Below are 40,534 nucleotides of genomic sequence, written 5' to 3' on the forward strand. Positions count from 1 at the left end.
TCCAGCCGCGCTCCGCGAGGCAGGCGACGGCGGCCTCCAGCAGCCGGTGGCGGGTGGCACGGCTGCGTTCCTGCTGGGGTGGTCCGGCGCCGCGTACCGGAGTCAGACCGCCCATGCCGGGGCCCGTCGCTCCAGGAAGGCGGTCATGCCCTCGCGGGCCTCGGCGGAGCCGAAGAGACGTGCGGATGCTGCGGCGAGCGCGTCCGTGTCGCGGTCGAAGGTGCGCAGGATGTCGGTGGTGAGCAGCTTCTTCGAGGCGGCCAGGCCCTGGGGTGAGGCCTTGCGGAGGCCGTCCAGTACGGGGGCGAGGGCGGTGTCGACGTCGTCCGCCGCGAGCGTGACCAGACCGATCCTGGCCGCCTCGGCCGGGCCGAACGCCTCGCCGGTCAGGTAGTAGCGGCCCGCGGCGCGCGGGTCCAGCCGGGGCAGGAGCGGCAGGGAGATGACGGCGGGCGCCAGGCCGAGCCGGGCCTCGGTGAAGGCGAAGGTCGCGTCCGGTCCGGCCGCCGCGATGTCGCAGGCGCCGAGCAGCCCGAGGCCGCCGGCCCGCACATGGCCACACACGCGGGCGACCACTGGTTTGGGTAGCTCCACGAGCGTGCGCAGCAGCCTGGCCAGGCCCAACGGGCCGTCCGTGGCCGTACCGGATGTCGCCTCGGTCAGGTCCGCACCGGCGCAGAAGGTGCTGCCCGTGTGGGTGAGGACGAGGGCGCGGGTCCTGTCGTCGGCCGCGGCGTCCGTGAGTGCCTGGTGCAGCTCGGCCACGAGGCGGGCGGAGAGGGCGTTGCGGTGGTGCGGGGAGTTCAGGGTGAGGGTGGTGATGCCGCGGCGGTCGTGGGAGCGCAGCACCAGGGGTGGTGGAGACGCGTTGGTCATGGATCCCTGTGGTTCCTCTCCGTTGGGGCGGCCTCGGCGTCGGCCTTGGTGGCGGCTTTGGTGGCGGCTTTGGTGGCGGCTTTGGTGGCGGCTTTGGTGGCGGTCTTGGTGGCGGTCTTGGTGGCGGTCTTGGTGTCGGCGTCGGCCTTCGTGTCGGCCTCGGCGTCGGCGTCGGCCTTCGTGTCGGCTCAGTACGACTTCGGCAGGCCCAGTGACTGGTGCGAGACGTAGTTGAGGATCATTTCGCGGCTGACCGGGGCGATCCTGGCCACCCGGGCGGCCGTGATGAGCGAGGCGAGGCCGTACTCCTGGGTGAGGCCGTTGCCGCCGAGGGTGTGGACGGACTGGTCGACGGCGCGGACCGCGGCCTCGGCGGCCGCGTACTTGGCCATGTTGGCGGCCTCCCCCGCGGCGATGTCGTGGCCCGCGTCGTAGAGGCGTGCTGCCTTCTGCGTCATCAACCGGGCCAGTTCCAGCTCGATATGGGCCTGGGCGAGGGGGTGGGCGATGGCCTGGTGGGCGCCGATGGGTTCCTTCCACACCTGGCGGGTACGGGCGTAGTCGACAGCTCGGGCGAGGGCGTAGCGGCCCATCCCGAGGGCGAAGGCGGCGGTCATGATGCGTTCGGGGTTGAGGCCGGCGAAGAGCTGGAGGAGGCCTGCGTCCGGGTCGCCGACGAGGGCGTCGGCGGGCAGGCGTACATCGTCCAGGACCAGCTCGAACTGCTTCTCGGCGGCGGCGAGTTCCATCGCGATCGGGCGGCGGCTGAAGCCGGGGGTGTCGCGGGGGACGATGAACAGGCACGGCTTGAGGCGGCCTGTCCGGGCGTCTTCCGTGCGGCCCACGATCAGCGTGGCGTCGGCGATGTCGACACCCGATATGAACACCTTGCGGCCGCTGAGCAGCCAGTCGGTGCCGTCCGGGCGGGCCGTGGTGGTGATCCGGTGCGCGTTGGAGCCGGCGTCGGGTTCCGTGATGCCGAAGGCCATGGTGCGGCTGCCGTCGGCGAGGCCGGGCAGCCAGGCCCGCTTCTGTGTCTCGGTGCCGTAGCGGGCGAGGACGGTGCCGCAGATGGCGGGCGAGACGACCATCATGAGAAGGGGGCTGCCGGCCGCACCCAACTCCTCCAGGACGATGGCGAGTTCGGTGATCCCGGCGCCCCCTCCGCCGTACTCCTCCGGCAGGTTGACGCCGAGGTAGCCGAGTGCGCCGGCCTCGGCCCACAGCTCGTCGGGGTGGCGCTCCTCACGGACGACGGCGGTCAGGTAGTCGCGGCCGTAGCGCCTGCCGAGTGCGGCGACGGCGGCGCGCAGGGCGCGGTGCTCCTCGGTTTCCAGGACGGTGGTTTCCGGGGCGGTGGATTCCGGGGCAGTGGATTCCGGGGCGTCCGGCACGATGCTCATGATTCCTCTGATTCCTCCTCCGGTACGGCGGCCTGTACGACGGCGAGCAGGGCGCCGACCTCGACCTGGTGGCCGGGGGCGGCGTGCAGGGCGGTGAGCGTGCCGGAAGCCGGTGCGGTGATCCGGTGTTCCATCTTCATGGCCTCCAGCCACAGGAGGGGCTGTCCGGCCGCCACCCGCGCCCCTTCGGCCAGCCCTTCGGCGACCCGGACGATGGTGCCCGGCATGGGGGCGAGCAGGGATCCCGGCGCATACTGCGCGGCCGGTTCGGGGAAGCGGGGCAGGGCGGTCAGGGCAGTGGCGTTCACGTACACCTGGTCGCCGTACCGCGCCACGTCGAACCTCCGTCGCACGCCGCCGATTTCGAGGACGACCGCCCCGGCTTCCACGCGTACGACGTGCACGACGTCCACGGCGTCCACGACGTCCACGACGTGCGCTCCTTCAGCGGCCAGGCCGTCCCTGGTGTGCCAGTAGCGGACCTCGTGCTCGGTCCCGTCGGGCTCGGTGCGGTAGCGCTTCGTCTGCGGCTGCGACGGCACGTTGCGGAAGCCGCCGAAGCGGGAGCGGCCGTGCGCGTCGGCGAGAGCGGCGGCGAGCGGTGCGTGGGGGTCCCCCCTGCTCGAGCGAAGCCGAGACCTTGAGGGAAGGTCGGGGGCCGGCTCGGTGAGGGCGTCCAGATGGCGCCCGTAGAACCCGGTGTCCATGCGGGCCTCGGCGAACTCGGGGTGCCGCAGGGAACGTACGAGGAGGTCACGGTTGGTGACCGGTCCGTGGACGGCGGCCCGCTCCAGGACCCCGGCGAGCCGGCGCACCGCCTCCGCCCGCGTGGGGGCGTGGGCGACGGCCTTGGCGAGCAGCGCATCGTAGTGCACGCCGATCAGGTCGCCGTCGGCGTAGCCGGTGTCGAGGCGCACCGCTCCGGGGACCGCGAGGCGGTGCAGCGTGCCGGTCTGCGGGGCCCAGTCGGCGGCCGGATCCTCCGCGCAGAGGCGGGCCTCCACCGCGTGGCCGTGTGCGCGGGGCGGTCCGTCGCCGTCCAGCGGGCCGCCCTCGGCGATCCGTATCTGGAGGGCGACGAGGTCGATGCCGAACACTGCCTCGGTGACGGGGTGCTCGACCTGGAGGCGGGTGTTCATCTCCAGGAAGTGGGCCTGGCCGTCGGCGACCAGGAATTCGACGGTACCGGCGCCGCGGTAGCCGGTGGCCCGGACGGCGCGCTCAGCCATCTCCTCGAGGGCGGCGGCGAGTTCGGGCGCCAGGCCCGGAGCGGGCGCCTCCTCGATGACCTTCTGGTGACGCCGCTGGAGCGAGCAGTCCCGGGTACCCAGTGCCCATACGGTGCCGTACGCGTCGGCGAGGACCTGCACCTCGATGTGGCGCCCGCCCTCGATATACGGCTCGAAGAACACCTCGCCATCCCCGAAGGCACTCCACGCCTCGGCCCGCGCGTCGGCCAAGGCACCGTCCAGCTCGGCGAGTTCGCGGACCACCCGCATACCGCGACCGCCGCCGCCCGCCGCGGCCTTCACGAGGACGGGCAGGTCGCCGGCGGTGACGGACGTCAGCGGGGCGATGCCCAGGAGCTCCTTGGCGCGGGTCTTGGAGGCCATCGCCTCGATCGCCTCGGGCGGTGGCCCGATCCAGGTCAGGCCGGCGTCGATGACGGCACGCGCGAAGTCCGCGTTCTCGGAGAGGAACCCGTAGCCGGGGTGGACGGCGTCGGCGCCCGCGTCCAGGGCCGCCTTCACGAGGAGATCGCCGCGCAGATACGTCTCCGCGGGAGCCGCGCCCGGCAGTCGTACCGCCGCACCGGCCACGCGCGTGTGGAGCGCGTTGTCGTCGGCGTCGGAGTGCACGGCGACCGTCCTGATCCCCAGCTCATGACAAGTACGGAAGATCCGGCAGGCGATCTCGCCCCGGTTGGCGACGAGCAGCGTCGAAATCGTCGGCATCACGTTATCCCTCATCGTCGACATCGTGTGATCCCTCATCGTCGACATCACGTGATCCCTCACATCCGGAAGACGCCAAAGCCGCCCCGCGCGCCCTCGTACGGCGCCGTGTGGACGGCGGACAGGCACAGGCCGAGGACGGTGCGGGTGTCGCGCGGATCGATGACGCCGTCGTCGTACAGCCGCCCGGAGAGGAACATCGGCAGCGACTCGGCCTCGATCTGCTGCTCCACCATGGTGCGCAGGGCGGCGTCCGCCTCCGCGGCCCTTTCGTCGTACGGCTGCCCCTTCGCCGCCGCCGACTGCCGGGCGACGAGGGAGAGGACACCGGCGAGCTGCTGGGGGCCCATGACGGCGGACTTGGCGCTGGGCCAGGCGAAGAGGAAGCGCGGGTCGTACGCCCGCCCGCACATGCCGTAGTGACCGGCGCCGTACGAGGCGCCCATCAGGACGGACAGATGCGGCACCGTCGAGTTGGAGACCGCGTTGATCATCATCGCGCCGTGCTTGATGATGCCGCCCTGCTCGTACGCCTTGCCGACCATGTAGCCGGTGGTGTTGTGCAGGAAGAGCAGCGGAATGTCGCGCTGGTTGGCCAGCTGGATGAACTGGGCCGCCTTCTGCGACTCCTCGCTGAACAACACCCCCTGGGCGTTGGCCAGGATGCCGACGGGATAGCCGTACAGGGCCGCCCAGCCGGCGGTCAGGCTCGTCCCGTAGAGCGGCTTGAACTCGTCGAAGTCGGAGGCGTCGACGATCCGGGCGATCACCTCGCGCGGGTCGAAGGGGACCTTCAGGTCGTCGGGGACGATGCCGAGCAGATCCTCCGGGTCGTACGTGGGCGGGGCCGCTGGGCCGGGATCCTCGTACGCCTTGCGGTGGTTGAGGCGGGCCACGACCCGCCGGGCCCGGCGCAGGGCGTCCGGCTCGTCGACGGCGAAGTAGTCCGCGAGACCCGACACGCGCGCGTGCATCTCGGCGCCGCCCAACGACTCGTCGTCGCTCTCCTCACCCGTGGCCATCTTCACCAGCGGCGGGCCGCCGAGGAAGACCTTCGCGCGCTCCTTGACCATGATCACGTGGTCGGACATGCCGGGGATGTACGCACCGCCGGCGGTCGAGTTCCCGAAGACGACGGCGACGGTGGGGATGCCAGCGGCGGACAGCCGGGTCAGGTCCCGGAAGATGGCGCCCCCGGGGATGAAGATCTCCTTCTGGGAGGGCAGGTCCGCTCCGCCCGACTCCACCAAGCTGATGCAGGGAAGGCGGTTGGCGAGCGCGATGTCGTTGGCGCGCAGAGCCTTCTTCAGCGACCAGGGGTTGCTGGCGCCCCCGCGCACCGTCGGATCGTTGGCGGTGATCAGGCACTCCACGCCCTCGATCACCCCGATGCCGGTGACCAGCGACGCGCCGACCCGGTAGTCGCTGCCCCAGCCCGCCAGCGGCGACAGCTCCAGGAAGGGCGTATCGGGGTCGACCAGCAGCTCGATCCGCTCCCGGGGCAGGAGCTTGCCACGCTCGCGGTGCCGTGCGACGTACTTCTCGCCGCCGCCCGCGACCGCCTTGGCGTGCTCGGCCTCGACCTCTGCCAGCTTGGCGAGCATCGCCGCCCGGCGTTCCGTGTACGCGGCGCTCGTCGGGTCGAGCGCGGTTCCGAGTACGGTCACGACATCTCCACGGTCACAGCAGTTCCTCCGGTATGTCCGTGTGCCGCGCGCGCAGCCACTCCCCCACGGCCTTGGCCTGGGGATCGAACCGGGCCTGCGCGGCGGCGCCCTCGCCGAGCAGACCATCGACGACAAAGTTGAGCGCACGCAGATTCGGCAGTACGTGCCGGTCGACCGGCAGACCGGCGGTCTCGGGCAGCAATTGCCGGAACCGTTCGACCGTCAGCTCATGTGCCAGCCACCGCCACGCCGCGTCCGTACGGGCCCACACCCCGACATTCGCCGAGCCCCCTTTGTCGCCGCTGCGGGCCCCGACAAGGCGGCCGAGGGGCACCCGCCGAGTCCTCCGGACGTCCGGCAGCGGCTCGGGCAGCGGCGGATCCGCCACTCGCACCAACTCCCTCGTCACGGCGGGTGGTTGGATGGATACCCGACCTCCCCCGTCCGGCAGTACGGCGGTGTGCGGCACTTCGGCAGGGTCCACCGCCACCGCCTCGAAGACCCCGTACGGGGCCCCTTTGCCGGGCGGCGCGGTGACGTGGAAGCCGGGGTAGCTGGCGAGCGCCAGCTCGATCGCGGCGCCGCTGACCGCCCGTCCCACCGCCTCCCGGTCGGTGTCCCGCACCACCAGCCGCAGCAGCGCGCCGGCCTCCTCCTGGACGTCGGCGTCGGGCCGGTCGGTGCGGACCAGCGTCCAGCGCACCTCGGCGGGGCGGCGCCCGGAGGCGGCGAAGGCCGCGTTCATCTGCGCACGCACCAGCTCGGCCTTCGCCTCGACCGCCAGCCCGGTCAGGACGAAGGTGACCTCATTGCGCCAGCCACCGAGCCGGGTCAGCCCGGCCTTGAGCGTGGGTGGCGGCGCTTCGCCCCGTACCCCGTCGATACGGACCCGGTCCGGGCCCTCCTGCCGCAGCCGTACGGTGTCCAGTCGCGCGGTCACATCCGGCCCGGGGTAGCGTGCACCGGCCGTTTCGTAGAGCAGTTGGGCGGTGACGGTACCGACGTCGACCACACCGCCCGTCCCCGGATGCTTGGTGATCACCGACGAGCCGTCCTCGGCGATCTCGGCGAGCGGGAAGCCGGGGCGGAGCATGCCGGGCTCGGCAGAGGGCTCGAAGATCGGCTCGAAGAAGGGATAGTTGCCGCCGGTGGCCTGCGTACCGCATTCGAGGACATGGCCGGCGATCACCGCACCCGCCAGCCGGTCCAGGTCATCGGGCGCCCAGCCGAAGTGCGCCTGGGCGGCACCACTGACCAGGGCGGCGTCGGTGACCCGCCCGGTGACCACCACATCGGCGCCGGCCCGCAGACACTCGGCGATCCCACCGCCGCCGAGATAGGCGTTGGCGGTCAGCGCGCCGTCCAGTACCCCGTCCACCCCGTCCACCCCGTCGCCCCGGCTCCGGCCACCACCCAGCAGGTCGTCCCCCTCCACATGCGCCACCCGCACCGGAACCCCGACCTTCGCCGCCAACTCCCTTACTCTGTCGGCGAGTCCGGCCGGATTCAGCCCGCCCGCGTTGGTGACGATCCGCACGCCGCGCTCGACGGCCAGCCCGAGGCCGTCCTCCAGCTGCCGCAGAAAGGTGGTGGCGTAGCCGCGTGTGGGGTCCTTCAGCCGGTCCTGGCCGAGAATCAGCATGGTCAGCTCGGCGAGGTAGTCGCCGGTGAGGATGTCGAGGGGGCCGCCGGTGAGCATCTCGCGCAGTGCGTCGAAGCGGTCGCCGTAGAAGCCGGAGGCGTTGCCTATCCGCAGCGGCTCGCCGCCCCTGTCGATGCCGCCGCCCTTGTCGGTACCGCCCCCACTTATGCCCCCACCGCGTATACCGATCCCACGCATACCGTTCCCACATATACCGATCCCGCGTATACCGTTCCCGCTCAAGTCATGGCCCCCTCGGACCTGGGCGGCCGCCCCTTCCCCGGCGGACCGGCGAAGACCTGGGCGACCCCCAGCCACCGCTCCGCGTCCGCGCCCTCGGCCCGTAGGGACGGCAGGTCGTCACGGTGCGCCCGCTGGGTCACCAGGAGGCAGAACTCCAGCGCGGTCCCGGCCACCCGCTGCTCGGCCCCCGCCGGGCCGTACGCCCACACCGTCACCCCGTCCGGAGCCCGCAACTCCACCCTGAACTCCTCATCAGGCGGATCGAGTTGGCGATTCACGTAGGAGAAGTCGCGGGTCCGCACCCCGAGCCGGGCGATATGCCGCAGCCGTACGGTGGGCAGCCGGGTGACGCCCAGCGCATCCGCGACGTCCTGGCCGTGCGCCCAGGTCTCCATCAGCCGGGCGGTCACCATCGACGCGGCACCCATCGGCGGCCCGAACCACGGCAGCTTCTCACCCACCCGCTCGCCCGCCCGCTCGCCCGACCTCGCACGCCCCGGCTCGCCCGCCCGCTCACGCACCCGCTCCCCCGCCCGCTCACCCTCCAGCCGTTCGGTGAGCACCCGGTGCAGCTCGCTACGGCCGGCCCGCCACTCGGCGAGCAGTTCGGCGGGCGGGGCTTTCGCCCCCGCCTCGGCGGCCTCGTCGACGAACGTCAGCGGCGAGGCCAGCGCCTGCCGGGCGGCCCGTACGAACTCCTCCGGTTCGGTGGCGGCGAGCAGCGCCTGACGGTCGGTCCAGGCGAGGTGGGCGATCTGATGGGCGATGGTCCACCCCTCGGCGGGCGTCGGCGTCGCCCAGCGGTCGGCCGACAGTCCGGCGACCAGCGCGTCCAGCTCCTCGCTCTCCGCTCCGAGATCCGCCAGTACGGCGCCGGGATCGAACGACACGCGGCACTCCCCTCGTCGGCCCCATGCCCCCGACGGGCAGGGAAAGTTGACAGGTCCTGGTGCGGCTTTGCTGCGAGTTCTGGCGCGAGTTCCCGTACGAGTTCCGGCACGGGCATTAGCGCGAGCGTTGGCACGGATGTTGGTACGGGTGTGGGTACGGGTCCGTGACGCGTTCCGAGGGTGGCAGCGCGGCAGGAAACAAGCAAGCACGCCTGCATGATTTTCCCGAGCAAGGACGAGCCGGACCGCCCGTCCCCATCCCGTCCCCGTCCCGTCCCCTACGCCTGCGCGACCGCCACCGAACGGCGGGCGCCCCCACCCGCACCACTCCACCCACACCCCCAACTCACCTTGATCCGTCAAGCGTCACGTCCGGGAAGTGCCCGGAATATCACCCATCACGCGTGAAATCCCATCAACCGATCGGTTGATGGGAGTGGCCCGAGGGCGGGATACAAGAGAGAAGTTCGGGTCCTGCCCGAGGAGTGAACAGGCGCCGTTTTGCAACGGTCACGAGCGATCACGAGCGGTCACGAGTTTCGGCGCGCCGCCAAGTAATTACCTGCTATTTCCCATTATCCTTTCGTAATCCTACGATAGTCGATCCCTCGCAGATCGCATCCGCTCAATCCACCCGGAGATGAAATGCACAAGCTCCCCAAGGCTGCCGTGGTGATCGCCGCCCTCGCCACCGTCGGCCTCCTCGGCGCCGCCCCCGCCCACGCCGACGGCGGAGGGGGCGGCTCCCTGTTGGATCTCCTGCAGGGCAGCTCGTGCAGAGCGCACGACCTGGGCGCAGACGTCATCGGCGCATTCGGGGTCGTCGCCGGCATGCAGTCCACCGCGTTGGGCTCGTCCATGGGTTGCACCAACCTCATCAGCAAGTAATGAGCGACGGGCGAGGGAATGCGGTCGCCGGGAATCCATTTCGCGACAGCGCTCCTCGCGGCAGGAGGAGCTTCCCAGCAGGAGCAGCATCGCGACAGGAACAGCATCGCGGCAGGAACATTCACGGCCGGTGCAGCCACGCACGCTCGACGAAACAACTCCGAGCGAGCCGCGGCAGCATTTCACCACCGCGATCACGAAAACCATACTTTCGTTTTATGCGAATTCGATATGGCCTCGCGGTACCGCACCAACTCGCCTTCATCGCACGGAAACAGCTCGTCTTCATCAGCTCGCCTTCGTCGCATCCATCGGTACGACTCGGCAAGCAGCGCCTTTCGACAAGCAGCCGGCAGCAAGCAGCGCCTCGGCGGGCAGCGCCTCGGCAGGCAGCGCAAGAACAAGTTCCACAAGGAGCCAGTGGGGTGATCTTTGCGCACGCGTCACATTCAGTGCCCGGCGACGGGAAGTACAGAGGCTGATCACCGTCTCGTAATTTCAGGAGGATTCATGCGTATCCGTACCACGCTCTTCGCGGCGGCCCTGGCCACCGCTGCCCTGCTCGGCGGCGCGGGAACCGCCGCCGCCGCTGACGACCCCGGCGACTTCGGTTCAAGCTTCGGGTCGAGCAGCGGCTCCGAGTCCGGCAAGAACAAGAACTCGGCGGACAAGGGCAGCGAGAGCAGCGAAGACGGCGAAGCCAAAGGCCCCGCGGCCGGTGCGGCCGGCCAGGGGGAGTCCGAAGAAGACGGCGGGGCGCTCGGCCGCCTCCTCGGGATGTGATGCGGACCGTCCAAGGCGCCATGTGAGGCGGACGGTCCAGGGCGCCGGGCACGGGGCCAAGGGCATCCGAGCAACGTCAGAAGGTTGCACAGGCGGCAGCCTCGGCCCACCGCACGGCCGGCTCTGGTAAACGCAATCGCAAATAGACGCAATCGCAAACGCAAGGCCCTGTCGTCGATCTCCCGCCTGCCTCCGGGCAGACGACGGGAACCGGACGACAGGGCCTCGCAGTTCGACTACGAACCCTTTCGGCTACGAACCCTTGCCGGCCGCGGACCGCACCGCCCCCACGCTCGCCATGACGACCAGGCCGATCGCCAGGATCTCCAGCCACCCCAGCCCCTGGTCCAGCACCAGGAAACCAGCCGTGGCCGCCGCGGCCGGCTCCAGGCTCATCATGACCGCGAAGCCGGAGGCAGGCAGCCTGCGCAGGGCGAGCAGTTCCAGGGTGTACGGCAGAACGGACGACATCAGGGCGACCCCGGCCGCCAGCCCCAGGGTGACCGGGTTCAGCAGCGCCGTACCCGCGCTGACGACGCCGAGCGGCAGGCTGAGCACCGCGGCGACGGTCATCGCCAGCGCCAGCCCGTCCGCCTGCGGGAAGCGCTGCCCCGTGCGGGCGGACAGCAGGATGTACGCGGCCCACAGCCCGCCGGCCGCCAGCGCGCACACCGCGCCGACGGGGTTCAGCCCGTCGAACCCCTCGCGTCCCAGCAGCGCCACACCGCCGAACGCCAGCGCCGCCCACACCAGGCTGAGCAGCCGGCGCGAGGTGGCCACCGAGAGGATCAACGGGCCGAGGAACTCCAGGGTGACCGCCGCGCCCAGCGGGATGCGGTCGATCGCCTGGTAGAAGAGCCCGTTCATACCGGCCAGGGCGACGCCGAAGGCGAGCACCGTGGCCCAGTCGCCGCGCGTATAGCCGCGTACCTTGGGACGGCACGCGACCAGCAGCACCAGCGCGGCGACGGCCAGCCGCAGCGCGACCACGCCCAGTGCCCCCGCCCTCGGGAACAGCAGCACTGCCACCGACGAACCGAACTGCAGCGAGACGATCCCGCCGATCACCAGCGCCACGGACGTGATCTGCCCGCGCGCGCCGACCACCCCCGCCCCGGGCCCGGGCCCGGCCTCGGCTCGTGATGTGGCGCCCGGCACGGGATCTGCGGAGGCTGCCGGAGAAACGGTGGGGGCGGGAGGGGCAGCGGGAGGGGCGGCGGTGGAGGACGAACGGAGGGCGGTGGGAGCTGATATGCGTCCGTCTGGACCGGCGGGCGATGCGTTCACCCCACCCACGCTAAAGCCCGTCCTTCCGGTCCGTGAAATGCCTTTTCCTTTGCCAGAGGAACAGGTGGAGCGCATGCCTCCCGCTACGACAGCGTGTCGGCGACCACGGAGGCCGCTTCCGCGATCAGCTTGTTGTCGAACTTGGCGTCCTTCGTGGTGCGGTTCGACAGGATCGCGATCACGATGGGGGCGGAGTCGGGCGGCCATACGACGGCGATGTCGTTACGGGTGCCGTAGGTGCTGCCGGCTCCGGTCTTGTCGCCGACCTTCCAGCCCTTGGGCATTCCGGCCCTGATGAGCTCGGCTCCGGTGGTGTTGGTCTGGAGCCACTTCGTGAGCTGAGCGCGTTCGCCCTCGCCGAGGACGTCACCGAGGACGAACGCGCGCAGGTCCTTGGCCAGTGCCCGCGGCGTGCTGGTATCCCGCTGCTCGCCCGGGGCCCAGTCGTTCAGCTCGGGCTCGCGGCGCTCCATCCGGGTGGCGTCGTCGCCGATCTCCTTGAGCACGGTGTTGAGGCCCTTGGGCCCGCCGAGCGCGTCGAACAGCAGGTTGCCCGCGGTGTTGTCGCTGAAGCGGACGGCGGCGTCGCACAGCTCGCGCAGGGTCATCCCGGTCTCGACGTGCTTTTCGGTGACAGGGGAGTACTCGACCAGATCGTCCTTGGAGTACTTGATCACCTTGTCCATCCCGTCCGGCCTGTTCATCCCGTCCGGCCTGTTCATCCCGTTCGGCCCGTTCGGCGCGTACTTGCGCAGCACGGCACCGGCGGCCAGCGCCTTGAACGTGGAGGCATGGGCGAACCGCTCGCCGTCGTTGTAGGCCACCTCGCGTCCGGTGCCGGTGTCGATGGCGTAGACGCCCAGCCGCGCCTCGAACTTGCGCTCAAGCTTCTTGAACTCACCCACGAACGGTTTCGCGGCCGCACCCGCCCCCGCCGCCCCCGCCGCCGCGGCGGACGGAGACGATGAGGACGAGGCCGAAGCCGAGGCGTCAGCCGGGCCGCAGGCCGCGAGCGGCACGAGGACAAGCGCAGCAAATGTGGAGAAAACGGCCCGTCGGGCGCGACTGTACTGCATGCTCCAAACCTCCAGGTACGTGGTCATGCGTGCGTGCCAGGACCACCCACCCTCGCCAACCACCGGCTATGCGGTCCAATACGTGAACGCGTCGTTCCATGCCGATATGGCATATCGGCATGGGGCATATGGCATAGGGTTCGGGCCGTGGATGTGGTGGGAGCGTGTCGCGCGTTCGTCAGCGTGAGTAAGCACGGCAGTTTCACCGTCGGAGCGGCCGCCGCCCGGATGTCCCAGTCGGTGGCCAGCCGTCGCGTCGCCGCCCTGGAGGAGCGCTTCGGTGAGCAGCTCTTCGAGCGCACATCGCGCCGGGCCGTACTGACCCCTTTCGGCCGGGACATGCTGCCGGTGGCCAGGCAGCTCGTACAGGCCGCCGACGTCCTGCTGCACGAGGCGGAAGCCGCCCAACGCAAGCCATGGCGGCTCGCCATGCCCGGCATCTGCTCCACGGCCGGTCTCGCCCGTCTCGTCGCCGAGGCACGCGAGCACGGTGTCACGCTCGACCTCCGCGTCGCGGCGCCGCCACAGCGCGTGGAACTGCTCCACTCACAGCAGGTGCGTGCCGCCCTGCTCGCGGTACCCGCGGACGAGACGACATGGTCCGTTCCGCTCGGGCTCGCCGGCGCCCAGGACCCCGGCGTGAAGCGCGTCTATCTCGAAACGCTGCGGATCGGCCGGGCCTCCCCCGGCCCGGCCCGCCGTATCTGGATCCAGCCGGAGGACGACGTACCGCACATCCGCGACCCGCTCACACGACTGCGCGACGCGGTCGGCCTGCGCCCCGCACAGCTCGTCGCCGCGACCGACCTGACAACCGCCGCGGCAGAGGTCATCGGCACCCGCGACCTGCTGCTGTGCTCCCCGGCGCAGGCTGATGAACTCGCCCTGCACTGGCGGCCCATCGGCGAGATCGCACTCAGCCGCGGTTACGCCCTCGCCGCCGCCGCTGACGGCAACCCGCAGTCCCTCGAAGCGCGCCTGGGCGCCGCCCTCGCCCGCTGCCTCGGCTCCCCCGACTACCCCGACCACCCCGGCACGGACACCCGAGCCGACCGCCGGACGGAAACCCGAGCCAACGCCCAGACGGACACCCGAGCGGACCGCCGGGCGGAGACCCCAGCCGATGCCCGGGCGGAAACCCGAGCGGACGCCCGGACGGAGACCCGAGCCGACGCTCGAGCCGACGCCCGGACGGAAACCCGAGCCGATGCCCGGGCGGAAACGCAGACGAACAGCGCAGGAGCCAGGACCGCATGAACACCGAAGCGCTCCTCCGCGACCTGCGCCAACAACTTCGCGACGGCGGCCTGCACGGCTGCCTGCTCGTACGGGATCTCGACACCGGAGAAGAGCTGGGCATCGACCCGGACACCCAGCTGCCGTCCGCCTCCCTGGTCAAGGTCCCGCTCGCGCTGGCAACGCTGGAGCGCATCCGACGGGGCGAGCTCGACGGAGCCACGATGCTCGACGTACCGCCCGGGCGGATCACCACACGCGGCCCCACCGGTCTGAGCCGATTCCGCCACCCCGCCCGGATCGCCGTCGACGACCTGCTCTACCTGAGCACCTGCCTGAGCGACGGAACGGCCGCCGACGCGCTGTTCGGCCTCACCCCGCCCGCCCAGGTCGCCGCCCTCCTCCACGAGCTCGGCCTCCGCAGCATCACCGTCCGGCACACCGTCGACGAACTGACCGACACACCCGAGGAACGCTTCGACGCCGACCAGGCCCACCTCGCCCACGCACTCGCCATAGAGGCCGGCACCAGCGGCCGCGGCCACCGGGTGCCGCAACTCGACACCACCCGCGCCAACACCGGCAGCGCACGCGCCTACGTCGAACTCCTCCAGGCCCTGTGGACCCCCTCGAAGATCCACCCCGAAGTGGCCGCGCGCGTACGCGACCTCATGGCCCACAACATGCTACGCCACCGCCTCGCCCCGGACTTCAGCTCCGACGCCACCACGTGGTCCTCCAAGACCGGCACCCTCCTCAACCTCCGCCACGAAATCGGCGTCGTCGAGCACTCCGACGGCCAGGCCTTCGCCATCGCCGTCCTCACCGAATCCCTCGTCCCGGCCGGCAACCAGCCCGGCGCCGAAGCCCTCATGTCCCAGGCCGCCCGCACCCTCCGCGACCACCTCCGCCAGCTATAGCGGTTCCTGATCCACACCTTCAACGACACCACGTACTACTGAGGCAACGGCAACTCTATGGACCGGGTCGGCACTCGGCCCGGTCCATGCACATGTCGTTGCACACGCGGAACTGACCGCTGCGGAAGCGGGCTCCGGCACCGCATCACTGCGTCGAGTTGGCGCTAAGAAGGCCAGGGTTTGAGGCGGAGGCCCATACGGCAGCCGCCACCACCGCGGTAGGAGAGATCAGCCCAGTCGGACTGCCGCCGCATGAGGGTCGGGTCGGCCTGCTGCGGTCAGCCGGCAACGCTGTCCAGGTAGCTGAGGACCGCCAGGACCCGGCGGTGCCCGCCATCGGCGACCGGCAGTTCCAGCTTCGCGAAGATGTTGCCGATGTGCTTCTGCACCGCGTTGTCGGTGATGAACAGGCATTTGCCCAGCTCCGCATTGCTGAGCCCCTGCGCCATCAAGGTGAGCACCTCGCGCTCCCGCGGGGTCAGCGCGTCGACGGCATGCCCGCCCGGCCCCGCCAGCAGCTGCGTGATCACCTCGGGGTCCATCGCCGTACCGCCCGCCGCCACCCGCCGCAGCGCGTCCACGAACTCACCGACCCGGCTCACCCGGTCCTTGAGCAGATATCCGATGCTTCCCGACCCATTGGTCAGAAGCTCGCGTGCGTATACCTTCTCGATGTACTGGGACAGGACCAGTACGGGCAGGCCGGGGCGCTCTTGGCGGAGTTGGAGCGCGGCCCTGATGCCCTCATCGCGGAACGAGGGCGGCAGCCTGATGTCCGCGATCACTACGTCCGGGGCGTGCTCCGCGACCGCCGCCAGCAGGCCCGGCGCGTCCGTCACCACCGCGGCGACCTCGATCCCCTTGGCGCCGAGGATCAGTTCCAGCCCCGACGCAAGGAGCACACTGTCCTCGGCGATCACGACGCGCACGGCAGCTCCACTGTGACCGCGGTGGGCCCACCGGGCGGGCTGCTGACGCGTACGGTTCCGTCGAGTGCGGCCGCGCGGCGGCGGATCCCGATGACACCGGAGCCCAGGGTTTCGTCCACACCGCCGAGCCCGTCGTCGGCGACCTCGACCAAGAGGGCGGCATCCTGCCGTATCAGCCGTACGGTGACCCGGGTCGCGCCACTGTGCTTGGCCGCGTTGGTGAGGGTCTCGGCCACAATGAAGTAGGCGGCGGCCTCAACGGCCGCGGGTAGTCTGCCCAGTTCGCCGAGTTCCACCTCGGCGGGGATGCCCGCGCCGGCCGCGACCGCGGATACCGCGCCCTCCAGGCCCCGGTCGGCGAGGATCGGCGGATACATCGTGCGGATCACGTCGCGCAGCTCCGCCATCGCCTCCTCGGCGCCCTCATGGGCCTCCTGGAGGAGCTTGGCAAGGGCCCCCGAGTCGTCGGGAAGCTCTTCTCGGGCCAGGCCGAGACGCATCGCGATGGCGACGAGGCGAGCCTGGGTGCCGTCGTGCAGATCGCGTTCGATACGACGCAATTCGGCACCGTGGGCATCGAGGACTCCGGCTCGGCTCTCGGCCAGCTCACCGACGCGCTCGGTGAGCCATTCCTCTGTCGATGGCTCCAGCGCGGTGACGGTGCTGCGCGCATGCATCCGGGCGAGGCGAGGCATGGCCCACCAGGTCAGCGCGCCGGCGCCGGCGCCCTGTACGACACCGAGAGCGAGGGCGGTGCCCCAGCTGGCCACCGGCACCACGCCGAGCAGACGCAGCGGCTCCTCGTTCGGAAACAGCTGCCACAGCAGGGCCGCAGCCACGCTGAACACGGCGGTTGCGACACAGGCCAGCGCAGCCAGGCCAGCGGGGAGACCGGTGGCGACTTGCCGCAGGACCCAGCGCAGGTCGCGGCGATTCTCGGTGTCGTCGAGCAGATGGCGCCACTGTGCGCGCAGGCCCTTGGGCAGTTCGGACGGGCGCGGACGTATGTCGAAGCCGAGCAGTGCGGCCGCCCTGCGCCGGTGCCACTCCGACCAGTGCCGCAGAGCCCTCATCAGTACAGGCAACGCCGTCAGACCGGAGGCGATCGCCCCCACAACCAGCAGCGGCAGTACAAGCATCGACACCATCGCCGTGAACAGGCCGACCAACAGGTACCGGCTGCCGAGTGCTACTTGTCTTATTCGTTCCTGCATGTGGATCATTGTCCGCCACACGAAGCCCCCGCACACTACAGCTACCTGCACCTCACCTGCCGCCATCGGAGAGTGCGGCCAACAGCAGCGCGACACGGAGCGACACCCCATAGTCACCAAGCGACACCCCCATAGCCACCAGAGGTCGCCGTTTCACTCCGGGGACGACCCACTGCTGCGCGCCGGGGGATCAGTTATGCCGTCGGTTCGTTCCGGTTTTTCGGTAGATAGTTCGCTAAGTCCCTCACATGACCTTTCGTCGGTTTGCGGTCTCCTGATGCGGCACTAGCGCAGCGGACACCGGTACTCCGGACGCACCCGGTGCGGGCTGCAAGCAATCAAATTGAGCGACAGGAACCGGTCCCCACTCACCCACCATCCACCAACCCGGTCCTCCCCCGCCACCAGAATCCGCACGGTCTCCACGTACTGCTCGCACTGCTCACGCGTCTCGCCCGACGGGACCACTGCATACGACAACCCGGCCAACAACTCCGCGTACTTCGCCAACTGCCCGGCGTACCACCGTGCCCCCTCCTCCGGCTCGTAAAACGTCCCCTCGACCCGCGAGGCCGGCTTCAGCAGCCAGTCCGCACACTCCAGCGGCATCACCTGCGCCGACGGGAACTCGGGGTGCCCCGGCCGCCGGTGAGCGTCACCCGGCTTCACAAGGACATCGCCGTGCCCGAGCCAGACGTAGGCGTGGTGGTGGGGTCGCACCATTTCACTCCCTGCCAGGTGCCGGTGAGCATCATTCGCTCCGGCAGCTCGTCGCCGAACACTTCAGAAAGGGCGACCCCTGCCCGTGTACGAACATGGACACGGACACGGACATGGGCAGGGGCCGCCTGATCACGGGCGCCAGAAGGCCACCGCCGTCAGCTGCCTACTGACGGCCGCAGCCGTCCCCGTCGCCGCACCCTCCGCTGGGGTTGCCCTCTTGACTGTCGTCCTCATCGCCGCCGTACTTGACCGGGTCGAGGCGGTACCGCATGGTGATCTCCTCGGTGCTCTGTCGGCACGCGGTCGGTCCGCGCGTCGTCGTGCACTTGCGAGGGCCCCTTGGCGGGCCCGCCCGCTCCGGACGTGTCCTGCCAGGGAATGACGTCCGGAGCGGGAGTCTTCGCAGCTACCGCGACCCCGCGCCCGGTTCAGGCCCCTCCGCGTGCGCCACCCGATGCCGCACGATCAGCACGTTGAAGTCGCTCACCCGACTGAAATCCCCAGCCGCCCCGGCCTCCTTCCGGCCGCGCTCCAGCTCCCTGCACTCGGTGCACTTCTGCGTAGCGGGCGTGGCTGGAGAACCAGGGTTGGACATGCGAATTCCTCCATCGGACGTGGCTGAGACCAAGCACGGCCGCCACATGCGGCCGCAGGGCAGAACTGCAGTAGATGGCGACGCTAAGGACCTCGCATATGAGCCCGCCATCCATGTGCAGAGATGTGCACGAACCCACTCCTACAGGCGAGTTGGCTGCTTTGCGGTCTTGACCCGACCCCTCACACCCGGCCATCGTGATGCACATCTCCGCACAGTCATGAGTCTGAAACCGGAGGACCGTCATGCCCTACCGCTCGTCGCCCCTGCCCTCGATACGCGCCGGACCGGCTCACCAACATCAGGGGGCCCGGCCTCGCCCGCATGCCACCCGCACTGACACCTTCGAAGAGGTGTGGAGCCGCGCCATCCCACACAGTGAGTACGAAATCCGCTAACCGACAGGGGGAGAAACCCGTGCGACCCACTGAGTTGCAGAGCGCTGCGCAACCATCGTTGGAGGATGAAGCGGATTTTTCAGAATTTAGCGAACTCATGGAGTCCGCTCAGCGCTCCGCCGTGTTCCTGCAAATGCGGGATCTCTACAACGTGAGCGAAGAAGCCGAGGACTTCGCCATCTGGCGGCGCACAGGCCAGCAGGACCTCGACCCCGATTCGACATACTGGGCGCCGTACGTCAAATTGATTTCCCGGGCCGTCGCGCGTGGCGTTGCAATCCGGAGAGCACGCATCGTGTCCGAACCGGTGTCCGACTCCATCCGGTACCTGCATCAGGCCGTCGTCGTCAACACCCATGCTGGCGAACAGGTTCGCTGGCTTCCGCGCCGCCTCGCCTCCGATATCACCCTGCCAGGCAACGACTTCTGGCTCTTCGACGACCGCCTGATCCGGTGGAACCACTTCGATGGGGACGGCGCCGTGACGGCCCACGAGATCTCCGACGACCCCGCTACCGTCAAACTCTGTGTAACCGCCTTCGAAGCGGTGTGGGCAAGAGCCATTCCGCACGCCCAGTACGAGCTCCAGTAACGACACGGGGCAAAAGACGAACTGCTCATGCACGGCAACAATCACAGGGAGACCGACATGGCATTACAGTTCATCGGGATCGACCCCAACTCCGAGGACGACGAAAGTCCCACGGTGTGGGTGGACCAGGAAAAGAACGAAATCGTCCTCCAAGGCTGGAAGCCGAACCGCGAACTCGAAGCGGAATGTGCGGCGTTCGAGCTCCCTGGTCACGCGAAGGGAATCCCGGACCACGAAGCCGTGATCCGCATCCCCGCCAGGATGACGCAGATGATCCGGGAGGCGTGCAATGCCGTCGAACGTCCCGAAGTTCGATGATCTGATCTCCAAGTGCACGCACTCAGCTGTGCACTTGGAGATGCGTGACTCCTACGCCGTCGACTACGAGAAGGGGCCGTTCGCAGACTGGAAGAACGGCTTCCGGCGCGATCCCGCAGACCGGGCATCGTGGTGGCGTCCCTGGCTCGACCTCATCCAAGAGACGGTGTCCCGTGGCATCGTCGTGCGGCGGGCCCGCATCGTGTCGGAGCCGGTCAGCGAGTACACCCGGTTCCTCTACGACGGCACCTTCACCAATGTCGCCGCCGGCGAACAGGTCCGCTGGCTCCCCCGCCGCCGGGCCTCCGACATTGCCCTCCCCGGCAACGACTTCTGGTTGTTCGACGAGCAACTGGTCCGTTGGAATCACTTCACCGGTGAGGGCGCCTCGGGCGGCCCGGAGGTCACCGACGATCCTTCCGCGGCGAAACTGTGCGCAGAGGCGTTCGAGGCCGTATGGTCGCGAGCCATACCGCACGACCAGTACAAGATCCGCTAGTAAAGGCACCGAATCAGCCAGCTCATGTCCGTCTCACCGTCCTCGTCTGCACAGGCAGGTCGCGAAGCCGTTGCGCGTCGGCTGCGCGACCTGCGCAAGGGCGCTGGCCTGACGGTTATCGAACTGGCTGACCGGTGTGGCTGGCACCATGCCAAAACGTCCCGCGTCGAGAACGCCCGGACCGCGCCCTCAACCAAGGACATCCGCCTATGGTGCCGAGCCTGCCAGGCGGACGACGAGGCAGAAGACCTCATCGCACAATCCCTGCACGCCGAGTCGCTGTACACCGAGTGGCGGCACCAGGTGCGCAACGGCCTCAAGCAGTTGCAGAACCGTTCAGCCCAGTTCTTCCGCCAGACCACGCTGTTCCGGGTGTATTCATCAACCCTGATTCCGGGCCTTCTGCAGACCGAAGGCTATGCGGCTGCCGTGCTGCGCAGGGTCGCGGAATTCCGAGGGCTCCCCTTTGACGACAGCGCGGAGGCGGCGCAGGCCCGGGTCGAACGTTCCCGCATCATCCACGAACCGGGACGCCGGTTTGTACTCCTCATCGAAGAAGCAGCGCTGCACTATCGCATCGGGGATGCCGACACGATGGCCGGGCAGCTGGGCTACCTGCTTACGGCTGGCGCCCTGCCGACCGTGTCGCTCGGCATCATCCCGATGGCAGCGCACAACCGGGTCCAGTCGCCGCGTGAGACCTTCCACGTTTACGACGACAGCCTTGTATCGGTTGAGCTGGTGTCAGCGCGCGTGAGAGTCACTCAGCCCTCCGAAATCGCCCTGTACCTCAAGGCATTCGAGCGGCTACGCAGCATGGCCGTGTACGGCGCCGAAGCGCGAACGCTCATACTGAAGGCGCTTGAGGCGTTGCGCTGAGCCAGCAGCGCAACGGCGGGGAGCTGAGCTCGCAGCCCGATGTGAACACCTGTCAAGCGGCTGCGGTCGAGTCAGCCTTCAGCGTCGCCAAGAGAGAAGTCCAAGCGTTCGCGCCGATGACGAGCCAGGCGCCATCGTTTTGCTTGCTGTCCCGTACAACACAGTCCGCGTCGGCGGTACGAGCCACCTCCACGCAGTCGCCCTCCTGGCCCGAGTAGGACGACTTGCGAAATGCGCCAACTATTTCAGGCTTCACGATTCCTCTTCCCTGTTCCGGGGGCCACCGTCAAGGGCCTTCCGGATACGCTCAGTACTCTCATCCGGCGACAGCGCCGCCGAGCGTAGCTGATCGAAGATGTTGACATACAAGGCCAGATCCTCCGGTGCCTCTACGACACTGGTATTCGCCGGATTCTCAAGCGTTACTGCCTCCACGTTCGCTTCTACTCCGAACGAGAAGGCCACGAAAGCTCCTGACATCCCAGCGATCAGACTCTCAGCACTTGGAAGCAGCTGAACGGTGACGTTCTGCCGCTGGCTCACCTCAACAAGATGCATCAACTGGCCGGTGTACACATGGGGCTCACACATCAACGCGCTGACAGCCGGCTCCCACATGATCGCCGTAAGGTGCGTACCGTCTTCTTCAATGCGACGCTGTCGCTCCTGCCGAAGCTTCACCAGCTCCGCTACGCGAGGCGGAGGAATGAACTTGGGCCCTGTAGCGATGACGGCTTCCGTGTACTCCGGGGTTTGCAGCAGACCAGGAACACGCGTGGGACCCCAGGAACGGATATACGTCGCATCAGCCTCAAGCGTGATGTGGTCCGCATACCCGGGCCGGACCAACTCCTGATAGTCGATCCACCAGCCGCGCTCGTTGCTCCTGCGGGCCCACTCCAGCAACCGGCCGCGTTCCTCTGGATCTGTCACTCTGTAGCGATCCAGTAGGGTGCGAACCTCCAAGGCCGAGGCGGAGGTCTGCCCACTTTCCAGGCGGCTGATCTTGGACACGGACTTGAGAATCGCCTCAGCCCCATCAGCCTGATCAAGGCTGGCCGCTTCCCGGTGACGCTTCAGAGCAGCTCCCAGCCTGCGGCTACGGACCGTCGGCTTCCCGCCTGCGGGCATGCCCCCTCCTTCTCAACATTGGCCCCAGTGTGACGTGTTGGCACGATACGCGGCCAGTCTGGACACCCACGCAGAGTCAACGCAAATTTGCGATCGTTGAACTTGCGGCAAGCCAATCGACCCCTCTACTTTCGAGTCAGTGACGCATCGCACACGCCAAGTCGCGTTGCGTCGTATCGACGCTTCGTCATGCGCACCAAGGGGATGGCCATGTCCACACGCGCCCGACCAGTAGCAACACGACACACACCACCTCAGTCGGCCACCGCCACCTACCGCCTTCCCGGCGACAGCCGCAGCGCCGGGCGGGCTCGTGAAGCTCTCCGTTGCCAACTCCGTGTTTGGGGAGTCGACGGTGAAATCACCTTCTCCGCCGAGCTGTTGGTGTCCGAGCTGGTGACCAATGCCGTGAACGCGCAAGTGCAGGAGCCCATAGACGCGGAGGTCGGTGTCCGGTTCGTGTTGTCGGACGGATGGCTGCGGCTGGAGGTGCACGACATGAGTGACGAACTACCCGTGATCGAACGAGTCGAGGAGGATGCGGAATGCGGGCGTGGTTTGGTGCTGGTGGACGCCTTGGCAAGTTGCTGGGGCGTCGACCGGGGCGACATCGGAAAGACCGTGTGGGCGGAGCTGGTGGTAGGTGGTGGCTCGTGGCTGCGTCAGCCGACGTCAGGGCGGAATCGGCTGTGACAAGCCCGGAAGGTCCGGAAGGTCCGGAAGGGTTGGCGGGCTTGGCAGGTTCTGCGCGTATGGGCTACCGGGCGGTGGCTACGGCGCGTTGTCCGGATGGGACTCCGGTCAACCTCGGCGGCTGGGTGTCGCACTCGCCGGGTGGTGCGCTGGGCTGGGTCCGCAAGCGGGCGGAACAAGTGGCGCAGCAGTTGGGTGCTCCGTACGACCGAGTGGTGCGAGCGTGGCTGGACGATTCGGTCGAGTACGGCTGGGCGATGGACGGGCTGGGGGCCGGGATTCCGTTTGTGCTCAGGGCGGTTGATGCGGCGGGGTGTACGTACTCGTTCATTGCCCGGCCGGAGCCTTCCGGGCGCGCACAAAGGGGGCGGGCGTGAGGGGCAGCGGCCGGGACCAGTACGTATACCGAGAGGCTGGGGCGATGGGGCGGCAGCGGGAATTGGAACAGCGGCTGATGCGGCTTTCTCGTCACTTCCCTCATGGGCAAGAAAACTCGCTGGTAGCCGTGCTGGAGGGATTCCGGCGACTCCGTGCGGCGCTGGGAAGTGAGCTGGAGAACCGGAACCGCTGAGAGGGCTGCGCCGCGGTGCGTACGTAGGCAGGCAAGCAGGCAGGCAGGCAGGCAGGCAGGCAGAAGCGAGCGTACGGGGCGCGGCGGGACGTTGCCTTCCGGCCTCAGGCCGGCTGATTCCACGCAGCCGTGAAGCCCGTGAAGCCCGCGTCGGTCATGATGGCACCTCCTTTCCAGTAGCCGCGGCCGATCACCAGCGGACGAGAACGAGTTCGACAGCGAATCCGGGGCCCATGGCTGCGACGAGCCCATGAGTGCCGGCCGGGGGCGGGCTTCCCATCGCGGTGTCCAGGACATCGAGGACTGACACGGACGAGAGATTGCCCCGGTCGGCCATGGAGCGGCGGGTGAGTACGGTGGCATCCGGCGCGAGGCCCAGAGCCCGTTCCACCGCGGTGAGCACCTTCGGCCCGCCGCCGTGGATGATCCAGCTGCCGATCCGGTCGGTCGTCAGCGCATGCCGGGAGAGGAAGGAGTGCACAGCTTGGGGCAGGTGTTCCTCGGTGAGCGCGGGCACCTCCGGCGCCAGACGGATCTGGAAGCCGTGGGAGCCGATCGCCCAGCCGAGCGCATCGTCGCTGTCAGGCACCAACCAGCTCGCGCCGTCCATCAGTTGTGGCCCCTTATGCTCGCCTGGCCGGTGACCGCCCGCCGCCACCACGACCGCCGCGCCGTCGCCGAACAGGCTGCCGGCGACGATGTTCGCCATCGATCCGTCCTTCTGCTGGTAGGCCAGGGAGCAGAGCTCCACTGCCAGCAGGACGGCGATCTGGTCCGGGTGCGCGCTCAGGTAGTCGCGGAGCAGGGCGAGACCCGCGGCTCCCCCGGCGCAGCCGTTGCCGAACAGCGGGATGCGTCTGATGTCCGGCCGCAATCCCGTCCGCTGGGCCAGTCGCGCTTCCATCGAGGGTACGGCCAGCCCCGTCACGGTGGTGCTGATCACCGCGTCGACGTCCCCGGGACGTACCCCGGCCTCGCTCAGGGCTCCGGTCAGGGCCTGCTCGCCGAGATCCAGGGCGGTTTGCAGCCATACCTGGTTGGTCTGTGTGAAGTCGTCGAGATCGGCCAGTTCGACGAGCTTGCCCAGGGGCAGGGACAGATGGCGCGTGGCCACGCCCGCGTTGGCCTCGATCTTCCGCAGCATCAGGATGCCGGTCGCGGAGTTCATGAGCGTGGTGCGCGCCAGCGTGGCCATGATCTCGTGCTGGGGGTAGCGGTACGGCGGGAACGCCGTCCTGATCGCCCTGATCCGCGGAGCGGGCGAGGGGCCTTCCGGTGATCGTGCGTGGCGGTGTGTGGTCTGGGTGGTGGAGTCTTGCGTCGGTTCCCCCATCGATTGCCCTTCGCTCTTTTCCGGGTGTGCGGGTGGGGGGCAGCTGCCTCAACGCTCGCACTCGCATCCTGTCCGTCTCAGGGGGCCGTGAACAGCAGGACGGCGTTCTGCCCGCCGAACCCAAAGGAACAGCTGATAGCCGTCTTTGTGTCGACCGGGCGCGGGCGGCCGGCCACGATGTCCAGCTTGTGCTCGCCGTCCTGGCCCTGGAAGTTCGCCACCGGCGGGATGAGGCAGCGGCGCAGGGCGAGGACGGTGTACGCGGCCTGGATCGCTCCAGCCGCGCCAAGAGCGTGACCGATCACGCCCTTGGACGCGGTCACCGGCGGCACGTCGTCACCGAACGCCCGGGTCAGGGCGGCGGCCTCGGCGGCATCGTTCAACGGCGTCGACGTACCGTGCGCGTTGACCAGACCCACGTCACGCGCAGCGCAGGCCGCGTCCTCCAGCGCGGCGCGGACCGCACGGGCCGCTCCGGCGCCGGCCGGGTCCGGGGCAACCGGATGACTGGCGTCCGCACCGGCTCCATAGCCGCGCAGCAGCGCCGGCACCGGAACGCCGCGGGCCTTTGCCTGTGTGAGGCGTTCCATTACGAGGACGGCGGCGCCCTCGCCCAGGACGAAGCCGTCCCGCGCCGCGTCGAACGGCCGGCTGGCCAGCTCCGGCTGCTCCCGCTGTCGGGAGAGCGCGCGCATCCGCGTGAAGCAGGTAGCCGTCATGCGGGAGCGCCCGGATTCGCTGCCGCCTGCCAGGACGATGTCGCAGGTGCCCGACCGCAGCAGGTCCCGTGCGACACCGATCGCGGTCGCGCCGGACGCGCACGCGCTGGAGGTGGTGAAGTTCGGCCCCTGGGCGCCCAGGTCGATCGCGACCTCGCCGGCCGCCATGTTCGGCACACTGCGCGGCAGCGCCAGCGGTGAGACCCGCTCGGGGCGGCCCGCGCCGAGGTGGCCGAACTCGGTGACGTAGGTACTCAGGCAGTTCGAGCCGACACCCAGCACGACGCCCACCCGCTCGGCCGGCCAGGACGTGGGGTCGAGCGCGGCGTCGGCGACGGCTCGCCTGGCGGCGACGAGGGCGAACTGGATGAACCGGTCCACCCGCCGGGCGAGCGACCGTCCCAGTTCGTCGACGGCGTCGAAACCGGGTACCTGGCACGAGAAGTCGACGGGCAGTCCGGCGAGTTCCGGATCGGAGGCGGCCAGGGAGCGGCCCCGGCACAGAGCCGCCCAGTTGTCCTCGGCGCTGTGCCCCGCGGGAGTCACCAGACCCAGTCCGGTGACCGCGACCTCAGCGCGCACGCTCGAACACCCGGGCGGCCTCGCCCAGCGTGGCTATCGGGGACAGTTCCACGGCGTCCTCCGGCAGGACGATCCCGAGCTCCTCCTCGGCCGCCACCACGAGTTCCATCAAGGACAAAGAGTCCATCCCGAGGCTTTCGAATGTCGTCGCCGCCGTCAGCTGCTGCGGGTCCGCCTTGACGTCGAGATGACTGGTCAACAGGGTGACCAGACGCTCGGGCAGCACCGGCTGGATGTCCTGTCCCGCTTCCTGTGTCATGCCGTGACCTCCTGCGCTGTGGTACGGGAACGCCCTGGACCGTCACCGGCGTTCATCCGCTCGTACAGTTCTCGCGCGCGGGATGCCTGCGCCCGCAGCGACTCCAGGTGCTGCCTCAGTCGCTCCCGGGCCTCCCCCCTGCCGGGCCACGCATCACTCCCAGGGCGGGCAAAAGGGGCCGCACGACGTGCTGGTGGTGGACATCGACGTCGAAGATGCCGACGGCCGCGACCCGCAGAGCGCGGGCGCGGAAACCGGGAATCGTCGTGCCCGGCATCCTGAAGTCGCAGATCACGCCGCATCCGCAGCTTCTCAAGGGCCACCGGGTCCCTCGCATGACGCGCGTGGACGTGGGCTCGCATGCACCATCTCTTCATTGCTGCGCGCCCCGGCTCCGCCGACGCGCGAGAGGGAGAAGACCGGCGCCCTGTCGCCGACCGGTTGATCCAGACTCAGGGCGCTGTCACAACGACCACTTCTGAACCAGTGCCGCCAGAAACACTGCTACCGGCCAGGCAGGCTGCGGTCTGGTTTGCCAGCCGGAGAGGCAGAAGATTGATGGTGGCACCTGAGTAGTGCCCATTGATGATGGTGCCCTCGGCATGTCCGACAATGTGGCCTTCCACGCGTTCGGCAGTGAACGTGTTCACGTTGAACGCGCTGGTGGTGCCGTCCGACCACCTGAGCGTGCCATGGTGGTTCGGGTCGGTGACGGTGCCCAGGCACTGAGTCACAAAGGTGCCGTCGACCTGAGAGGACATCAGTAGCCTAGTAGGGTCATCGGCGCAGGGCACAGGCGGCACAAATGTCGTATCACTGTGCACAGTTACCGTCTGCGCGCTCTGAGTGATGGGCGGACTGTAGCTGGAGCTAGCGGTTCCCAGACCGGCAAGGATGTGAGTCGGCATATGTGATGCCCCTTTGCTTGTCGTCACTTGCCACATTGCTTGTCGTCACTTGTCACGGAACGCCTGCCCTGTCCAAGCCGGGCGGGACGGTGAGAAGACACCTCCACACCAAGCGAATCCTGCCCCTGGCCCCTGGCCCCTGGCCCCTTCGGATCTTCCTTACGGAGGGGCGGAACTCGTCCGCGTACATACCGAATCCCCACCGTCCCCTCCGGGGCACACGCACGACGGAGGGGCGCACGAAGCACACCTGGGGCGTACGTCATCTGGCTGTTCAGGACAGCCCTATTGGGTCCCTGCCCGGAGAACGCGCGACCCCTCACGAGCCGACGGACAAGACAGTGATGGGACCTTTGGCCGCTGGAGAGAACTAAAGAGAGGCGGCTGGGGAGAACTCGTACTGCAGCTCGTAGAGGTGAGCGGCCTCCACCGTGTCGTTCACGAATACGGGCCGGTCGCCGGTGCCGTACACCACTCGGAACGTGCGCAGGAGCGGCACCGCTTCGGGCAGCCGTAGAAGGGTGTACTGCTCCTGCGTCGGGACCTGGGCGGAGATCGAGTCCACGCACCGCAGCGCGGGATGGCCTCGCCGGGCGAGGAGGGTGGGAATGCCTCCGCGGATGAGGCCGGGACCGGTGATGGGGGTTCCGGCGGCGATGTCGTACGGGAAGTACGCCTTGATCAAGGCGGCCGGCTCCTCGTCGAAGGACAGCATCAGATGACGCAGGACCACCGGTTGCCCAGCGGACAGAGCCAAGGCATTGGCTATTCGGGCCGGGGGTTCGCGCAGGACCGCGACCTCCAGGAGGGTGTTGCAGGCATCCACCCCACGCCTGCGGGCCTCCGCTATCCACGGGAAAGGCTCACCGGGACCGGCCGCAGTCATTCCCTGGACTGGGCGCATGGTCTGCCGACGGTGGCCTCTGACCACCACATCACCTTCGGCGCGCGGCGCGATGAGGAACTCCCCTTCCAAGAGGCGCAGTGCCTGGCAGACCGACGCGGCGGCGGCGCCGAAGCGGCGGGAAAGGTCGGCAGGCCGTAGGACGACGCCGGAAGGGATGGCTCCGGACAGGATGTCTTCACGCACGTCTGCGGCGATGCGTTCGTGCACCGGCCGCTGGTCGGTGGTCATGGGCAGATCCTCTGCCGGGGTCAGCACCTCGTGAGCCGGGTTCATGCTGATTCTCCCGCCTGGCGTCAGGGGCGATAGGTCTCTGTTATGCGAGAGGTGGTCCCTGTGTTGCTAGGGCGCCTTTTCGGCCACAGAGCCGTCTGAGAGGCCGGTGATCCGGGAGGTCAGGGAGGTCAGGGTTTCCAGAAGAGGCTGCCCTCGTTCGACCACAGGATGTTGTCCGGCGAGCGGTGGCCCTTGGAGCGGCATGAGGGCAGTTGGTAACGGTCGGGGTAGGAGCCTTCCTTCTATCGGACAGGCCCTAACTCTCACCCGCCCTCCGGGAAAACATGTGGCTGCCCTACCCTGGATTGCGTAATTTACGACCTCATGACCGATATACGGGTCGTCCACCGAAAACTGGGGGCATCCGCCTTGAAGCTCAAGCGCATCTCCGCTGCAGTCGCCGCTGCCGCGATAGCACCTGCCGTCCTGCTCTCCTCCCCGGCGTTCGCCGCGGACAGCTCCGAGGGGTCGACGGCCTCGGCTCCGGATACGGCATCGGAAGCGCAGAAGGCAGATGGACGGAAGGATGAGGCGCCCAAGGGCTCCGACGCCTCGTCCTCCTCAGCCAAGAACGCGAGCGACGAGGACAACCGCTACGCCATCCTCAAGATCATCAACAAGTCCAAGTCCGGCAGCATGGTCCACGAAGCCGCGCAGGCGGCCATGAACGGCTCCCCCGAGGACCGCGTGCGCTTCCTGGAGGAGGGCTACAAGCGGGCCCAGACCACCGACCTCAGGCTGCGTACCTTCCGGATCATGAGCGTCGGCGGCAAGGGCGTGAAGCGGGAAGCCCAGAGGGCGCTGGAGAAGAACACCCACGAGGCTCTCCTCGAGTTCCTGGAAGTCGGCCAGTACAAGGCCCGTGATGAGGACAACTCCGTCGAGATCGCCCGCATCATCAGCAAGGCCAAGCCGGGGAGCATGGTCTTCGATGCCGCGCAGGCGGCCATGGACGGCAGCCCCGCGGACCGCACGCGCTTCCTGGAAACAGGCTACGAACTGGCCCAGTACGGCGACGACAGGCTGCGCACCGTCCAGATCTCCAGCATCGGCGGCAAGGCCGTGCGGAAGGCTGCCGTCGAGGCGCTGAGGAAGCAGACCCACGAAGCCCTCCGCGAGTTCCTCGAGGTCGGCCAGTACGAGGCCCGCAAGCTGGACGAGGCCAAGGCCGCCAAGGGCAAGGGCGACAAGGGCGGCGAGAAGGGCACGGACGGTCAGGAGTCCAAGGACGGCAAGGGCTCCGGGGGTGACAAGCAGCAGGAGCAGACCGGCGCCAGGAATGTCTCGGACGCCCATGCCTCCCACGGCACCACCGGCGCCAAGCCCGCCGTGGCATCCGTCGGCACCGGCTCCTCGGGCGCGCAGCTCGCCGCCACCGGTGCCAGCTCGGCGACCCCGTGGATCGTCGGCGGCAGCGCCGCTGCTCTCACCGCGGGTGCAGGACTGGTCATCGCCTCCCGCCGCCGCACGGCCGACGAGCACTGAGCCGGCCCACCCCCACCCCCACCCACTGCTACAGCAGTCGCTTTTACTATCCCCATCCCCATCCCCATCCGTATTTGCCTGCCCTCAGAGGTTTTGACACGTGAAGTTGCAGCGTTCCGCCGCTGTCGTCGCCGCAGCGGCGATAGCCCCCGTTCTGTTCCTGGCGCCCAGTGCCGTTGCGGCCACCGCCCCGGCGACTGCCACTACGGAGGCCGCCACCCCGTCACCGGCGGAGGCAGGAAAGCTCAGCGCCGTCCCGCTGTCCATCACCGGCCAGAGCAAGGTCACCACCGGCGAGTGGCTGCAGGCGAAGCTGACCGTCGAGAATCCCGACGACGTACCGCTCACCGGCTTCTCGGTGCAGATGGTGGTCGGCTACTCGGGCTGGGCCCCCAAGTACGGTGAGATCGGGCTGGAGCAGCGTGCCCAGGGTGGTTCCTGGGAGGCGATCGCTCCCGCGAACACCTACAGCCCGGAAGAGTTCAAGCTTGAGGTGCCGTCGGTGGAGGCGCACGGCAAGGCCACCGTGGACCTCCGCCTGCGGCTTGCGCCCCGCCTCATCTACAAGGCGGGTGTCAACGGCTTCATCGCCCCCTTCGGCATTCCGAAGGAGAAGGACCGGCCGCGCAAGCAGTACCCCTTCTTCTACTTCTTCCCCGCTCCTGTGGAGGAGGGTAAGGGCCCGGACACCGGGGACGACAAGACGCCGGACGGCGAGAAGAAGCCGGACGGTGAGAAGAAGCCGGGTGGCGAGAAGAAGCCGGACGCGGGCAAGGAGGCGGGCAAGGACGCGGGCCACAAGCCTTCCCACGGCGGTGCCGCCAAGCCCTCCACCGGCGAGGGAAAGACCGGCGAGAGCCCTAAGAGCGAGCCCGTGACGCCCGTGAAGCCGGCCGCCGACAAGCCCTCTGCCGAGAAGTCCGTCGCTGAGAAGCCGGCCTCTTCCAGCAGCGACGAGAAGCTCGCCGCCACCGGTGCCGGCTCGGCGACCCCGTGGATCGTCGGCGGCAGCGCCGCTGCCCTCGCCGCGGGTGCGGGACTGGTCATCGCCTCCCGTCGCCGCACCGCCGACAAGCGCTGACCTGCCCCGATACGCACGCGCGCACCCGCCCACACCGCCGCCCCGCTCCGGCACAGGACCCTCAGGTCCTCCCGGGACGGGGCGGCGGGTGCATTCACGGGTGGTCCGGTGCCTGGCGCGGGCGGTCCGGTGCCTGGCGCGGGCGGTCCGGTGCCTGGCGCGGGCGGTCCGGCACCCGGTGCGGGTGGTCCAGCGCCTCCGCCAGGACCTCGGCCAGATGGCGTCCCGGGCGGTCCCCCAGCTGGGACAGTTGCGTACGGCAGGAGAAGCCGTCGGCCAGGATCTCCGCCTCCGGGGACGACGCCCTTACGGCGGGGAGGAGTTGGTCCTCGGCGCAGGATACGGAGACGTCGTAGTGGCCGCGTTCAAAGCCGAAGTTGCCGGCGAGGCCGCAGCACCCGCCGCTCAACTCGCCTGTCAAGCCGGCCAGTTCGCGTAGTCGTCGATCGGGACCGTCTCCGAGCACCGCATGCTGGTGGCAGTGCGTCTGGCCGGCGACGGGGCGGTCGATGCGGGGTGGGCGCCAGTCGGGGGCCAGCGTTGTCAGGGACTCGGCGAAGGTCAGGACGGAGGAGGCGAGGCGGGCGGCCCGGGGGTCGTCCGACAGCAGCTCGGGGAGGTCGGTGCGCAGGGCGGCGGCGCAGCTGGGTTCGAGGACGATCAGGGGGTGACCGTTGGCCACCAGGGGGGTCAGCGCGTCGACCGTACGGCGCATGACGGCGCGGGCGCGGTCGAGCTGGCCGGTGGAGAGGTAGGTCAGGCCGCAGCAGAGGGGGCGGTGGGGGCTTACCCGTACCCGTCCTGCCCATACCCGTACCCGTCCTGCCCGCACTCGTGCCCGTCCTGCCCGTGACCTCCCGGAACGCGGCGGCGCGGTCGGGGGGAGGAGGGGGCGCAGGCCGGCCGCCTCCAGGACCCGTACGGCGGCACGGCCGACCTCCGGGGAGAGGAAGTTGGTGAAGGTGTCGGGCCAGAGGATCACGGTGCGGCCGGAAGCCGGGGGCCGGTGGCGCCACCACCAGCGGGTGAAGGGTTCGGTGGCCAGAGCGGGGATGGGGCGCTCGGGGGCGATGCCGGCGAGGCGTTTGGCGGGGGCAGCCAGGGGCGTACGGGCGAGGGCGTTGAGGACGGGGGCGACGGGGGCCGCCGCGCGGAGCCATTCGGGGAGGCGGCCCATGGAGTAGTGGGCGGCGGGGCGGAGGCGGCCCGCGTAGTGGTGGTGGAGGAATTCCGCCTTGTACGTGGCCATGTCGACGCCGACCGGGCAGTCGCTGCGGCAGCCCTTGCAGGAGAGGCAGAGGTCGAGGGCGTCGCGGACCTCGGGTGAGCGCCAGCCGTCCGTGATCACCTCGCCGGCCAGCATCTCGTGCAGGAGGCGGGCGCGGCCACGGGTGGAGTGCTGCTCCTCGCCGGTGGCGCGGAAGGAAGGGCACATGACGTCGGGCGAGGACGGACTCAGCGTCGCATTACGGCATTTGGCCACGCCCACGCAGCGGCGTACGGCGGCGGAGAAGTCGCCGTTGTCGTGCGGATAGCCGAATGCGACCGGGACCGGGCGCCTCGGCAGGACGGCGAAGCGGAGGTTCTCGTCGAGGCGGGCGGGCCGTACGAGCATGCCGGGGTTGAGGCCGCCCGCCGGATCCCACAGGTCCTTGAACCGCTCGAAGAGCCCGACCAGCTCCGGCCCGTACATCTTCGGGAGGAGCTCGGCACGGGCCTGCCCGTCGCCGTGTTCGCCGGAGAGGGAGCCGCCGTGGGCGACCACCAGGTCGGCCAGGTCGCCGGAGAACGCGCGGAAGCGGCGGATGCCGGGCGGTGTCATCAGGTCGAAGTTGATGCGGACGTGGACGCAGCCGTCGCCGAAGTGGCCGTAGGGGGTGCCGCGCAGGTCGTGCTGGGCGAGCAGGGTGCGGAAGTCCCGTAGATATGCGCCGAGTTGGGGTGGCGGTACGGCGCAGTCCTCCCAGCCGGGCCAGGCCTCACTGCCGTCGGGCAGCCGGGTCGCCGTACCGGAGGCGTCCTCGCGGATCCGCCACAGGGCGCGTTGGCCGGCCGGGTCGGTGACGACCGTGTGGGCGGTGGCGCCGTCCGCGGCCGCCGTCCGGCAGAGCGCCTCGGCGCGGGCGGCCGCCTCGCCGGGGCTCGCACCGCCCATCTCGACGAACAGCCAGGCGCCGCCCTTGGGCAGGCCGGACGCGCTGCCCACCAGGTCGGACGCCATGCCCTCGACCGTCATCGGCCGATGCGTGAGGAGGGTGTGGGCGGCCTCGGCGGCAGCGCTCTCGTCGGGGTATCCGAGGACGGCGAGCACCCGGGCGGCCGGGGTCTCCACCAGCCGTACGGTCGCCTCGGTGAGCACCCCGAGGGTGCCCTCGCTGCCGGTGAGGGCACGGGCGAGGTCGGTGCCCGCCTCCGGGAGCAGCGCGTCCAGGGCGTACCCGGAGATCCGGCGGGGCAGGTCCTGCGGATAGCCCGTGCGCAGCACCGCCAGCTCCCTCTCCACCAGGGCTCCTACGCCCTCGCGGAGGCGCGGCGGGAGTCCGGTGGGCGCGCCGGCGGCATCGGTCCCGCGGGAGGCCCGCACCGGCTCCCCGCCGTACGTCAGCAGCCGCAGTTCGTGGACGTTGTCGGCGGTGGTGCCCCAGGCCACCGAGTGCGAGCCGCACGAGTTGTTGCCGATCATGCCGCCGAGGGTGCAGCGGCTGTGGGTGGAGGGGTCGGGGCCGAAAGTGAGGCCGTGCGGGGCGGCGGCGGAGCGCAGGTCGTCGAGCACCACGCCGGGCTGGACGACAGCCGTACGGGCCTCCGGGTCCAGGGACACGATCCGCCGCATGTGCCGGGTGAAGTCCAGCACCACGCCGGTGCCGGTGGCCTGTCCGGCGATGCTGGTCCCGCCGCCTCGGGGCACGACCGGTACGCCGCGTTCCCGGCACACCCGGAGTGCCGCCGCGACGTCCTCGCCGTCCCGGGGGGCGACCACCGCCCGGGGCACCCGCCGGTAGTTGGATGCGTCCATGGTCATCAGCGCCCGGTCGGCCGCGGTGAACGAGACCTCCCCTCGTACCGCGGCCGACAGCTCCTTCGCGAGGTCGCGCTGCTGCGACTCGTGTTGCGACTCGTGCTGCGACTCGTGCTGCGTCTCGGTGCGATCAGCCATGTGTCCAGCCTGCCCACCGGGGCAGGGTCATACGACGACCGGCTCGCCGACCGCCCGTAACCGTCCAGAACAGTCCAGAACCGTCCAGTCCGCCTACGACCCGCCTGTCCGCCGTACGGCCCCTCGTCACCACGGTTTAGGCTGCCTCCGTGGCTGATATCCAGATTCCCGCTGACATCAAGCCCGCCGACGGACGGTTCGGCGCGGGCCCCTCCAAGGTGCGAACGGAGGCGCTCGACGCGCTCGCCGCCACCGGTACCTCCCTGCTCGGTACGTCCCACCGCCAGGCCCCGGTCAAAAACCTGGTCGGCAAGGTGCGGGACGGCATCCGCGAGCTCTTCCAGCTCCCCGAGGGCTACGAGGTCGTCCTCGGCAACGGCGGCTCCACCGCGTTCTGGGACATCGGGACACACGGCCTGATCGCGCGCAGGTCCCAGCACCTCACCTTCGGCGAGTTCTCCTCCAAGTTCGCCAAGGCCGCCAAGCTGGCCCCGTGGCTGGAGGAGCCCAGCGTCATCTCCGCCGACCCCGGCACTCATCCCGCCCCGCAGGCCGAGGAAGGGGTGGACGTCTACGCCTTCACCCACAACGAGACCTCGACCGGTGTCGCCATGCCCATCAAGCGCGTGGCCGGTGCCGACGAGGGTGCCCTCGTCCTGGTCGACGCCACCTCCGGTGCCGGCGGCCTGCCCGTGGACATCGCGGAGACCGATGTCTACTACTTCGCTCCGCAGAAGTCGTTCGCCGCCGACGGCGGGCTGTGGATCGGCGTCTTCTCCCCCGCCGCGATCGAGCGCGCCGAGCGCATCCACGCCTCCGGCCGCCACATCCCGGAGTTCTTCTCGCTCCCCACCGCGATCGACAACTCCCGCAAGAACCAGACGTACAACACCCCGGCCCTCGCCACCCTCTTCCTGCTCAACGAGCAGCTGGAGTGGATCAACGGCCAGGGCGGCCTGGACTGGGCGGTGCGCCGCACCGCGACCTCCTCGCGCACCCTCTACGGCTGGGCCGAGGACTCCAAGCACGCCACCCCGTTCGTCACCGACCCGGCCAAGCGCTCGCAGGTCATCGGCACGATCGACTTCAACGACGACATCGACGCCGCCGCCATCGCCAAGACCCTGCGCGCCAACGGCATCGTCGACACCGAGCCGTACCGCAAGCTCGGCCGCAACCAGCTCCGCGTCGCGATGTTCCCGGCCGTCGAGCCGTCGGACGTCGAGGCGCTGACGTCCTGCATCGACTACGTCATCGAGAAGATGGCCTGACGTCCTGACGTCGATGGCCTGACGTCGATGGCCTGACGTCCTGACGTCCTGACGTCCAGGGTCCAAGGAATCCGGGCCGTCGCCTCACCAGCGCGTGAGGCGACGGCCCGTCCTTCAGCCCGGGCATATCGCCGTCCGGGAAGGGGGAAGTTCACCGGCTGAGCTTCTGGAACCTCCGCACCGCGAGCGGAAGGAAGATCAGCGTCAGGACCACCGGCCACACCCCCGCCATCAGCAGCGCGTGCTGCTCGACCCAGGCGTCGCCGGCCACCGGATTCCCGAACAGCTCACGGGTGGCGGCCGCCGTGGAGGAGATGGGGTTCCAGACGGCGATCCAGCCCAGCCAGTCGGGCATCAGCTGCGGTGCCACGAAGACGCTGGAGATCATCGTCAACGGGAAGGCGACGGCGAACAGCCCGCCCGCCGCCTCCGGGTTCGGCACGAGCAGCCCGAGCCACACGCCGATCCAGATCAGCGCGAACCGCAGCCACAGCAGCAGCCCGAAGGCGGCGAGGAAGCCGAAGCCGCCGTCCGGACGCCAGCCCATGGCGAACGCCGTCAGCATCATGATCGCCAACTCCGCGCAGGCGACGATCAGATCGGTCACCCCACGCCCCGCCACCACGGCCGACGAGGCCATGGGCATGGAGCGGAACCGGTCGATGACGCCCTTGGTGGAGTCGTGGACGACGAGGGTGGCGGTGTTGATGAAGCCGAACGCCATCGTCATCACGAACATCCCCGGCATGAGGAAGGGCGTGTAATCCCCGCCGCCGGGCACCTTCATCGCACTGCCGAAGACGTATCCGTAGAGCAGGACGGAGAGGATCGGGAAGCCCAGCTGCCAGGCGATGTTGACGGGTTGGCGCCGGTAGTGGGTGAGGCCGCGGCGGACGATGTTCGTGACGTCGGCGAGGAGCCAGTACAGGCGTCCGCGGGTGGCCGGGAGAGTCGGGTCCGCAGCGCTCATGCGGCGGCCTCCTTCGCTTCCGTACGGTGTCCGGTCAGGCGCAGGAACACATCGTCCAGGCTCGGTCTGCGCAGTCCGATGTCCTCGACCTGGACACCCTCGTCCCGCAACGTCCGCGCCACCTCCGTCAGGGCGGAAACCCGGTCGGTGACCGGGGCGTGCACCCGCAACTCCGCCTCGTCCGCCTCGGGTTCGCCGTCCGAGACACCGGCGACGACCTTCACCACCTGCGGGATGTCGGTCCGCTCGGCGACCACGACCTCGATCCGGTCGCCGCCGATCCGGTTCTTCAGCCCGTCCGGGGTGTCATCGGCGATGGCCCGCCCCTGGTCGATGACGGTGATGTGCGAGGCCAGCTTGTCGGCCTCCTCCAGGTACTGCGTGGTCAGCAGGACGGTCGTACCGTCCGCCACCAACGCCCGGACGGATTCCCAGACTTCGCCGCGGCTACGGGGATCCAGCCCCGTCGTCGGCTCGTCGAGAAAGAGCACCGTCGGGGCGAGGATCATCGACGCGGCGAGGTCGAGTCGGCGCCGCATACCGCCGCTGTAACCGCCGGCACCCTTGTCGGCAGCGGCGGTCAGGTCGAACTGTTCCAGCAGCTCGGCGGCGCGCAGCTTGGCCCGCTTGCCGCCCAGGTGGAACAGCCGGCCGAACATCTCCAGGTTCTGCCGGCCGGTGAGCACCTCGTCCACGGCCGCGTACTGCCCGGTGAGCCCGATCCGGGCGCGCACCTCGTGCGGCCGCCGGGCCACGTCCAGGCCGGCAACGGTCGCCCGGCCGCCGTCCAGCCGTACGAGCGTGGAGAGGATGCGGACGGCGGTGGTCTTGCCCGCGCCGTTCGGGCCGAGGAGCCCGTGCACGGTGCCCTCGCGGACGGCCAGCTCGAAACCGTCGAGGGCGCGTTTCTCCCCCGTACCGCTTCTCCAGAGCCTCTGCGTGTATGGCGTAACCCTCCATGAGCCCCTCCTGGTCCCTCCCTCAGCAATTGAGTACACCGTACCCGATTACGCGTACGACGTACCCAGTTTTCCGCCGGGATCTCATCGGCGCCTTAAGCTGAATCCCATGACAGGCAGCAGTAGTGGCGGAACGGAGACCAGCGGCAGCGGCGACATCGCCCGCACCCTCGAACTGCTGTGGGACACGGGCCGACGCCCCAGCCGAGGCCCCCGGCCGACACTGACACTCGACCAGATCGTGGAAGCGGCCGTCCGCATCGCGGACACCGAGGGCCTGGACGCGGTGTCCATGCGCCGGGTGGCCGCCGAGCTCGGCACCGGCACCATGTCGCTGTACCGCTATGTCCCCGGCAAGGCCGAACTGCTCGACCTGATGCTGGACCGCGTCCAGCGCCCCTCCGACGACCCGGCGGCTCCCGGCGACGGCGACTGGCGCCCCGCCCTGGAGGCCATTGCCCGTCTGTCCCTGGCCCGCTACCAGCGCCACCCCTGGCTGCTCCAGGTCGACCAGTCCCGGCCACTCATCGGCCCGAGTGCCCTGGACGCCATGGAGCGGGCCTTCTCCTGGACCAAGCCGATGGGACTGTCCGACCCCGAGCTGCTCTCGGCGGTCATCGTGATCGACTCGTACGTCATGGGCGCCGCCCGCACCCGGTTGTACCAGCAGGACGCGGAACGCCGGACGGGCCTGACGGACGCGGAGTTCTGGCAGGCCCAGAGGCCGATGCTGGAGAAAGCCATGACGTCCGGCCGCTACCCCACCCTGGCCTCGCTCTCCGAAGACACCTTCGGCCCCGACTTCGACCACTTCGAGTTCGGGCTGCAGCGGATCTTGGACGGACTGGAAGTACTGGTCGCAGAACGCGGCAAGCGGAAGCAGAAGGAGAAGGAGAAGGAGAAGGAGAAGTAACGGAGAAGTAGAAGTAGGCGTGGGCTGTCCGGGCGGAGAAGACTGCCGGCCAGCCGCCCTCCTAGGAGCGCCGCCGGAGTAGTCGCCGTACGGCCACGACCAGCCCCGTCGCCAGGGCGAGGACCAGCGCGCCCTTCACGAAGCTGGGGTTCAGGTCCGCTCCCTCGCCCTCTGAACTCCCCTTGCCGTCAGGGTGTTTGGCGCCTTCGCCACCGTCCCCCCGATCGGCCTCGCCCGAGCCATCGCGCTCCGCCACCGACTCCGGCAGTTGGTCGCCGCTCAGGCCGACCGGTGTGACGTCGCTGTCGCGGCCCTCGGAGCCGTACATCAGGGTGCGGCCGTCCGGGGTGAAGCTGACCGATTCGCCCTGCCGTTGGATCGGTACGCCGACGCTGCCGAGGTCCTGGGGGCCGGGATGGCCGCCGCCGTCCCGCCAACGGTAGATCCGGGCGCCGAAGTAGCCGCGCAGCACCAGCCGGGTGCCGTCCGGGGAGAACGCGCCGTCGGTCGCCCACAGGTCGACCGGCGCGACCTTGCGGAAGGTGTTCGTACCGGTGGTGCTGAGGCGCCCGGGCCCCTCGTACAACGCCCCGCTGCCGTCCTGCTTCTTGCTGGCGATATAGACCCGGCCGGTCTTGGGGTGCACCATGAGCGCCTCGGCGTCGCGCGGGCCGTCCGCATACGTCACGGTGTACTGGGTGGCGGTGACGGTGGCATCGTGCAGTTGCCGGGGCTCCGGGAAGCGGTAGATCCATACGTGGTTCCACGTGCCGCCGAGGTTGTCGCCGATGTCGCCGACGTAGACGGCACCGTCCGGGCCGATGGAGATCCCCTCGACATCGCGCGGCTTGCCGATGCCGCGCAGGGTGATCCTGGCGACGGTACGGCCGGTTCGTCCGTCGACGGCGTAGACGTACGGGCCGTCATCGCTGTCGTTGTGGGTCCAGTAGATACCGGGGTGTGCGTGGCTGGCGGCCAGGCCGCTGGATTCGGTGATGCGCGGGTCGCTGATCGTGAAGCCGTCCGGCTCGTCATGGGCAGCGGCCGGTACGGCGACAGCAGGCGCGGCGGCGGCCGGCGCGGCGGCGGCCGGTACGGTTCCGGCCGCCCAGAGGATCCCCGCGGCACCGGCCGCGCACAGAAGCGAACGCATGGGCACAGACTGCCATCCCCGGGGGCCCCTTGTGGGGTGGCGCTGGTGCCACCCCACAGAGTGGCCCCAGTGCGATGGATCGCGAGGAGCAGGGCCTGGAGCATCAGTGCCGTACGCGTACGTGCCGCACGTGCAGCACGTACGGCACGTGCGGCATGTGCAACACGATTCCTTCCTCGTCCTCTTCAGGAGCACTGAGTGCCGAAGTCCGGAAAGTCATGGTGGACCCTGCCCACCCTCGCGAACGCGCTGGCGGCCGCCGCCGTCGCAGCCACCGCCCTCCCGGCTCCGGCGGCCGCGGCCGCAGCCACAGCCACGAGGCCGCACCAGGCGGCGTCGCCCCCGATATCCGCCCGATACGCGAACCATCGGTCTGCACTGTTGGCCTCAGCTCACGGGACGCTGCTGGTTGTCGATGTACTGGCGTACGACGGTGAGCGGCGCCCCTCCGCATGAACCGGCGAAGTAGGAGCCGGACCAGAAACGTCCGCCCCACAGGTACCGACGGACGTGGGTGTCGTACTCCTTGCGCAGCAGGCGGGCGGAGACGCCCTTGAGACTGTTGACCAGCTTGGAGAGCTGGACTTTCGGTGGGTAGTGCACCAGCAGGTGCACGTGATCGTGCTCGCCGTTGAACTGCTTCAGCTCGGCCTCGAAGTCCTCGCACACCTCCCGCATGATCTCCTCACACCTGTTCAGCATGGCGTCGGTGAAAACGCCGCGCCGGTACTTGGTGACGAAAACCAAGTGAGCGTGCAGGTTGTAGATGACATGACGGCCGGTGCGTACATCGGGATTCGGATTCCACCGTGGCGACATGAGCCAAATGATACGCTCGCGATCGTGAGTCAAGTCGCCTTGGTGAAGCGGCAGTTCGGGCATCGGGCCCGGCTTGCGCTGTCGCCTGCCGAGGTGGCAGCGGCTGACGCGCAGGCGCATGCGGCCCGCACGATGTGGAACCTGCTGCACGCCTGGTGGCAGATGATGCCGAAGGACAAGCGAACCCTGGCGAACGCGGATGCCGCGATTCGGCAGGCCCGCAAGGACCTCGATTTCCTCGCCGTCCTGCCCGCCCAGGCCGCGCAAGCAGTACTGAAGACGTACGTCCAGGCGTGGAAGAACTGCCGGGAAGGCCGGGCAGGCGCCCCGAACTTCA

At 69.4% G+C, this 40,534-nt stretch carries 35 protein-coding genes and 3 pseudogenes (1 of these 38 running past the window's edge); 14 read left to right on the forward strand and 24 right to left on the reverse strand.

Translation table 11 applies throughout. The features are described from left to right. The 7 genes from ACFY12_RS05030 to ACFY12_RS05060 all read right to left on the reverse strand — a co-directional run. Positions 1-115, reverse strand: the 5' portion of a protein-coding gene (locus tag ACFY12_RS05030) for a TetR/AcrR family transcriptional regulator (RefSeq protein ID WP_390714287.1). Its footprint begins 506 nt before the window's first position; the window shows 115 of its 621 coding nt (coding positions 1-115); its start codon is at positions 113-115; its stop codon lies beyond the left edge, outside the window. After that, complete coding sequence (locus ACFY12_RS05035) at positions 103-876, reverse strand: enoyl-CoA hydratase family protein (RefSeq protein ID WP_390714288.1); 774 nt, start codon at positions 874-876, stop codon at positions 103-105. Before ACFY12_RS05035 ends, ACFY12_RS05030 begins: the two co-directional genes overlap by 13 nt. Before the next feature lie 188 nt (positions 877-1,064). After that, positions 1,065-2,279 carry an acyl-CoA dehydrogenase family protein gene (locus ACFY12_RS05040; RefSeq protein WP_390714289.1) on the reverse strand — a complete coding sequence of 405 codons (1,215 nt, stop codon included), beginning with the start codon at positions 2,277-2,279 and terminating at the stop codon, positions 1,065-1,067. After that, entirely contained in the window at positions 2,276-4,249 is a 1,974-nt protein-coding gene (locus ACFY12_RS05045; RefSeq protein WP_390714290.1) for an acetyl/propionyl/methylcrotonyl-CoA carboxylase subunit alpha, read from the reverse strand. The genes ACFY12_RS05040 and ACFY12_RS05045 overlap by 4 nt, the downstream gene beginning before the upstream one ends. Positions 4,250-4,293: 44 nt before the next feature. Next, positions 4,294-5,901: an acyl-CoA carboxylase subunit beta gene (locus ACFY12_RS05050; RefSeq protein ID WP_390714291.1), complete on the reverse strand. Its 1,608-nt coding sequence runs from the start codon at positions 5,899-5,901 to the stop codon at positions 4,294-4,296. Between the two features lie 13 nt (positions 5,902-5,914). Then, positions 5,915-7,678 carry an acyclic terpene utilization AtuA family protein gene (locus ACFY12_RS05055; protein WP_390714387.1) on the reverse strand — a complete coding sequence of 588 codons (1,764 nt, stop codon included), beginning with the start codon at positions 7,676-7,678 and terminating at the stop codon, positions 5,915-5,917. A 104-nt stretch (positions 7,679-7,782) separates the two neighbouring features. Next, a complete protein-coding gene (locus ACFY12_RS05060) occupies positions 7,783-8,676 on the reverse strand; it encodes a maleylpyruvate isomerase family mycothiol-dependent enzyme (protein ID WP_390714292.1) in 894 nt (297 codons plus the stop codon). A gap of 645 nt (positions 8,677-9,321) precedes the next feature. Between ACFY12_RS05060 and ACFY12_RS05065 the strand changes: the two genes are divergently transcribed. Both ACFY12_RS05065 and ACFY12_RS05070 read left to right on the forward strand, forming a co-directional pair. Continuing rightward, the gene (locus tag ACFY12_RS05065) at positions 9,322-9,564 is read left to right on the forward strand and encodes a hypothetical protein (protein WP_390714293.1); all 243 of its coding nucleotides are present in this window, start codon (positions 9,322-9,324) and stop codon (positions 9,562-9,564) included. Between the two features lie 510 nt (positions 9,565-10,074). Next, the gene (locus tag ACFY12_RS05070; protein WP_390714294.1) at positions 10,075-10,347 is read left to right on the forward strand and encodes a hypothetical protein; all 273 of its coding nucleotides are present in this window, start codon (positions 10,075-10,077) and stop codon (positions 10,345-10,347) included. 252 nt (positions 10,348-10,599) lie between these two features. Here ACFY12_RS05070 and ACFY12_RS05075 read toward each other — a convergent pair whose 3' ends face one another. Both ACFY12_RS05075 and bla read right to left on the reverse strand, forming a co-directional pair. Further along, positions 10,600-11,505: a DMT family transporter gene (locus ACFY12_RS05075; protein ID WP_390714295.1), complete on the reverse strand. Its 906-nt coding sequence runs from the start codon at positions 11,503-11,505 to the stop codon at positions 10,600-10,602. Between the two features lie 212 nt (positions 11,506-11,717). Beyond that, positions 11,718-12,710 (reverse strand): class A beta-lactamase, encoded by a 993-nt coding sequence (gene bla / locus ACFY12_RS05080; protein WP_390714296.1) that lies wholly within the window; start codon positions 12,708-12,710, stop codon positions 11,718-11,720. Positions 12,711-12,857: 147 nt separating this feature from the next. On the opposite strand from bla, the pseudogene ACFY12_RS05085 reads away from it, so the two are divergent. Together ACFY12_RS05085 and ACFY12_RS05090 are read left to right on the forward strand one after the other, a co-directional pair. Next, positions 12,858-13,727: pseudogene (locus ACFY12_RS05085) on the forward strand (LysR family transcriptional regulator); the annotation flags it as partial. 236 nt (positions 13,728-13,963) lie between these two features. Beyond that, entirely contained in the window at positions 13,964-14,866 is a 903-nt protein-coding gene (locus ACFY12_RS05090) for a serine hydrolase (protein ID WP_390714297.1), read from the forward strand. 278 nt (positions 14,867-15,144) lie between these two features. On the opposite strand, the gene ACFY12_RS05095 is transcribed toward ACFY12_RS05090, so the two are convergent. The 3 genes from ACFY12_RS05095 to ACFY12_RS05105 all read right to left on the reverse strand — a co-directional run bounded on the left by ACFY12_RS05095 (position 15,145) and on the right by ACFY12_RS05105 (position 17,732). Continuing rightward, positions 15,145-15,795: a response regulator gene (locus ACFY12_RS05095; RefSeq protein WP_390714298.1), complete on the reverse strand. Its 651-nt coding sequence runs from the start codon at positions 15,793-15,795 to the stop codon at positions 15,145-15,147. After that, entirely contained in the window at positions 15,783-17,009 is a 1,227-nt protein-coding gene (locus ACFY12_RS05100) for a sensor histidine kinase (protein WP_390714299.1), read from the reverse strand. The genes ACFY12_RS05095 and ACFY12_RS05100 overlap by 13 nt, the downstream gene beginning before the upstream one ends. A gap of 285 nt (positions 17,010-17,294) precedes the next feature. Next, positions 17,295-17,732 (reverse strand): hypothetical protein, encoded by a 438-nt coding sequence (locus ACFY12_RS05105; protein ID WP_390714300.1) that lies wholly within the window; start codon positions 17,730-17,732, stop codon positions 17,295-17,297. A gap of 1,027 nt (positions 17,733-18,759) precedes the next feature. Between ACFY12_RS05105 and ACFY12_RS05110 the strand changes: the two genes are divergently transcribed. From ACFY12_RS05110 to ACFY12_RS05125, 4 genes are read left to right on the forward strand one after another with little or no spacing between them, the layout of a single operon-like run. Further along, on the forward strand, positions 18,760-19,317 hold the full coding sequence (locus ACFY12_RS05110; RefSeq protein ID WP_390714388.1) for a DUF6879 family protein: 558 nt from the start codon (positions 18,760-18,762) through the stop codon (positions 19,315-19,317). Positions 19,318-19,374: 57 nt separating this feature from the next. Then, complete coding sequence (locus tag ACFY12_RS05115; protein WP_390714389.1) at positions 19,375-19,635, forward strand: hypothetical protein; 261 nt, start codon at positions 19,375-19,377, stop codon at positions 19,633-19,635. After that, on the forward strand, positions 19,607-20,134 hold the full coding sequence (locus ACFY12_RS05120; RefSeq protein ID WP_390714301.1) for a DUF6879 family protein: 528 nt from the start codon (positions 19,607-19,609) through the stop codon (positions 20,132-20,134). The genes ACFY12_RS05115 and ACFY12_RS05120 overlap by 29 nt, the downstream gene beginning before the upstream one ends. 24 nt (positions 20,135-20,158) lie before the next feature. After that, positions 20,159-21,013, forward strand: coding sequence for a helix-turn-helix domain-containing protein (locus tag ACFY12_RS05125; protein ID WP_390714302.1), 855 nt, complete (start codon positions 20,159-20,161; stop codon positions 21,011-21,013). Positions 21,014-21,065: 52 nt separating this feature from the next. On the opposite strand, the gene ACFY12_RS05130 is transcribed toward ACFY12_RS05125, so the two are convergent. Beyond that, entirely contained in the window at positions 21,066-21,269 is a 204-nt protein-coding gene (locus tag ACFY12_RS05130) for a DUF397 domain-containing protein (protein WP_390714303.1), read from the reverse strand. Beyond that, complete coding sequence (locus ACFY12_RS05135; protein WP_390714304.1) at positions 21,266-22,144, reverse strand: helix-turn-helix domain-containing protein; 879 nt, start codon at positions 22,142-22,144, stop codon at positions 21,266-21,268. Before ACFY12_RS05135 ends, ACFY12_RS05130 begins: the two co-directional genes overlap by 4 nt. A gap of 210 nt (positions 22,145-22,354) precedes the next feature. Here ACFY12_RS05135 and ACFY12_RS05140 point away from each other — a divergent pair, with 210 nt between their 5' ends. Beyond that, entirely contained in the window at positions 22,355-22,837 is a 483-nt protein-coding gene (locus ACFY12_RS05140; RefSeq protein WP_390714305.1) for an ATP-binding protein, read from the forward strand. Between the two features lie 761 nt (positions 22,838-23,598). Here ACFY12_RS05140 and ACFY12_RS05145 read toward each other — a convergent pair. The 5 genes from ACFY12_RS05145 to ACFY12_RS05165 all read right to left on the reverse strand — a co-directional run bounded on the left by ACFY12_RS05145 (position 23,599) and on the right by ACFY12_RS05165 (position 28,389). Further along, positions 23,599-24,741, reverse strand: a complete 1,143-nt coding sequence (locus ACFY12_RS05145) for a type III polyketide synthase (protein WP_390714306.1) — start codon at positions 24,739-24,741, stop codon at positions 23,599-23,601. A 77-nt stretch (positions 24,742-24,818) separates the two neighbouring features. Beyond that, the gene (locus ACFY12_RS05150) at positions 24,819-26,042 is read right to left on the reverse strand and encodes a beta-ketoacyl-[acyl-carrier-protein] synthase family protein (protein ID WP_390714307.1); all 1,224 of its coding nucleotides are present in this window, start codon (positions 26,040-26,042) and stop codon (positions 24,819-24,821) included. Beyond that, complete coding sequence (locus ACFY12_RS05155; RefSeq protein WP_390714308.1) at positions 26,032-26,301, reverse strand: acyl carrier protein; 270 nt, start codon at positions 26,299-26,301, stop codon at positions 26,032-26,034. Before ACFY12_RS05155 ends, ACFY12_RS05150 begins: the two co-directional genes overlap by 11 nt. A 452-nt stretch (positions 26,302-26,753) precedes the next feature. Continuing rightward, positions 26,754-27,062 carry a hypothetical protein gene (locus ACFY12_RS05160; protein ID WP_390714309.1) on the reverse strand — a complete coding sequence of 103 codons (309 nt, stop codon included), beginning with the start codon at positions 27,060-27,062 and terminating at the stop codon, positions 26,754-26,756. Between the two features lie 517 nt (positions 27,063-27,579). Continuing rightward, on the reverse strand, positions 27,580-28,389 hold the full coding sequence (locus tag ACFY12_RS05165) for a GntR family transcriptional regulator (protein WP_390714310.1): 810 nt from the start codon (positions 28,387-28,389) through the stop codon (positions 27,580-27,582). A 324-nt stretch (positions 28,390-28,713) separates the two neighbouring features. On the opposite strand from ACFY12_RS05165, the gene ACFY12_RS05170 reads away from it, so the two are divergent. Beyond that, complete coding sequence (locus ACFY12_RS05170) at positions 28,714-29,874, forward strand: ALF repeat-containing protein (protein ID WP_390714311.1); 1,161 nt, start codon at positions 28,714-28,716, stop codon at positions 29,872-29,874. A 100-nt stretch (positions 29,875-29,974) separates the two neighbouring features. Then, complete coding sequence (locus ACFY12_RS05175) at positions 29,975-30,955, forward strand: LAETG motif-containing sortase-dependent surface protein (protein WP_390714312.1); 981 nt, start codon at positions 29,975-29,977, stop codon at positions 30,953-30,955. Positions 30,956-31,049: 94 nt separating this feature from the next. On the opposite strand, the gene ACFY12_RS05180 is transcribed toward ACFY12_RS05175, so the two are convergent. Beyond that, positions 31,050-34,112 (reverse strand): FAD-binding and (Fe-S)-binding domain-containing protein, encoded by a 3,063-nt coding sequence (locus tag ACFY12_RS05180; RefSeq protein ID WP_390714313.1) that lies wholly within the window; start codon positions 34,110-34,112, stop codon positions 31,050-31,052. Positions 34,113-34,261: 149 nt separating this feature from the next. On the opposite strand from ACFY12_RS05180, the gene serC reads away from it, so the two are divergent. Then, complete coding sequence (gene serC / locus ACFY12_RS05185) at positions 34,262-35,383, forward strand: phosphoserine transaminase (protein WP_390714314.1); 1,122 nt, start codon at positions 34,262-34,264, stop codon at positions 35,381-35,383. Positions 35,384-35,534: 151 nt separating this feature from the next. Here the strand turns inward: serC and ACFY12_RS05190 are convergent, their stop codons facing one another. Both ACFY12_RS05190 and ACFY12_RS05195 read right to left on the reverse strand, forming a co-directional pair. Beyond that, the gene (locus tag ACFY12_RS05190; RefSeq protein ID WP_390714315.1) at positions 35,535-36,353 is read right to left on the reverse strand and encodes an ABC transporter permease; all 819 of its coding nucleotides are present in this window, start codon (positions 36,351-36,353) and stop codon (positions 35,535-35,537) included. Continuing rightward, a pseudogene (locus ACFY12_RS05195) lies at positions 36,350-37,313 on the reverse strand (ATP-binding cassette domain-containing protein). Before ACFY12_RS05195 ends, ACFY12_RS05190 begins: the two are co-directional and overlap by 4 nt. Positions 37,314-37,421: 108 nt before the next feature. On the opposite strand from ACFY12_RS05195, the gene ACFY12_RS05200 reads away from it, so the two are divergent. After that, positions 37,422-38,225, forward strand: coding sequence for a TetR/AcrR family transcriptional regulator (locus tag ACFY12_RS05200; protein WP_390714316.1), 804 nt, complete (start codon positions 37,422-37,424; stop codon positions 38,223-38,225). Between the two features lie 61 nt (positions 38,226-38,286). On the opposite strand, the gene ACFY12_RS05205 is transcribed toward ACFY12_RS05200, so the two are convergent. Both ACFY12_RS05205 and tnpA read right to left on the reverse strand, forming a co-directional pair. Further along, on the reverse strand, positions 38,287-39,378 hold the full coding sequence (locus tag ACFY12_RS05205) for a hypothetical protein (RefSeq protein ID WP_390714317.1): 1,092 nt from the start codon (positions 39,376-39,378) through the stop codon (positions 38,287-38,289). A 387-nt stretch (positions 39,379-39,765) separates the two neighbouring features. Next, positions 39,766-40,197, reverse strand: coding sequence for an IS200/IS605 family transposase (tnpA, locus tag ACFY12_RS05210; RefSeq protein ID WP_390714318.1), 432 nt, complete (start codon positions 40,195-40,197; stop codon positions 39,766-39,768). A 24-nt stretch (positions 40,198-40,221) separates the two neighbouring features. Between tnpA and ACFY12_RS05215 the strand changes: the two are divergent. Beyond that, positions 40,222-40,534, forward strand: a pseudogene (locus tag ACFY12_RS05215) (RNA-guided endonuclease TnpB family protein); the annotation flags it as partial.

The organism is Streptomyces sp. NPDC001339 (assembly GCF_042895955.1).
Lineage (GTDB): Bacteria > Actinomycetota > Actinomycetes > Streptomycetales > Streptomycetaceae > Streptomyces.

What these genes read in the sequence shown, in the direction of transcription:
- bla (WP_390714296.1), bottom strand. Translation starts at nt 12,710, where the DNA reads ATGCAGTACAGTCGCGCCCGACGGGCCGTTTTCTCCACATTTGCTGCG.
- ACFY12_RS05045 (WP_390714290.1), bottom strand. Translation starts at nt 4,249, where the DNA reads ATGAGGGATAACGTGATGCCGACGATTTCGACGCTGCTCGTCGCCAAC.
- ACFY12_RS05065 (WP_390714293.1), top strand. Translation starts at nt 9,322, where the DNA reads ATGCACAAGCTCCCCAAGGCTGCCGTGGTGATCGCCGCCCTCGCCACC.
- ACFY12_RS05205 (WP_390714317.1), bottom strand. Translation starts at nt 39,378, where the DNA reads ATGCGTTCGCTTCTGTGCGCGGCCGGTGCCGCGGGGATCCTCTGGGCG.
- ACFY12_RS05115 (WP_390714389.1), top strand. Translation starts at nt 19,375, where the DNA reads ATGGCATTACAGTTCATCGGGATCGACCCCAACTCCGAGGACGACGAA.
- ACFY12_RS05140 (WP_390714305.1), top strand. Translation starts at nt 22,355, where the DNA reads ATGTCCACACGCGCCCGACCAGTAGCAACACGACACACACCACCTCAG.
- ACFY12_RS05180 (WP_390714313.1), bottom strand. Translation starts at nt 34,112, where the DNA reads ATGGCTGATCGCACCGAGACGCAGCACGAGTCGCAGCACGAGTCGCAA.
- ACFY12_RS05190 (WP_390714315.1), bottom strand. Translation starts at nt 36,353, where the DNA reads ATGAGCGCTGCGGACCCGACTCTCCCGGCCACCCGCGGACGCCTGTAC.
- ACFY12_RS05100 (WP_390714299.1), bottom strand. Translation starts at nt 17,009, where the DNA reads ATGCAGGAACGAATAAGACAAGTAGCACTCGGCAGCCGGTACCTGTTG.
- ACFY12_RS05090 (WP_390714297.1), top strand. Translation starts at nt 13,964, where the DNA reads ATGAACACCGAAGCGCTCCTCCGCGACCTGCGCCAACAACTTCGCGAC.
- ACFY12_RS05160 (WP_390714309.1), bottom strand. Translation starts at nt 27,062, where the DNA reads ATGTCCTCTCAGGTCGACGGCACCTTTGTGACTCAGTGCCTGGGCACC.
- ACFY12_RS05145 (WP_390714306.1), bottom strand. Translation starts at nt 24,741, where the DNA reads ATGGGGGAACCGACGCAAGACTCCACCACCCAGACCACACACCGCCAC.
- ACFY12_RS05105 (WP_390714300.1), bottom strand. Translation starts at nt 17,732, where the DNA reads ATGGTGCGACCCCACCACCACGCCTACGTCTGGCTCGGGCACGGCGAT.
- ACFY12_RS05165 (WP_390714310.1), bottom strand. Translation starts at nt 28,389, where the DNA reads ATGAACCCGGCTCACGAGGTGCTGACCCCGGCAGAGGATCTGCCCATG.
- ACFY12_RS05125 (WP_390714302.1), top strand. Translation starts at nt 20,159, where the DNA reads ATGTCCGTCTCACCGTCCTCGTCTGCACAGGCAGGTCGCGAAGCCGTT.
- ACFY12_RS05035 (WP_390714288.1), bottom strand. Translation starts at nt 876, where the DNA reads ATGACCAACGCGTCTCCACCACCCCTGGTGCTGCGCTCCCACGACCGC.
- ACFY12_RS05170 (WP_390714311.1), top strand. Translation starts at nt 28,714, where the DNA reads ATGACCGATATACGGGTCGTCCACCGAAAACTGGGGGCATCCGCCTTG.
- ACFY12_RS05155 (WP_390714308.1), bottom strand. Translation starts at nt 26,301, where the DNA reads ATGACACAGGAAGCGGGACAGGACATCCAGCCGGTGCTGCCCGAGCGT.
- ACFY12_RS05120 (WP_390714301.1), top strand. Translation starts at nt 19,607, where the DNA reads ATGCCGTCGAACGTCCCGAAGTTCGATGATCTGATCTCCAAGTGCACG.
- ACFY12_RS05200 (WP_390714316.1), top strand. Translation starts at nt 37,422, where the DNA reads ATGACAGGCAGCAGTAGTGGCGGAACGGAGACCAGCGGCAGCGGCGAC.
- ACFY12_RS05135 (WP_390714304.1), bottom strand. Translation starts at nt 22,144, where the DNA reads ATGCCCGCAGGCGGGAAGCCGACGGTCCGTAGCCGCAGGCTGGGAGCT.
- tnpA (WP_390714318.1), bottom strand. Translation starts at nt 40,197, where the DNA reads ATGTCGCCACGGTGGAATCCGAATCCCGATGTACGCACCGGCCGTCAT.
- ACFY12_RS05070 (WP_390714294.1), top strand. Translation starts at nt 10,075, where the DNA reads ATGCGTATCCGTACCACGCTCTTCGCGGCGGCCCTGGCCACCGCTGCC.
- ACFY12_RS05040 (WP_390714289.1), bottom strand. Translation starts at nt 2,279, where the DNA reads ATGAGCATCGTGCCGGACGCCCCGGAATCCACTGCCCCGGAATCCACC.